Annotated in this window: 35 protein-coding genes and 1 pseudogene (1 of these 36 cut by a window edge); 13 read left to right on the top strand and 23 right to left on the bottom strand. The window is 66.7% G+C overall.

Annotated features, from left to right (window positions below; translation table 11 throughout):
- Window positions 1-473 (bottom strand): annotated as a pseudogene (locus tag OC373_RS13550) (hypothetical protein); the annotation flags it as partial.
- A gap of 107 nt (window positions 474-580) precedes the next feature.
- Between OC373_RS13550 and OC373_RS13545 the strand changes: the two are divergent.
- The 4 genes from OC373_RS13545 to OC373_RS13530 all read left to right on the top strand — a co-directional run bounded on the left by OC373_RS13545 (window position 581) and on the right by OC373_RS13530 (window position 5,066).
- Entirely contained in the window at window positions 581-1,870 is a 1,290-nt protein-coding gene (locus OC373_RS13545; protein WP_019185525.1) for a tryptophan--tRNA ligase, read from the top strand.
- A 169-nt stretch (window positions 1,871-2,039) separates the two neighbouring features.
- Window positions 2,040-2,369, top strand: coding sequence for a hypothetical protein (locus OC373_RS13540; protein WP_019185526.1), 330 nt, complete (start codon window positions 2,040-2,042; stop codon window positions 2,367-2,369).
- Between the two features lie 40 nt (window positions 2,370-2,409).
- Complete coding sequence (locus OC373_RS13535) at window positions 2,410-3,342, top strand: MBL fold metallo-hydrolase (protein WP_070426423.1); 933 nt, start codon at window positions 2,410-2,412, stop codon at window positions 3,340-3,342.
- Between the two features lie 71 nt (window positions 3,343-3,413).
- Window positions 3,414-5,066 (top strand): M28 family metallopeptidase, encoded by a 1,653-nt coding sequence (locus tag OC373_RS13530; protein WP_261997948.1) that lies wholly within the window; start codon window positions 3,414-3,416, stop codon window positions 5,064-5,066.
- A 244-nt stretch (window positions 5,067-5,310) separates the two neighbouring features.
- Here OC373_RS13530 and OC373_RS13525 read toward each other — a convergent pair whose 3' ends face one another.
- Window positions 5,311-6,645 carry an MFS transporter gene (locus OC373_RS13525; protein WP_070426424.1) on the bottom strand — a complete coding sequence of 445 codons (1,335 nt, stop codon included), beginning with the start codon at window positions 6,643-6,645 and terminating at the stop codon, window positions 5,311-5,313.
- Between the two features lie 177 nt (window positions 6,646-6,822).
- On the opposite strand from OC373_RS13525, the gene yedA reads away from it, so the two are divergent.
- Window positions 6,823-7,725 carry a drug/metabolite exporter YedA gene (yedA, locus tag OC373_RS13520; protein ID WP_046274368.1) on the top strand — a complete coding sequence of 301 codons (903 nt, stop codon included), beginning with the start codon at window positions 6,823-6,825 and terminating at the stop codon, window positions 7,723-7,725.
- Window positions 7,722-8,642: an EamA family transporter RarD gene (rarD, locus tag OC373_RS13515; protein ID WP_261997853.1), complete on the top strand. Its 921-nt coding sequence runs from the start codon at window positions 7,722-7,724 to the stop codon at window positions 8,640-8,642. Before yedA ends, rarD begins: the two co-directional genes overlap by 4 nt.
- Window positions 8,643-9,113: 471 nt before the next feature.
- Here the strand turns inward: rarD and OC373_RS13510 are convergent, their stop codons facing one another.
- The 5 genes from OC373_RS13510 to OC373_RS13490 all read right to left on the bottom strand — a co-directional run bounded on the left by OC373_RS13510 (window position 9,114) and on the right by OC373_RS13490 (window position 16,983).
- The gene (locus tag OC373_RS13510; protein ID WP_070426426.1) at window positions 9,114-11,936 is read right to left on the bottom strand and encodes a TonB-dependent receptor; all 2,823 of its coding nucleotides are present in this window, start codon (window positions 11,934-11,936) and stop codon (window positions 9,114-9,116) included.
- A gap of 430 nt (window positions 11,937-12,366) precedes the next feature.
- Window positions 12,367-13,677 (bottom strand): ABC transporter permease, encoded by a 1,311-nt coding sequence (locus OC373_RS13505; RefSeq protein ID WP_261997852.1) that lies wholly within the window; start codon window positions 13,675-13,677, stop codon window positions 12,367-12,369.
- Window positions 13,678-13,687: 10 nt separating this feature from the next.
- Complete coding sequence (locus OC373_RS13500) at window positions 13,688-14,848, bottom strand: FtsX-like permease family protein (protein WP_046274366.1); 1,161 nt, start codon at window positions 14,846-14,848, stop codon at window positions 13,688-13,690.
- A gap of 14 nt (window positions 14,849-14,862) precedes the next feature.
- Window positions 14,863-15,552 carry an ABC transporter ATP-binding protein gene (locus OC373_RS13495; RefSeq protein ID WP_019185536.1) on the bottom strand — a complete coding sequence of 230 codons (690 nt, stop codon included), beginning with the start codon at window positions 15,550-15,552 and terminating at the stop codon, window positions 14,863-14,865.
- A 195-nt stretch (window positions 15,553-15,747) separates the two neighbouring features.
- A complete protein-coding gene (locus tag OC373_RS13490; RefSeq protein WP_070426427.1) occupies window positions 15,748-16,983 on the bottom strand; it encodes an efflux RND transporter periplasmic adaptor subunit in 1,236 nt (411 codons plus the stop codon).
- Window positions 16,984-17,188: 205 nt separating this feature from the next.
- Here OC373_RS13490 and OC373_RS13485 point away from each other — a divergent pair, with 205 nt between their 5' ends.
- The 4 genes from OC373_RS13485 to OC373_RS13470 are packed head-to-tail and all read left to right on the top strand — an operon-like array spanning window position 17,189 to window position 20,696.
- Complete coding sequence (locus OC373_RS13485; RefSeq protein ID WP_261997851.1) at window positions 17,189-18,088, top strand: ABC transporter ATP-binding protein; 900 nt, start codon at window positions 17,189-17,191, stop codon at window positions 18,086-18,088.
- On the top strand, window positions 18,085-18,855 hold the full coding sequence (locus tag OC373_RS13480; protein ID WP_261997850.1) for an ABC transporter permease: 771 nt from the start codon (window positions 18,085-18,087) through the stop codon (window positions 18,853-18,855). The genes OC373_RS13485 and OC373_RS13480 overlap by 4 nt, the downstream gene beginning before the upstream one ends.
- A gap of 6 nt (window positions 18,856-18,861) precedes the next feature.
- Window positions 18,862-20,097, top strand: a complete 1,236-nt coding sequence (locus tag OC373_RS13475; protein WP_261997849.1) for a sensor histidine kinase — start codon at window positions 18,862-18,864, stop codon at window positions 20,095-20,097.
- On the top strand, window positions 20,094-20,696 hold the full coding sequence (locus OC373_RS13470) for a response regulator transcription factor (RefSeq protein WP_046274363.1): 603 nt from the start codon (window positions 20,094-20,096) through the stop codon (window positions 20,694-20,696). The genes OC373_RS13475 and OC373_RS13470 overlap by 4 nt, the downstream gene beginning before the upstream one ends.
- Window positions 20,697-20,817: 121 nt before the next feature.
- Here OC373_RS13470 and OC373_RS13465 read toward each other — a convergent pair whose 3' ends face one another.
- The 10 genes from OC373_RS13465 to OC373_RS13420 form a co-directional block, all read right to left on the bottom strand.
- The gene (locus OC373_RS13465; RefSeq protein ID WP_070426431.1) at window positions 20,818-21,384 is read right to left on the bottom strand and encodes a cytochrome b/b6 domain-containing protein; all 567 of its coding nucleotides are present in this window, start codon (window positions 21,382-21,384) and stop codon (window positions 20,818-20,820) included.
- Window positions 21,381-22,493 carry a catalase family peroxidase gene (locus OC373_RS13460; protein WP_019185541.1) on the bottom strand — a complete coding sequence of 371 codons (1,113 nt, stop codon included), beginning with the start codon at window positions 22,491-22,493 and terminating at the stop codon, window positions 21,381-21,383. Before OC373_RS13460 ends, OC373_RS13465 begins: the two co-directional genes overlap by 4 nt.
- A 154-nt stretch (window positions 22,494-22,647) precedes the next feature.
- The gene (locus OC373_RS13455; RefSeq protein WP_070426432.1) at window positions 22,648-24,018 is read right to left on the bottom strand and encodes a leucyl aminopeptidase family protein; all 1,371 of its coding nucleotides are present in this window, start codon (window positions 24,016-24,018) and stop codon (window positions 22,648-22,650) included.
- A gap of 28 nt (window positions 24,019-24,046) precedes the next feature.
- On the bottom strand, window positions 24,047-24,757 hold the full coding sequence (locus tag OC373_RS13450; RefSeq protein ID WP_019185543.1) for an HAD family hydrolase: 711 nt from the start codon (window positions 24,755-24,757) through the stop codon (window positions 24,047-24,049).
- 64 nt (window positions 24,758-24,821) lie between these two features.
- Entirely contained in the window at window positions 24,822-25,298 is a 477-nt protein-coding gene (locus OC373_RS13445; protein WP_070426433.1) for a hypothetical protein, read from the bottom strand.
- An 84-nt stretch (window positions 25,299-25,382) separates the two neighbouring features.
- Entirely contained in the window at window positions 25,383-26,474 is a 1,092-nt protein-coding gene (locus OC373_RS13440; protein ID WP_070426434.1) for an AI-2E family transporter, read from the bottom strand.
- Window positions 26,475-26,610: 136 nt separating this feature from the next.
- A complete protein-coding gene (locus tag OC373_RS13435; RefSeq protein WP_070426435.1) occupies window positions 26,611-27,084 on the bottom strand; it encodes a protein sip-5 in 474 nt (157 codons plus the stop codon).
- The gene (locus OC373_RS13430; RefSeq protein ID WP_019185547.1) at window positions 27,081-27,581 is read right to left on the bottom strand and encodes a phage holin family protein; all 501 of its coding nucleotides are present in this window, start codon (window positions 27,579-27,581) and stop codon (window positions 27,081-27,083) included. The genes OC373_RS13435 and OC373_RS13430 overlap by 4 nt, the downstream gene beginning before the upstream one ends.
- 8 nt (window positions 27,582-27,589) lie before the next feature.
- On the bottom strand, window positions 27,590-27,955 hold the full coding sequence (locus tag OC373_RS13425) for a hypothetical protein (RefSeq protein WP_019185548.1): 366 nt from the start codon (window positions 27,953-27,955) through the stop codon (window positions 27,590-27,592).
- 111 nt (window positions 27,956-28,066) lie between these two features.
- The gene (locus OC373_RS13420; protein WP_019185549.1) at window positions 28,067-29,494 is read right to left on the bottom strand and encodes a Do family serine endopeptidase; all 1,428 of its coding nucleotides are present in this window, start codon (window positions 29,492-29,494) and stop codon (window positions 28,067-28,069) included.
- Window positions 29,495-30,050: 556 nt separating this feature from the next.
- On the opposite strand from OC373_RS13420, the gene OC373_RS13415 reads away from it, so the two are divergent.
- Entirely contained in the window at window positions 30,051-31,070 is a 1,020-nt protein-coding gene (locus OC373_RS13415; RefSeq protein WP_070426436.1) for a histone, read from the top strand.
- Between the two features lie 145 nt (window positions 31,071-31,215).
- Here OC373_RS13415 and OC373_RS13410 read toward each other — a convergent pair whose 3' ends face one another.
- The 6 genes from OC373_RS13410 to OC373_RS13385 form a co-directional block, all read right to left on the bottom strand.
- On the bottom strand, window positions 31,216-31,908 hold the full coding sequence (locus tag OC373_RS13410; RefSeq protein ID WP_261997848.1) for a hypothetical protein: 693 nt from the start codon (window positions 31,906-31,908) through the stop codon (window positions 31,216-31,218).
- A 31-nt stretch (window positions 31,909-31,939) separates the two neighbouring features.
- Entirely contained in the window at window positions 31,940-32,869 is a 930-nt protein-coding gene (locus tag OC373_RS13405) for an energy transducer TonB (RefSeq protein WP_070426437.1), read from the bottom strand.
- Between the two features lie 372 nt (window positions 32,870-33,241).
- Window positions 33,242-36,913, bottom strand: a complete 3,672-nt coding sequence (locus OC373_RS13400) for a tubulin-like doman-containing protein (RefSeq protein ID WP_070426439.1) — start codon at window positions 36,911-36,913, stop codon at window positions 33,242-33,244.
- Window positions 36,914-36,929: 16 nt separating this feature from the next.
- Window positions 36,930-37,373: a hypothetical protein gene (locus OC373_RS13395; RefSeq protein ID WP_026070152.1), complete on the bottom strand. Its 444-nt coding sequence runs from the start codon at window positions 37,371-37,373 to the stop codon at window positions 36,930-36,932.
- Between the two features lie 24 nt (window positions 37,374-37,397).
- Window positions 37,398-38,873 carry a hypothetical protein gene (locus OC373_RS13390; RefSeq protein WP_261997847.1) on the bottom strand — a complete coding sequence of 492 codons (1,476 nt, stop codon included), beginning with the start codon at window positions 38,871-38,873 and terminating at the stop codon, window positions 37,398-37,400.
- The gene (locus OC373_RS13385) at window positions 38,870-40,264 is read right to left on the bottom strand and encodes a hypothetical protein (protein WP_156785728.1); all 1,395 of its coding nucleotides are present in this window, start codon (window positions 40,262-40,264) and stop codon (window positions 38,870-38,872) included. The genes OC373_RS13390 and OC373_RS13385 overlap by 4 nt, the downstream gene beginning before the upstream one ends.
- A gap of 258 nt (window positions 40,265-40,522) precedes the next feature.
- On the opposite strand from OC373_RS13385, the gene OC373_RS13380 reads away from it, so the two are divergent.
- Both OC373_RS13380 and OC373_RS13375 read left to right on the top strand, forming a co-directional pair.
- Window positions 40,523-41,452, top strand: coding sequence for a lysozyme inhibitor LprI family protein (locus OC373_RS13380; protein ID WP_156785729.1), 930 nt, complete (start codon window positions 40,523-40,525; stop codon window positions 41,450-41,452).
- 71 nt (window positions 41,453-41,523) lie between these two features.
- A protein-coding gene (locus OC373_RS13375; protein ID WP_261997846.1) for a hypothetical protein crosses the window boundary here: on the top strand, window positions 41,524-42,166 show its 5' portion. The gene runs 62 nt beyond the window's last position; the window shows 643 of its 705 coding nt (coding positions 1-643); it begins with the start codon at window positions 41,524-41,526; its stop codon lies off the right edge, out of view.

The following is a 42,166-nucleotide window of genomic DNA, read 5'->3' as shown; positions in this document are numbered from 1 at the left end:
GCTTCCCATGACCCCCGCCCCGCCTCGCGGAACACCGCCACGCCGATCACGCCGATGTTGGCCGGGCGTCCGGTGCGGCCGGCGTAGCTGCGGTCCGGATCGGTGAACACGAACTGGGCGACCTCGTCGGCGGATTTGCGCCAGCCATGGATGTCGGTGGTCTGCCACGGGTTGAGCACGTAGCCGGTCTGGTGGGGCGCGGCCACCTCGCCGCTGATGGCGTTCAGGCCATCGACCGAGAGCACCACCAGCACGCGCTCGGCGCTGCCGTTGCGCAGGCGCACGCTGTAACGGTGGCCCTGCTGGCCCGCGATCCAGCGCTGGCCGTCCTGGCGGTACTGGGTCAGGGCCTGGCCGCTGTCGCGGTCGATCACCGTCAGGTGGACCGGCCCGGTGTCGTAACGAAGCGGCAGCGCCGGCTTGAACCCGCACAGGGCCAGCACGGCAAGCAGGGGCAGGATCAAACGTTTCATGGCAGGGCTCCGCAGGGCAGGTGCACGATCAAACGCACGGGCCGGGCCAACGGGGTCGAGCGCGGGCAGGTAAACTGGGGCGGTTCATCTGTCCGCATTGATTCCCCATGACTACCCGCGTCCTCACCGGCATCACCCCCTCCGGCACGCCCCACCTGGGCAACTACGTCGGCGCCATCCGTCCGGCGATCACCGCCAGCCAGGCCTCGGAAATCGAGAGCTTCTTCTTCCTGGCCGACCTGCACAGCCTGATCAAGGCGCAGGAGCCCGAGCGCACCCAGCGCTCCACGCTGGAGATCGCGGCAAGCTGGCTGGCGTGCGGGCTGGATCCGGACAAGGTGTGGTTCTACCGGCAGAGCGACATCCCGGAAACCACCGAGCTGATGTGGTTCCTGACCGTGATCGCCAGCAAGGGCATCCTCAACCGCGCGCATGCCTACAAGGCCGCCGTGGACAAGAACCGCGAAGAGCAGCTCGACGACGATGCCGGGGTCAGCGCGGGGCTGTTCATGTACCCGGTACTGATGGCCGCCGACATCCTGATCTTCAAGGCCAACCGCGTGCCGGTCGGCCGCGACCAGATCCAGCACATCGAGATGGCGCGCGATTTCGCGCAGCGCTTCAACCACGTCTACGGCCAGGAGTTCTTCCCGCTGCCGGAGGTGGTGATCGATGAGCAGGTCGCTACGCTGGCGGGACTGGACGGCCGCAAGATGAGCAAGAGTTACCACAACACCATTCCGCTGTTCGCCCCGCGCGCGGAGTTGAAGAAGCTGGTGTTCTCGATCCTCACCGATTCGCGCGCGCCGGGTGAGCCCAAGAGCACCGAAGGCTCGGCGTTGTTCCAGATGTACCAGGCCTTCGCCACCCCGGAGCAGACCGCTGCGTTCGCGCAGGCCTTCGCCGAGGGCATCAGCTGGGGTGATGCCAAGCAGCAGCTGTTCGAGCGGATCGACAGCGAGATCACCCCGCTGCGCGAACGCTATGACGCCCTGATGGCCGAGCCGGAGAAGATCGAGGCGCTGCTGCGCCGTCGTGGCCAGCAGCTGCGCGAGCAGTTCGCCGTGCCGCTGCTGAAGGAGCTGCGCCATGCGGTTGGCCTGCGCGATCTGTCCACCGCCGGTGACGTACCCAGCGAGGAAAGCGGCGCCGCGCGCGCGGCACCGCCGCTGTTCAAGCAGTACCGCGAAAAGGACGGCCGCTTCTACTTCAAGCTGCAGGCCGGTGACGGCACGCTGCTGATCCAGAGCGAGGGCTTTGATTCGCCGCGCGACGCCGGCCAGCTGATCGGCGTGCTCAAGCAGACCGAGCATGGTGACGGGCTGCAGAGCGAATTGTTCAAGCTCGAGGCGGAGGTGGATGTCGTGCTCGCCGCACTGCAGGCACTGCGCGAGTAACGCCGCCTGCTGGCCAACACCCAGCCACCCGCAGCACCACGTAGTGCCGGCCGCTGGCCGGCAACCAGGCGAGCGCGCCATCACACAGGCTTCGGCCGTTGGCCGGTGCCACCGCTATGGCATGATGCCCCTGCACGCCGCGGGGCGTGTTCCTGCACGGGAGACTGCGATGGCCTGGTTGTCGTTGTTGTTGTTCCTGCCCTGGTTCGTGCTGCTGGGCACGCTGTACTGGCTGTTCCCCCGCCAGCCGCGTGGCACCGCGCGCCGCGTGTTCGACGGCGCCGCGCTGGTGCTGGCCTTCGTGCTGAGCATCCTGGCGATGCTGTGGGGCCACCATATCGGCGTGGTCCAGAACGATGCCGGTCCAATCTGGCGGCAGGTACTGGCCGTGCTCTATGCCTACGGTGCCTTCCTGGCGGTGATGGTGGCCGCGGTGCTGCTGCGCGGGCCACTGCTGAGCGCGACTGCGACCAAAGCCGCATCGAAGCCGCTGCACTGATCGACGTAAGATGGGGGCGTTTCGTGCCAGGGATGCGTTGATGCACTCCGACCCCAGCATTCATACGATCGACACCGCGTTCCAGCGGGATGATTTCGATGCCGCCTACCTGATCGTCGAGAACGGCCGGGCAGCGTTCATCGATTGCGGCACCGGCCTGGCCGTGCCGGCGATGCTCGCCGCGTTGACGCGCGCCGGCTGCACGCCCGAGCAGGTCGACTGGCTGATCCTGACCCATGTGCACCTCGACCACGCCGGCGGTGCCGGCCTGCTGATGCAGCAGCTGCCCAACGCCACCGTGGTGGTGCATCCGCGTGGTGCGCCGCATATGGTCGACCCGACCCGCCTGATCGCCGGGGCCACCGAGGTCTACGGTGAGGCGGAAATCGCGCGCAGCTATGGGCCGATCCTGGCCGTTGCCGCTGACCGGGTGGTGATCGCCGAAGATGGGCACACCGTGGATCTGGCCGGGCGCACGCTGCTGTGCGTGGACACGCCGGGGCACGCCCGCCATCACCTGTGTGTGTGGGATGCGCGCAGCCGCAGCTGGTTCACCGGCGACACCTTCGGGCTGTCCTACCGCGAGCTGGACAGCGCGCAGGGCGCCTTCATCGTGCCCACCTCCTCACCGGTGCAGTTCGATCCGGAGCCGCTGAAGCAGTCGATCGCAAAGATGCTGGCTTACGATCCGCAGGCCATGTACCTGACCCACTACGGGCGCGTGGCACCCCCGCGCAAACTGGCTGACGATCTCGTTGAACAGATCGATGCCATGGTCGAGATCGGTCGCCAATGCGATGGTCGGCCGGATCGGCATCGCTGCCTGGTCGCGGCGTTGACCGCGCTGTACCTGGAACGCGCGCAGGCGCATGGCTGCCCGCTGGATGATGAAGCGGTGGCCCGGGTGCTGGCGATGGATATCGAACTCAACGCCCAGGGCCTGGCGTGCTGGCTGGATCGCGACCGCCGCTAGTGCACGGTCACGGGGGTGTCACGTTACACTCCGGTGTCCTGTTTTCCGTCCTGGTGTCTGCCGTGAATCCGATGCGCATGCTGCTGCTGTCGTCCTGCCTGTTCGTGGGCGGCCTGGCCCACGCCGCCAATGACCTGCCCGGCGGCGGCATCGATCCGGAGGCACTGTCGCGACATGTGCGGATCCTGGCCTCGGACGAGTTCGAAGGCCGCGCCCCGGCCACGCCCGGTGAAGAGCGCACCGTCCAGTACCTGATCGAAGAGTTCAGGAAGTACGGCCTGCAGCCCGGTGGCGTGGATGGCGGCTGGGTGCAGCCGGTGCCGATGGTGCGTGCGCAGGTCGATGGCCCGGTGCGTGCGCAGCTGCGCCAGAAGGGCAAGCAACGCGCCCTGGTCAATGGCGAGGACGTGACCCTGCAGAGCCTGCGGCCGCAGGATGCGGTGGCGATCAAGAACGCCCCGCTGGTGTTCGTCGGCTACGGCATCGATGCCCCCGAGCGCCACTGGAACGATTACAAGGATGTCGACCTGCACGGCAAGATCGCCGTGGTGCTGATCAACGACGCCGATTTCGAGGCCGACCAGCCGGGCGCATTCGATGGCAAGGCCGTGACCTACTACGGCCGCTGGACCTACAAGTTCGAAGAAGCCGCGCGCCGCGGTGCGCAGGGCGTGCTGATCGTGCACGAGACCGCACCCGCCGCGTATGGCTGGGCCACGGTAAAGAGCTCGGGCACCTCGCCGCTGTTTGATATCGAACGCACCCGCAAGCAGGCCCTGGCCCAGCACGTGCCGGTGCGCGGCTGGATGCAGCGCAGCCTGGCCGAGCAGCTGTTCCGCGATGCGGGCCTGGATTTCGAGGCCGAGAAGCGCCGTGCCATGACCCCGGCCTTCAAGCCGGTGGCCTTGGGCGATGCGCGGCTCTCGGTGGACTTCAAGCTCAAGCGCGAGCAGGTGATCACGCGCAACGTGGTGGCCAAGCTGCCGGGCGGCGCGCACGCCGATGAAGCGGTGATCTTCTCCGCGCATTGGGATGCTTTCGGTATCGGCCAGCCCGATGCCAAGGGCGACCGCATCCGTCGCGGTGCGATCGACAACGCCACCGGCGTGGCCACCGTGCTGGAGCTCGGCCGCGTCTTCGCTGCCGGCCCGCAGCCGCAGCGGACGCTGTACTTCGTGGCGCTGACCGCCGAAGAGAAGGGCCTGCTCGGGGCCAGCTACTACGCCGCGCACCCGCTTGCCCCACTGGACAAGACCGCCGCCGTGTTGAACATCGAGATGTTCAGCCCGGATGGCCCGACCCGCGACATCGCCTCGTGGGGCAAGGGCCGGGTCTCGCTGGAAGGGGATCTGGAGCGCGTGGCCAAGGCACGTGGCCGCACCTATTCGCCCGATCCGAATCTGGAAGCAGGCTTCTTCTACCGCGCCGACCACTTCGCCTTCGCTCGCCTTGGCGTGCCAGCGATCACCATCGGCCCGGGGCTGGACATGCGTGAGGGCGGGATCGAGAAGGGCCGTGAACTGCGCGATGCGTACTTCGCCGCCTGCTACCACCAGGCCTGCGATGCGTGGACTCCGAGCTGGGACCCGAGTGGTCATGCCGCCGACACCCTGCTGGTCTACGACCTGGGCGCGGAACTGGCCAACAGCCGTCGCTGGCCGCAGTGGGAAGAAGGGTCCGAATTCCGCGCCGAGCGCGAGAAGAGCGAATCGGCGCGCCGCTGAGGCGTACCGCAGGCGGCGCTCAGCGCCGCCGCAGCAGGCGCCACGCGCCCCCGCCACTGGCCGCGAGCGCGGCCAGGCAACAGGCAATCATCGCGCCGAACGGTTGACCCATGGCAACGCAGCGCCCGTCAGGGCGCTGCGTTGCGTTGCGTAAGAGGACGTGCTGGCCTGGGCGAACGCCGCCGGTACCCGCATTGCCAGCATCCACCCGCCCAGCGTGATCGCGGGGCGGGTGGTGCGGCCGTTACTTCCGGGTGCCATCGAGCCAGTTCGGGCCCTTGTTGGTCAGGAAGAACATGTAGACCACCAGCGACACCGCGATGATTGCCGTGACATACACCGCGAACATGCCGACCTGGCCGGTCTTCAGTGCGCCCTGGTACAGCAGCGGCGCGGTACCGCCGAACAGCGAGTTGGCCATCGCGTAGCCAAAGCCCACGCCCAGCGCGCGCACATGGGTTGGGAACAGCTCGGCTTTGACCACCGCGTTGATCGAGGTGTAGCCGGTGAGGATCACGAAGCCGATGCCCAGCACCAGGAAGGCCATGAACGGATCGTGCTGGTTGGGCAGCTCGGTGATCAGGTACCAGCTGTACAGCACGCCACCGATGCCGAAGAACACCAGCAGGCTCTTGCGTCCGACCATGTCCGACAGCCAGCCGCCGATCGGCTGCAGCACCATCAGGAAGGTCAGCACGCCGAGGTTGATGAGCGTGCCGGTCATGACGTCATTGCCCGCGAACGCGCTCTGGATCATCTTCGGCCCGTTCACCGAGTAGGTGTAGAACGCGACGGTGCCGCCGGCGGTGATCAGGAAGCACAGCAGCAGCGGACGCCACTGGTTGACGAACAGCTCACGCATCGAGCCGGAGGCCTTGGCACGGCCATCGCGTGCAGCTTCGATGGAATCGGACTGCAGCGATTCATCCATGGTCCGGCGCAGCCAGAACACCACGATCGCACCGATGCCGCCGATGCCGAACGCCACGCGCCAGCCCCACGCGGAGATTTCCGGCTTGTCCCAGAAGGTCAGCATGCACAGCAGGGTCAGCTGTGCGAGCACATGGCCACCAACGAGGGTGACGTAATGGAACGAGGACAGGAAGCCGCGGCGCCCGGGTATGGCGGCTTCGGACATGTAGGTGGCACTGGTGCCGTACTCGCCACCGGTGGCGAAGCCCTGCAGCAGGCGCGCGAACAGCAGGATCACCGCCGCCCAGATGCCGATCTGCGACGCGGTGGGGGTGATCGCGATCAGGAACGAACAGGCGGCCATCATCGTGACCGACACTGTCAGGGCCAGGCGGCGGCCGTAGCGGTCGGCGAAGCGGCCGAAGTACCACGCACCGATCGGGCGCATCAGGAAGGTGGCGGCGAAGATCGCCCACACGTACATGGTGGAGTTCTTGTCGGCGGCCGAGAAGAACTGGGATTCGAAATAGACGGCAAAGACGGAGTAGACGTAGACGTCATACCACTCGACCAGATTACCGGCCGAGCCTTTGAGGGTATTGGAGATGGAGCGCCGCAGGGCGGCCCGTTCGGGGTGTGCCGCAGTGGCGGGGACGGAAGTGCTCATGCAGGGTAGGGGTCCTGGCTGGGAAGCGTTGATTACTCTTGTTACCTTACCGCACGTCAAAAACGGGTGCGTGTCAGGCATCACGGTGCGGCTGGATGAAATCAGCGTGCCAGCACAAAGCGTGCCGCGCCATCGGCAACGGCCTAGAATTCGTGTTCCCCCGCACCGTGGTGGCCCATGGCCGTCCTACCCCCTTCCCCGTCGGCCGCTCCCCGCAGCGGCCTGGTCGTCCTGGCGCTGCTGCTGGTGTACGTGGTCTGGGGGTCCACCTATCTGGGGATCCGGCTGGCGCTGGAGGGCGGCGCACTGCCGCTGACGATGGTCTCCGGCGGCCGCTTCATCATCGCCGGTTCGCTGATGTACGCCGTGTTGCGCTGGCGTGGCTCGCCCGCGCCGACCCGGCGCCAGTGGCGGAACCTGGCGATCATGGGCCTGACCATGCTGGTGCTGGGCAACGGCATGGTGGTGCTGGCCGAGCGCACGGTCTCCTCGGGCCTGGCGGCGACCGCCGTGGCCTCGGTGCCGCTGTGGATGGCCCTGTTCGGCGCGATGCGTGGGCAGAACGCCAGCCGCGGCGAGTGGCTGGGCATCGCGATCGGCTTCCTCGGCGTGGTCTGGCTCAACGCCGGCAGCAGCCTGACCGCCTCCCCGCAGGGCCTGATCCTGCTGCTGATCGCCCCGATCGGCTGGGCCTTCGGCTCGATCTGGGCACGCGGCCTGGACCTGCCCAGCCCCTTCATGACCGCGGCCGGGCAGATGCTCTGCGGCGGCGCGATGCTGGTCGTACTCGGCCTGCTCAGCGGCGAACGCCCGACCACCTGGCCCAGCCTGCATGGGCTGCTGGCGGTGGCCTACCTGTGCATGTTCGGTTCGATCGTCGCCTTCACCGCCTACGTGTGGCTGCTGCATAACGTGCGCCCGGCGCTGGTGGCCAGCTATGCCTACGTCAATCCGGTGATCGCGGTGATCCTGGGCGTGATCATCGGCAACGAGCACTTCGGCGGGCGTGACCTGCTGGCCATGGCGGTGATCCTGGCCGGCGTGGTGGTGCTGACCCTGGCCCGGACGCGCGCGAAGTGAGCCTGCCCGCACCACACAGCCTGCAGGAGCAGCGCCGCGGCCTGGCGATCACCGCGTTCACCTTCACCCTGTGGGGCCTGGTGCCGGTCTACTGGCACCTGCTCAATGCGGTGCCCTCGCAGCAGATCATCGCGCACCGCATCATCTGGAGCACGGTGCTGGTGGTGGCCTGGCTGCTGCTGAGCAACGGCCCGGGCTGGTGGAAGGCCATCGCGGCGCAGCCACGCGCGCTGCCGACGTTGGCGCTGAGCAGCGTGGCGATCGCGTTCAACTGGGGCCTGTACATCTGGGCGATCAACGCCGGGCATGTGATCGAGACCAGTCTGGGCTACTTCATCAATCCGCTGGTGAGCGTGGTGCTCGGCGTGGTGGTGCTCAACGAGCGCCTGCGCCGCCTGCAGTGGCTCGCGGTGGGCTGCGCGGCGCTCGGTGTGGCATGGCTGACCATCGATGCCGGCAGGCCGCCCTGGATCGCCCTGGGGCTGGCCTGTTCGTTCGGCCTGTACGGGTTGCTGCGCAAGATGATTTCGGTCGACCCGGTGGCGGGGCTCGGGGTGGAGAGTCTGTATCTGTTCCTGCCGGCGATCGGGTTCGCGCTGTGGAGCGAGAACGGGCACGGCGGGGCGTTCTTCAGTGGCTGGGGCTGGCGCAATGATGCGCTGTTGATCCTTGGCGGAGCGGTGACGGCGCTGCCGTTGATCGGGTTCGCGTACGGGGTGAAGCGGATTCCGCTGTCGCTGGTGGGAATCCTGCAGTACATCGCGCCGAGTATCGGGTTGTTGTTGGGCGTGTTCTTTTTCCGCGAGCCCTTTGATACGGCCAAGGCGGTGGGTTTCGCTGCGATCTGGACCGGGTTGCTGCTGTTCATCGGCGACAGCGTGTGGCGGTCGCGGGTTGGTGGTGCGTTGAAGCGCTGAAGGCTGAGAAGCCTAAAAGCCTGAAAGCCTGAATGCTTGAGCCCTGGTTTGCTGGGCTGCGTGGCCAGGCGGGGTGTGGGTGGGTGCGCGGGACCCGCCGTGAACCCATCCATGGATGGCGGCATACGTGCTTACATGGGTGAAGGCGCATTGCTTGCGAGGCACTGCCTCGCAAGCGACTGAACGCACAGCCGCCAGCGGCTGGGCCGGGCCGCGGAGCGGGACTTGCAGCGGGTCCCGACAACCCACCCGTGCCCGCCCACGCCAGGGCGAGTCCAGCACTGAAGGCTGTTGTTCCAAGGAGCTATTGCTCCAAAGAGCTGTTGCTCTTAAAGCCATCGCTCCAGAAGCCATCGCTCCAAAACTGCAGCGCAAAAAAAAAGACGGCGCCCGAAGGCGCCGTCTTACTTCCACTCGGCAGCTTGGAGAGAGTAAGCCGCAGATCAGAAAGGGGTGATCAGGCAAGCCCGATCAGAAACGCTGCTGGTACTTCATGTACATGTAACGGCCGATATCGAACCCGCCGTAGTACGTGAAGCTGCTGTTCGGCTGGCTGTACATGATCGGACCCTGATGGTCGAACACATTGTTCACGCCCATCGAAACGGTACCGTTCCACGGCAGCACGTAACGCACCTGGATGTCGTGGAAGGTGTTCGAACCCACCTTGTTGACGCCCTGGCGGCCCGTGTACGCCGAGCTGAAGCCCGGATTGCTGCACTCGGTCGTGTACGCGCAGTTTTCCTTCATGCTGGAGTAGTAACGCGCCGTCCAGCCAAGGCCGAAGTTGCCGTACTGATAATCCAGGTTGAGGTTCGAACGCACGCGGAAGTTGCCTTCCCAGCCCGTGTACTGACGCACCGGCGTGGTGTCGACGTTGTCGTTCTTGCGCTCCAGGTAATCCACATACGTGGTGTTCCAGGAGACCGCGAACTTGCCGATCGCCAGTTCCGGCAGGCGGTAACGCACCGAGAGGTCATAGCCGGCGGTTTCCTGGTAGCCGGCGTTGAGCAGCGTACGGTCCAGGCCGTTGACCTGGCCGATGGTGCGGCCCGACTTGGCACGGGTGAAGCGGTCGCATGCGGCATCCACACCCAGCACATAGCACTGGTTGAGCATGTCCGTGGCCGACTCACCGACGATCACGTCGTTGATGCGGATCTTCCACCAGTCCAGGCTCAGGTCCAGGCCCGAGACGAACTCCGGGCTGTAGACCATGCCCACGGTCCAGGTCTTGGCGGTTTCCGGCTTCAGTTCCGGGTTGGAGCCCGAGCTGAAGTCGGTGCCGCCCTGCTGGCCCGGCACCGTCGCAGCGCTGCCGTCCGCGGCGAGCTGGCGGAAGTTGGCCGGGACACCATTGGCCAGGCAGCGCGCCAGGACCTGCGGGTTGTTGGCGGCCGCACCGAAGTTGGTATCGCACGGATCGGTGTACGAGTCGCGCGTGCTGGTGGTACCGCCGTACAGATCTTCCACGGTCGGCGCGCGGAAGCCGGTGCCGTAGGTGGCGCGCACCAGCAGGCTGTCGATCGGCTTCCACTTCAGGCCGAACTTGGTGTTCGTGGTCGAGCCGAAGTTGTTGTAGTCCGAATAGCGGCCGGCCATGTCCAGCGACAGCTCACGCGCGAAGGCCATGTCGGCCAGCAGCGGAACCTGCAGTTCCAGGTAAACCTCGTTGAGCGAGTAATCGCCCTGGGTCGGCTGGCCGGTGGTGCCGGCGATCTGGCCGTTGCGGACCATCAGGTCCGGCGAGTAGCTGGCTTCTTCGCTGCGGTGCTCGACACCCAGCGCACCCAGGATGTCACCGGCCGGCAGGGTGAACAGCGAGCCGGAGATGTTCGCGCTGGCCACCTTGGTGGTGCTCTGCATCTTGTCGGTGAAGCGGGTGAACAGGAAGTCCTGCACGTCCTGGTTGCTCATCGAGCCCGGGCCGGTATAGCCCATCGGCGCCAGCGGGTTCCACGGGGTGCAACCGGCGATCACGTTGCCCACGCTGCCGCAGTGGGCGACGTTGTTGGCATCCAGGAACGACGGGCCGACCGACTGGTTCACGTTCGGCTGGTACATGCTGCCCGTGCCGATGCGCTCGCCTTCATTGCGGTTGTACATGTAGCTGACGTTCCAGTCCCAGTAACGCGAACCGGTGTCGAAGCTGCCTTCCAGGCCCAGGCTGGCGCGCTTGGTGGTCAGGTTGTTCTCGGTGCCGCGCGGCAGCTCTTCGGTACGGTGCGCGAAGGCAACGTCCTGGCCGAACGGGTTGAACGCGCTGTCCTTGGACAGCAGCGCACGCGAACCGGTGCTCTGGTACGGGTAACCGGCCAGCTGCTTGCTCGACTCGCGCTCGCTGTACAGCGCATCGGCGACCAGGCGCAGGTCATCGGTGATGGAGAAGCCACCGTTGGCGAACACCGACTTGCGCTGCAGACCGGTGAGCAGGCTCATGTTGGTCTTGGTGTTGGCGTCGTTGGCCTTGTCGGCCGGCGTGAAGTTGCCGAGCTGGGTCGGATCGCCGCCCGGGCCCACGCTGAGGTTGCGGCCGTTGACGGTCGCATAGCCCCACGGGGTGACGCCGCTCAGGCCGTCGCCGGTGTGGCGCGGGCCGTTCGGGTAGGCGGTGAACTCACGCGCGCCGCCCAGGACCGGATCTTCGTCGGTGTACTCGCCACCCACGGTGACCCAGCCGCGGTCGAAGGTCTTGCCGAAGGTCGCGCTGTAAGCGGTCTTCTGGCCGTCACCTTCGCTGTACTGGCCAACGTAGGCGTTGACTTCGGCACCGTCGAAGTTCTTGCGGGTGATGATGTTGACCACGCCGGCGATGGCGTCCGAGCCGTACAGGGCCGACGCACCGTCGGTCAGCACTTCCACGCGCTCCACGATCGAGGACGGGATCGAGGCCAGGTCGGAGTAACCGCCGGCGCTGACGCCCATGCGGCGGCCGTCGATCAGCACCAGGCTGCGTTCCGGGCCCAGGTTGCGCAGGCTCACGTACATGCCGCCAAAGTCGCGGCCCGATTCCAGCGAGGAGGCACGGCTCATGCTCGGCGAACCGGCGGCGGTGACGTCCTGCAGGATGTCGGCGACGTTGACGTAGCCCTTCTTCTCGATCTCGGCGCGGTTCAGTGCGACGACCGGCTGGGCCGATTCGACGCTGGCCTGGCGGATGCGCGAGCCGGTGATCTCGATGCGATCGAGGTTGGTGGTGCCGTCATCGGCACTCTGTGCGAAGGCGGGGGCACTGCAGCTGGCGACAAGCGCGATGGCGATCGCGTTGCGCAGCGGATTGGTCTTCAAATACATCCGTGCGTTTCTCTTTCTCTGTAAAAACATTCGCCTGTTAGGGCGGCGTGGGGCACAACACACCACGACGTGGGGGGCGGGAGTCTAATGACTTTTCAAATTTTTTACTTTCATTTGAAAGCGTAAAAAGCGCTGTAAATGAACGATGGCTGACAAAACCACGCATTCAGACGAAACCTTTTTCACATCGTCGCGAGACGCATGCGGAAGCGGTCCGCCGCGCTGGGTCGATGCGCAATAGCGGCGACGTGCGAAGCAACTTGAGCGCGTGCGACGTTCCTTTGCAGCGTGCGTACAGCTGCGCGCTGGAGAGCTAAACGTGCAGTGAACGTGCGCTGCAAAAAAAAGAACCGCACTCTTGCAAGTGCGGTTCCGGAGTTGCTATTTCGCGTGCGCGATCACGCGCACGCGCGTTGTTCAAACGTATCGCTCAGGTCTCGCGCAACGCCGTGGTGATCGGCAGTCGCGCCGCGCGCAGGGCCGGGAACAAGCCGCCCACCAGGCCAATGCCCAGCGCCCACTTCAAGCCTGTCCACAGCAGCTGCGGCGACACCTGGAACTGGAACACCACCTGGCTGAAATTGTTGCCCAGCGTGGAAACGGTGTAGTTGTTGAACACCAGCCATGCCACCAGACCGCCGAGCAGGCCGCCGAGCAGCGCCAGGAGCATCGTCTCCAGCATCACCGCGGTCACCACCGGCACGCCACGGAAACCGATCGCACGCATCGTCGCGATCTCTCGGGCACGCGTGGCCACCGCCGCATACATGGTGTTGAGCGCACCGAACACCGCACCGATCGCCATGATCGCGCCGATCACCGTGCCCAGGATGCTGATCAGCTTGCTCAGGCCACCGGACTGCTTGCGGTAGTAGTCACGGGTGGTCTCCACATCCAGCTTCAGGCGCGGGTCGGCCTCCATGGCCGCCTTGAACTGCTGGAAGCCCGCGGCCCCTTCGGTGCGTACGTTGACCGACTGGTAGGCACTGCGGTTGTAGGTGGTGGACAACGTCTGGGTGTCCGACCACAGCTCCGACTCGTGCACATCGTTGGAGGCGAACACGCCCACCACCGTCCACTCCTGCTTGCCCAGCTGCAGGGTCTTGCCGATCTCCAGGCCCTCGAACTGCGCCTGGGCGCCCTTGCCGACCACGATCTCGCGCAGGCCAGGATTGAACCTGCGGCCGGCGATGATGCGCACGTTGTCGCGCACCGCCCACGCCTGCTCGCCAACGCCGCGGAACTGCACGTTGGTATCGCTGTGGTCGCTGCGCGAGAGCAGGCTGATCACCTGCGACAGCTCGGCGGAGATCAGCCGCTTGCCATCGCTGCCGCGGGCCACGCCGGGCAGGTTCTCGATCAGTGGCACCTGGTCGCGCATGATCACCGAGTTGGTTTCGGCCTGTGAGCCGCCGCGCAGCACGATGGCTACGTCATCGCTGCCGCTGCGCTCCAGGGTGGCCTTGAAGCCATCGCCCATCGCCAGCATCGCCACCAGCACCCCGACCACGCCGGCGATGCCGACCACGATCACCGAGGAGGCACCCCAGCGCTGCGGCAGGCTGGCGATGCCGATCCGCGCCGCTGCCAGCGACAGACGGCCAGTACGGGTGAGCACCAGCCAGGCGGCCAGCAGCACGGCGATGGCCAGCACCATCCACCACGGCAGCACGATCCACACCACCAAGGCGACCAGCAGCGCCAGCACCGTCACGACGTTCCACATCCATTGCTTGTTCATGGTGGTCTCCTCAGCGCCCGGCCAGTGCATCGACGATCTTCAACCGCTGCGCGCGCAGTGCCGGCAGCAGGCCCACCACGATCCCGATCACTGCCATCAGGCACAGCGCCACCCCCCACGTCTGCGCCGGCACGCCGGGCAGGCTGATCATGCCCTGGCTGCTGGCGCTGATCACCGGCATCACGATCGAGGCCAGGCCCATGCCGATCAGCCCGCCGAGCACGATCAGCAGCACCGACTCCACCATCACCAGCACCAGCACGGTGCCATCCTTGAAGCCCAGCGTCTTGAGGATCGCCAGCTCCGGGATGCGCTCGCGCACCGCCTGGGCCATGGTGTTGCCGGTCAGCAGCACCAGGGTGAAGAACACCGCCGCCATGATGCCGGTGACGATCAGGCCGATATCGGCGAACTGCTTGGCGAAGGCCTGCGAGAACGAGGCCTCGGTCTGCGACTTGGTTTCGTGATCGGAATTCAGCGACAGCGCATCGATCGCCTGGGCGACGCGCGAGGCGTGTGCAGGGTTCTCCAACTGGACGGTATAGAAACTGACCTGGTTCTTGATGTAATCGTTGGATTCATCGAAGTAGCTCCAGTGCAGCATCAGCTGGTTTTCCGCACTGGCGTTGTTGCGGTCCTTGGCCCGGTAGATGCCGCTCAGCACCAGCGGCCAGTCGTTGCTGCCCTTGCGCGGGAAGATCGTGGCCTGCATCGGAATGGTATCGCCCACTTTCCAGCCGAAGCGCTTGGCCAGGGCTTCACCCACCAGCGCACCGGTCCGGGTGTTCTTGAACGCCTCGGCCTGCTCGGGCGGCAGCTCGAACTCGGGGTACAGGTCCATGTAGTTGTCCGAGACGGAGAAACTCGGGAAAAAGTTCTTCTGGTCCTGGTAGATGCCGCCGAACCACATCGCGTAGTTGACCTTGCGCACGCCCGGGGTGGCTTCGATATCGCGCAGCAGCCGCAACGGCAGGCTCTGGGTGATCGACAGCTTGGAGGAGACCACCAGCCGCTTGGCACCTTCGATGGTGTCACCGCCGGAGTTGAAGGCCACCCGCACCGAATCGAGCATGCCGAACAGCAGGAAGGCCGCCACCACCGACAACAGCGTCAGCAGGGTGCGGGTCTTGCTGCGGAACAGCTGTGCCCAGACCAGCGAAAAATATTTCATCGCCGCATCCTCCGTCAGTGGGCCGCTGGCGCGCCGGCCAGTTCGCCCTTGTCCAGGTGCACCGTATGGGTGGCGTACTCGGCGGCCTTGGGATCATGGGTGACCATGATGATGGTCTTGCCGTGTTCGCGGTTGAGCTGCTGCAGCAGCCCCAGGATTTCCTCGGCGGACTGGCGGTCCAGGTCGCCGGTGGGCTCATCGCAGATCAGGAAGGTGGGGTCGGAGACGATCGCACGGGCGATCGCCACGCGCTGCTGCTGGCCACCGGACAGTTCGTTCGGGCGGTGGCTGCGGCGGTCGGCCAGGCCGACCAGGGTCAGCGCGATCTCGGCATTGCGCTTGCGTTGTGCGGCGCCCAGGTGGGTGAGCAGCAGCGGCAGCTCCACGTTCTTCTGCGCGGTCAGCATCGGCATCAGGTTGTAGAACTGGAACACGAAGCCGACGTGGTGGCTGCGCCAGGTGGAGAGCTGGCCGCCGCTCATGCGGTCGATGCGCTCGCCTTCGATCTCGATCTCACCGCCGGTGGGCGTGTCCAAGCCCCCGATCAGATTGAGCAGCGTGGTCTTGCCCGAGCCGGACGGGCCCATCAGCGCGACGAAATCGCCGGACTGGATGTCCAGGTCGATACCGTGCAGCACCTGCACTTTCTCGGGGCCGCGCTGGTAGGTCTTGGTGATGTTGCGGAGCGAAACCAGGGTGGACATGGGTGGTTCTCCGTGGATCGGTTGGAAAAACGTACGGCGCGTCAGGGCGAAGGCTTCCGGACGCCAGGGGGACGGGCAGCGCTCACCGTGCGCGCCGGGACGGCACGAGGAAATCGCACTTGCCGCGAGCGTGAGCGGCTCGCGTACCGCGTGGGCGCAGGCCGGTGGCGCATTGGCCACCGAGCCCGTTGTCTGTCAGGGGGTTTCGGTGACCTTGCTGCCATCGTGCAGCTCGGCCGGTGGGGTGGTCACCACGACCTCGCCGGCCTTCAGGCCCTGGGTGACCTGGCGGTCGTTGTTGAGCGTGGTACCCACGGTGATCGCGCGCTGTTCCACCCGGGCATCGTCCTTGACCACAAAGGCGACGGTCTTCTGCCCGCGCTCCACGATCGCCGAGGCCGGCACGCGCACGCCCTGCGGCCTGGCGGCTTCGGCGGGGCGGGCGCCTTCCAGGAAGCTGACCCGCACGCCCATCTCGGGAACGATGCGCGGGTCCTTGGCCTTCAGCGCCACGCGCACTTTCACGGTGGCCTTGCCGCGGTCGGCAGTGGGAATGATCGCGATCACCTCGGCCGGAATTTTCCAGTCCGGGTAGGCATTGAGGGTGGCTTCGACCGGCATCTTCGGCTGCACCCGGCCGATGAAGGATTCGCCGACCTCGACTTCGATCTCCAGCGAATCCATGTCCACGATGGTGCCGATGCCGGTCCGGGTAAACCCGCCGCCGGCCGACAGCGGCGAAACGATCTCACCCGGCTGTGCGGCCTTGGCGGTAACCACGCCGGAGAACGGCGCGCGCACGATGTTGTTGTCTACGCCCAGATCGGCGATCGCCAGTGAATCGCTGGCCACGGTGGTGTTGCGCTGGGCAGTCTTGAGCTGGGCGCGCAGGGTGTCGCGCTGGGCGATGGCCAGGTCGTACTGGGAACGCGAGACCAGTTGCTGGCCGACCAGTGCCTGCAGGCGCCCGGCCTCGGCATCGGCCTGGGCCACCTGCGCCTGCAGACCGGCCAGTTGGCTGCGTGCGGCCTCGAGCTGCGAGGCCGACAGGCTGCGCTGGGCGTTGGCATCGATCGGGTCGAGCGTGGCCATCACCTGGCCTTCTTCCACGCGCATGCCTTCCTCGATCATCACCTCGCGGACCTTGCCGGTGATCTTGGCCGAGACCGTGGCCATGCGCCGGGCGACCACATAGCCGCTGGCGTCGAGCACCGAGCTGCTGGCACCGCCCTGCTGGATCGCCACGACGGGCGCGGTGGTCACGGCGATGGGGCGCTCGCGGCCGAACACGAACCAGGCCAGGCCGGCGAGCAGGATGAGAAGGACGACCGCCAGCGCGATCCAGCGGCCACGTCGCGGCGGCGACGGCGGCGGCGAACCGGCCTTGCGGTCGATACGGAGTTCCTTGAGCAGTTCAGCGGATGCGTTCATCGTGAGTCTGGACGGGGAATCGGGCCGAGTGTGACCGCATCGGCGGCCGAGGGGCAAACCGGCACGGTGGCCGGGTGGCGGACAGCATGCCCGGCGGCCTGGCGCGGCGGCAGTGACAGCTGTCACCTGCATGGGCTGACGACGGCCACTGGGGCCGGGCGGGTCGGGCAGCAGACGCTATGGGTGTCCTCCGCGGGAGTCCGCCATGTCCATTTCCGCCGCCTCACCCCTGGCCCGCCTGCACGACGCCCAGGTTCACTACGGCAGCGTCGCCGCCCTGCAGGACGTGAGCTTCTCGTTGCACCGCGGCGAAGTACTGGCCCTGCTCGGTCGCAATGGCGCCGGTAAGAGCACCGCCATTTCGCTACTGCTGGGCCTGCGCCGCGCCGATGCGGGTCGGGTCGAACTGCTCGGCGGCGACCCGCAGGACCGCGGCTGTCGTGGCGGCATCGGGGTGATGCTGCAGGCCACCGCGTTACCACCGGTGCTGCAGGTGCATGAACTGATCGATCTGGCGCGCACCTGCTATGTAGATCCGCGCTCACTGGAGGATTGCCTCGCATTGGCTGGGCTGAGTGACCTGGCCCGTCGCCGCTATGGTCAGCTGTCCGGTGGTCAACAGCGCCGCGTGCAGTTCGCCATCGCGATCTGCGGCCGGCCGCAGCTGCTGTTCCTCGATGAGCCGACCACTGGCCTGGACATCCAGGCGCGGCAGCAGCTATGGCAGGCGATCCGGCAGCTGGCGGCCGAGGGCTGCGGTGTGCTGCTGACCACGCATTATCTGGAAGAAGCCGAGGCGCTGGCCCAGCGCGTGGTGGTGATCGAACAGGGCCGGGTGCTGGCCGATGGTCCGCTGGCGCAGTTCCGCCAGCAACTGGCACCGCGTCGCATCCGCTGCCGCAGCACGCTTGAGGTGGACGCGCTGAAGACCTGGCCGGGCGTGCGCGAGGTGGTCCGCGACGGCCTGCGCCTGCAACTGCTGGCCGAGCCGGCAGAGCCGGTGGTGGCGCGCCTGCTCGCCGAAGATCCGCAGCTGCACGAACTGGAAGTGCATGGCGGCGGGCTGGCCGACGCCTTCGTCGAACTGACCCGGGAGGTCGCATGAACACCGTGATGGATTCCGTCGCCGCTGTGCCTGCCCGCGCGCCGGCCTGGCCGATCTACCGTGCCGAGCTACGCTGCGAACTGCGCCGTGCCTGGCGCTATCCAGGCTTCGTGCTGCCGTCGCTGCTGTTCCCGGTGTTGTTCTATTCGCTGTTCGGCGTGCTGCTCGGCCGCGGCCAGGCCTCGATCTATCTGCTGGCCACGTACTGCGTGTTCGGTGCGATGGCGCCGGCGCTGTTCGGCTTCGGGGTGCAGCTGGCGTTGGACCGCGAAGGGGGCCTGCTCATGCTCAAACGCGCGCTGCCGATGCCGCCAATGGCACCCTTGCTCGCGCGTCTTCTGATGGCGCTCCTGTTTGCAGTAGTGGTGGCCTCACTGCTGATCACGGTGGCGATCGTTGCGGGCGTGGTGGTTACACCCGGGGCGGTGTTCCATCTGCTGGCGGTGGCGGCGTTCGCCGCGCTGCCGCTGGGCGCGATCGGCCTGCTGATCGGCAGCCACGTCAGTGCCAGTGCCGCTCCGGCCGTCGTCAACCTGGTGTATCTGCCGTTGGCCCTGCTGTCCGGGCTGTGGTTGCCGCTGTCGATGCTGCCATCGCTGTTCACCACGCTGGCACCGCTGTGGCCGACCTGGCATCTGGCCCAGCTGGCGCTTCCTGCGGTCGGCCAGCCGGCACAGGGCAGCACGTGGGTGCACGTGGCCGTGCTGCTCGGCATCACCGTGGTGGCCCTTGGGCTGGCCCGGCGCCGCCTGCGGCGCATCGGCTGAAGTGGCATGATCGCGCCTGATCGCCCTGCTTTGGAAACGTCCGTGCCCTCCAGTCGGTTCGCCTCCTTGTTGCGCCCCGCGCCGGACTCGGCCGTGGCCGAGAACATACGGCGCGGCAAATCGCCGTGGGTCGATGCGATCCACCTGCTGTGGACGCTGTGGGTGTTCCTGACGCCGTTGTTCGGCGGCGGCTACACCTGGCGCTGGGCGGCGCTGACCCTGCTGACCTACCCGGTGTTCCTCGTGCTGTACGCCGGGGTGCTGCTGGCGCCGCGCTGCCACGCGCCGCGCTACGCGCTGTCGATGGTGGTGCTGGGGCTGGTGCCGCTGGCGTGGTACCCCTCGGCGGTGAGCTACTTCGTTTTCGGCTGCGTCACCCTGCGCGTCTCGCGCCGCAGCGGCTATGGGCGCTATCTGCTGCAACTGGCCGGGTTGAACGCGCTGTTCGTGGTGGTGGGCTTGCTGGCCCACTACCCGTGGCAGGCGCTGATCTGGATCCCGAGCATGGCGATGATCATCAGCCTGGTGGTCAACTTCGAGACCGCCAGCCATGAACAGGATGCGGCGCTGCAGCTGTCGCAGGACGAAGTGCGTCGGCTCGCCGCGACCGCCGAGCGCGAGCGTATCGGTCGCGATCTGCACGACCTGCTGGGGCATACGCTGTCCTTGATCACCTTGAAGCTGGAGCTTTCGCGCAAGTTGTTCGAGCGCGATCCGGATGGCTCGCGCCGCGAAGTGGCCGAAGCCGAAACGATCGCGCGCCAGGCGTTGGCCGAAGTGCGCAGTGCAGTCACCGGGATCCGCGCCAGTGATCTGGCCGCCGAGCTGGCCTCGGCCCGGTTGCTGCTGGAGTACCAGCACGTGCATCTGCACTACGCGCCACCGCCACCGATGCCCGTCGATATCGAGCGTGCGCTGTCACTGGTGCTGCGCGAAGCGGTGACCAACGTCGCCCGCCACGCGCAGGCGCGGCAGGCGTGGATCACCTTCGAGCAGGATGGGCGCACTTTGTCGATGCAGATCCGCGATGACGGGCGTGGCGGTGCCCACGTGGATGGCAACGGCCTGACCGGCATGCGCGAACGGGTCGCTGCCCTGCGTGGCACGCTGGTGCTGCACGCGGTGAAGGGCGAGGGGACGTCCGTAACGGTCCGCGTGACCTTGCCGGCCGCGACCACGGCGGTGGTGGCGCCTGTGGCGGTGCCGACCGCGCCGTCGCTGCCGGCCCGGGGCGCATCATGATCCGCATCGTGCTGGCTGAAGACCAGGCGATGGTACGCGGCGCGCTGTCGGCGCTGCTCGGGCTGGAGCCGGACATCGAGGTGCTGGGCAGTGCCGCAGATGGCGAGGCCGCATGGCGGATGCTGCAGCAGCTCAAGCCGGACATCCTGGTCACCGATATCGAAATGCCCGGTTTGTCCGGGCTGGAACTGGCGCAGCGGATCGCCCGCCAGGGCCTGCCGATCAAGGTGGTGATCGTGACCACCTTCGCGCGTTCGGGCTTCCTGCGCCGCGCACTGGATGCCGGCGTCTGTGGTTACCTGCTCAAGGATGCACCGGCCGAACGCCTGGCCGATGCACTGCGCCAGGTGCAGCACGGCGGCCGCGCGATCGACCCGCAGTTGGCGCTGGATGCATGGTCGCAGGCCGACCCGCTCAACGATCGCGAGCGCCAGGTGCTGCGCCTGTCCGGCGACGGCCGCTCGGCCAGCGAGATCGCCACGCAGCTGGGGCTGTCGCACGGCACCGTGCGCAACTACCTGTCCGAGTGCATCGGCAAGCTTGGCGTGGCCAACCGCATCGAAGCCTACCGGCTGGCGCGGCAGAAAGGCTGGTTGTAGTGCCGGCCGCTGGCCGGCTCCCGTTATTGTCGATCGTGAGGATGCAGAGCCGGCCAGCGGCCGGCACTACCGCGGTGCCGGAGATCCATGCGGTCCGATACCACCGGCCAACGGTCGGTGGTTACCGCGGATCCGTGTCGGTGGGGGAAGTGCCCCCCGGGCCCTTTGCCATCGCCTGGAACACGCCATCGCGGCGCACCCACAGGTGGAACAGCGCGGCCGACAGATGCATCACCACCGTGGCGAACAGCACATAGGCGAGCAGGCTGTGTGCATTGCGCAACGCGGCATACAGCGCCGGGTTGTGCGGCAGGACCGCCGGCAGATGCACGCCGCCGCCCATCACGATCGGGTAGCCACCGGCCGAAAGCATGCCCCAACCGATCAGCGGCATCGCCAGCATCAGCCCGTACAGCACCCAATGCGATGCATGCGCGGCGGCTGCCTGCCACGCGGGCAGGTCGGCCGGCAGCGGTGGCGGCCGATGGCGCAGGCGGTTGTACAGCCGCACCACGACCAGCAGCAGGATCGCGATGCCCAGCGGTCGATGCAGATCGATCAGCACCGGCCGCCAGTGCAGCGAGGCAACCATGGTCACGCCCACGAACAGCATCGCCAGGATCATCGCCGCCATCAGCCAGTGCAGGACGCGGGCGAGGAGATTGAAATGGCCGGCATCACGGTTCATCGCGCACCCTCCTTGCCCGTGGCGGCGGGCGCTTTGCCGCTGGCGATTTCGCGCTCGCGGCGGTTGAACGATTGCGAGTACACCGCCGAGCGTGCGGCCAGGATCGGATCATCGGTGCCGGCCACGCCGCTGGGCAGGATCAGCGGATCGTAGTTCAGATCGCGGCAGGCGCCGGTGGCCTGCGGTTGCATGCTGCTCAGGGTCAGCGTGCCGGCCTTCACCTGGCGACGGTCCTCCGGCCAGACCTGCGAGGGGTCGTTGATCGGATCGCCGTCGTTGGCGATGGTCACCCACATGTCCCAGCGCACGGGGCCCTGCGCCAGCCGCCGGGCGAACTCCTCGCTGAGGAAATCGTCGTCGGACTGCGCGCGCTGTTCCGGGGTCATGTCCTCGAAGGGCGCCTGCGGCCGCATGCTCCAGCGCACGAAGCGGTGGCTGCCATCGGCGGCGGTGAAGCGGAAACTGTTGACGCCGTTGTAAGCGGTGTTGGCCCAGCTGTTCGACCAGGGGGCGGTCTTGGCCCACTGCTGGAAGGCACGCGCGGACGGGTACTTCTCCAGCACGGCGGCCATCTTCGCCGGGTCCGGTTTGCCGGTGGCCGGGTCCGGGATGCCGGCGCGGGTCTGTTCCAGGAAGGCCTCGGCGGTGGGCACCGCGAAGAACGGGAAACTGTTCATCGCCATGCGCCATTCCTGGCCGTCATCGCTGACCAGCTGCAGCGCCATGCTGCGCACGCGGGCCTTGTTGTCGGCGCCATGCGGGTCGCCGCCGCCGATCGAGAGGCGGCCCAGTACCGGCACCTGGCGCTGCCGGAACACGCGTGCCGAACTCAGCGCTGCCCCTTCGGGCGTACCCTGGAAGACACCGCTGACGCACACGCCCTTGGTGTGCGCACGGCGGAAGCCGGGCTGCGGCGGACCGGTCGCCTCGATGGCATCGGTGAAGGTCTGTGCGGTGACGCGGTCGCGGCCGATCCAGCCAGCCAGCCAGGCAAAGGCCAGCACCAGGCCGCCGGCGATCAGGGCGATCAGCGCGATCCACAGCAGCGGTGAGGGAGGGCGTGGGCCGCCCGGTTCGCGACCAGCGCGGGTGTAGCCGAAGAGCGACATGTCCGGATTCCTGCCTTCACGATGCGTGTGGGGGGGCGACAGGGGCATGGTGTCAGAACGCGGCGCAGGCCGATATTCACATTTTCGACAACTGTTGAAAACAACGATCCCCGCCGGAGCGGGGATCGTCGGGTTCAGCCGCTGGTGCGCTGCCTCAGACGGCGTAGCGCGTCTTCAGCATCGCCCAGGCCGAACGCAGCGCCAGCGCTTCGCCACCGGCCGGACGGCCCGGGCGTTCGCCGTCGTTCCAGGCGTACACATCCAGGTGCGCCCAGGTCTGGCCGTCGGCGATGAAACGTTCCAGGTACAGCGCGGCCGTGACCGAGCCGGCCATGCGCGAGCCGGCGTTGGCCAGGTCGGCGATGTTGCTGTGCAGGTAGCGCAGGTACGGGCGCCACAGCGGCATGCGCCAGACCGGATCGCGCACCGATTCACCGGCCTGCAGCCACTGCTGGGCAAGAGTGTCGTCGTTGCTGAACAATGCCGGCAGATCCGGACCGAGCGCGATGCGGGCCGCGCCGGTCAGGGTGGCGAAATCGAGCACGATCTCCGGCTGCTGCTCGCTGGCGTAGGTCAACGCGTCGGCCAGGATCACGCGCCCTTCGGCATCGGTGTTGTCGATCTCGATGCTCAGGCCCTTGCGGGTGGCGATCACCTCGCCCGGGCGGAACGCATCCGGACCGATCGCGTTTTCCACCGCCGGGATCAGCAGGGTCACCTGCACCGGCAGCTGCTGGGCCATGATCAGCCCGGCCAGGCCCAGCGCGTGCGCGGCGCCGCCCATGTCCTTCTTCATGTTGCGCATGCCATCGCCCGGCTTGATGTCCAGCCCGCCGGTGTCAAAGCACACGCCCTTGCCGACCAGCGCAACGTGCGGCTGCCCTGCATTGCCCCAGCGCAGCACGATCAGGCGCGGGGCCCGGTGCGAGGCGCGGCCCACGGCATGGATGGAGGGGAAGTTCTGCTCGAGCAGGGCATCGCCGGTGATCACCTCGATCTGCGCACCGTGGGCGGTGGCCAGTTCACGGGCGGCGTCTTCGAGCTGCTGCGGGCCCATGTCCTCGGTCGGGGTGTTGACCCAGTCGCGCACGCGCAGGCTGGCGGTGATCACATCGCGCACTTCGGCCGAAGGCGTGGCCGCCAGCTGGGCCGGCGCGCGGTTGGGCGTGCGGTAGCGCGCGAAACGGTAGCTGCCCAGCCCCCAGCCAAGCTGCAGCAGGGTCTCGATCTCCGGCGCCAGCGCGTCGGCCAGTGTCCACACGGTGCCTTCCGGCAGCGCGAACGGTGCATGCGCGTAGCTGTAGACATCGCCCGGGTCGCCGACACCGACGATCGCGCCGGCCAGGCCGTGCTCGCCGGGCAGCAGCACCACGCTGCCACCGCTGCCGTTGAAGCGCTGCGCGTCCAGCCACGCGCCGAGCGCGTCGGACTGTTGCGCACGCCAGCCGGCGTACTGCTCGCGGGTCATCACATGCAGCGGCAGCGCATGCGAGGTATCGGACGTGAAACCGTTGATCTGGGACATGGGATTCGAAGGCTCCTTGGGCGGCCGCTCAGGCATGCGGGACGGATGCGTTCGCATCCAGCCAGTCGGCCAGCCCGGTCAGGGTGTCGAACTGCAGATCGGGCTGCAGTGAAGGATGAGTCCAGGTGTGCTCGACGCGGTTGATCCAGCAGCCGCGCAGGCCCGCCTGCATCGCACCGACCACGTCCATCTCGGCGTGGTCGCCGACGTGCAGCACGTGGGCGGGGGCGACCCCCAGGCGCTCGCAGGCGGCGTGGAAGATGCTGGCGGCCGGCTTGGCCGCGCCGTGCTCGCGCGAGCCGAGCTGGAAGGTGAAGTGGTGCGATACGCCGATCCGCTGCAGGTCGGCATTGCCGTTGCTGAGGGCGGCCACCGGCACGCGCGCGGCGATCCGGGCCAGCGCGTCCATGGCATCAGGATAGAACTCCACCTGGTTGCGCGCGGCATAGAACGCTTCATAGGCCGGTTCCAGCAGGGCCGGGTCGGCGCCGCTTTTCTCCAGCGCCTCGCTCAGCGTCAACCGGCGCAGCGCGCTCAGGTCGTAGTGCAGATGCGGGTTGTCATGGAAGGAGCGCTCGCGCAGTTCGCGCATCGCCGCCACCGGGTACATCGCGGCGGTGGCGGGGCTGTGCTGGAGCATCCACTCGTACAACACCTGGTCGATGCGGGCGCCGATGGGGGCGAACGGCCACAAGGTGTCGTCGAGGTCGAGGGTGATGGCTTGGACGGGAAAATTCACCCCGCCATTCTACGCCTGCGCGCGCGGGCTTTCATCGCGCGCGCAGGGAGTGCAGGGCTGTGCTTCAGCGCAGGTCGTAGGAACAGCTGATGGATGCCTGCCCGTCCTGCTGCCGCACGTTCAGGTCATGTCGACCCACCTCCAGGGTGTAGTCGCCAGCTACGCTGTCGCGCATCTTCGCCAGCGCGGCGATCTGCTCGACGGTGGCCGTGCTGAAGTAGGCGGTGTAGCTGTCAACGCCGTCCTCGCCGCTGGCGCCGTCGTACAGGTACAGGCGGTTCACCGGCTGGCCCAGCACAAGCAGCGGCGTGGTCAGCGCATACTCGCCATCGGACAGCTCGCCGTACGCCTGCAGCTCGGTCGGCTTGAGCACCTTCGCCAAGGCAGCGAACTGCGCGGGCGTCAGGTGGCGCTGGCAGGTGACCGCCTCGACCAGCTGGCGGCTGGCAACCTCGGCGCTGGGCGGGGTTGCGGCGAACGTCGGTGTGGTGAGGGTGACAAGGCCGGCGAGGGCAAGACAACGGACAGCGAGAGAAGACATCAGGGCCAGGATCCATCCAGAAAAGTGCGGGTAGTCTGGCAGCATCGGAGATTGCGCGGCCAGCCTGTCCCGGGCCTGACAGGCTTACTCCAGCAGCCGCGCCCAGCCCTGCGTGCCGTCCAATCGTGCCAGTACCAGCTTGATGCAGACCAGCAACGGCACCGCCAGCAGCAGGCCGACCATGCCCCACAGCCAGCCGAACACCATCAGGGCCAGGATCAGGATCAGCGGCGAGATCGCCATCCGGCGGCCGAGCACGATCGGCGTCACCACCTGCCCTTCCACCGTATGCAGGGCGAGATAGCAGGCCGCCGGCAGCAGCGCCTTGAACGGATCGCTGAACTCCACAAAGCCCATCAGCAACATCAGTGCCACGCCGATCAGCGGCCCCACATAGGGCGCGAAGTTCAGCAGGGCGGCCACGGTGCCCCAGAGCAGCGCCTCCTGCAGCGAGATGCCGAGCAGCAACAGGATGCCGGAGAAGACCAGGCCGACCAGCGTGTTGATCACCGTGATGGTCAGGACATACCGGGAGACCTCGCGCTCGATCGAGCGCAGGATGTCGGCGGTGAACCGTTGCTGCTGGCGGCTGGGGAACAGGGCGATGGCGTGCTTCTGCAGGCTCTGCCCGTAGATCATGAAGAACAGGGTCAGCAGCACCACCGCCAGCACCGAGGCAGCCAGGCGTGGTGCGCGGGTCAGCACCTTGTAGGGATCATCGAGCTGGGTGCGCACGATCTGCACCCGGCGGCTGCCTTCGCCCCCGGCCACGCGCGCGAAGTTCTCCGCGGCCTGGTTGGCCTGCTGCACCGGCTTGGTCAGGTTCTGCACCTGGCGGGCGACCTTGCGCAGCTGCTGCGGTGCTTCCTGGGCCCATTCCATCGCCGGGCCGACCAGCTGCACGCCGAGCGCGGCGGCACCGCTCAGGCCGACGCCGAGCACCAGCACCGCGCCGAGGAACCGGGGAATCCAGATCTTCTGCAGCACCCGCAGGATCGGGTTGCCGACCAGCGCGAAGAACATCGCCAGCAGGATCGGCAGCACCACGTCCTGTGCCGCCCATAAGGTGAAGGCGACGGCCAGGGTGGCCAGGATCACCAGCGACATCGGGGCGCGCGGGCGCGGCGCGGGCGGTGCGACGACGGCTTCGGCAGAAGGGGGAACCGGGACGCTCATTCGGGTCGCACACGGGAAAGGAGCGCCATTATTGGGCAAGCCGGGTGCGCGTGGCGTGTGGGGTGCGTGCAGACGAAGAAAGGCCCCGCGGCAGCTGCCGCAGGGCCTTCGGAAGATGCTGCCGACCGTGGTGGGATCAGCGTTCGGACAGATCCGTGGCTGCTTCAGCCGGTTGCGGCTGGGACGGCGAGGCCGGATCAACCCGCCGTTCCGGCCCGAGCCGTGGCGCTGCCGGTGCCGGTGCCGGTGCCGCCTGACGCGGGGCCTGATCGGCCGCGTCATCCACCTTGTCTGCCGCCTGCTCGGCGGTATCGGCCGCTTCGCTGGCCTGCATCGAGGCGAACGCGGCCTGGGTGCTGGCGACCAGATTGGAGACCGAGCCGATCATCTGCAGCCATCGCGCGCCCTGCACTTTCGCACCGAGACCGGTGGGCTCCAGCTTGCCGGCCAGGAAGCCGCCGGCGAGACCGACGGTGATGATCCGCAACGGCGTCCATCCGGCCCGCCAGACGCTGCTGAGGGTGAACCAGCTGCTGCGGGTTTTTTCGACCCGCACCGCCACCACCAGCTCGGCGCGCTGGACACGTTGCCGCAACGCTTCGAAATTCATCGCTTCACCCCCGTGGTATCCACGTCGGCATCGGGATCTTCATCGCTGGGTTCGTCATACAGACCCAGCCGCGACAACTGGCGACGCGTGGCATGCATGCCGGTATGGCGGAAGAAGAACGACACCCGCCACATCGCGTAGCCGGTGACCAGCAGGCTGACGATCGACGTGATCAGCAGCGAATGGAACCAGGACAGGCCCCAGCGCTGCATCAGGGCGATCAGCGTACCGGCCAGCAACAACCAGGCCGATGCACCGAACACGATCGCCACGCCGGCCCAGGCCAGTGCCCGGCCGAACGCGCTGCGCGCCAGTGCGAAATCGGCCGAAGCCAACCGTCGCAGGGAGCGCAGCGTGTGCTTGGCCGAATCGACTGTCTCACGGCCGGCCTCACCGACCTGGCGGATGCTCTCGTCCAGGCGTGGTGCTTTTTCACCGCTGTCCGGTGGCGGGGTATCCGCGCCACCGGGAGCGGTCGACTGGGCTTGATCGCTCACGCCGCTGCTTACTTGTCGCCGCCGCTACGGGCCAGCTTGGCGATGATCCAGCCGGCCGCGAAGGCGACGCCGAAGGAGGCCAGCGGGCGCTCGCGGATCAGTTCAGCGGCGCTGTCGACCAGGTCCTTGCCCTTGTCCATCAGTGCATCGACCTGTTCCTTGGCGGCGGCACCACCGAATTCGGCAGCGGCCAGGCCGGACAGCGCGGTATCGGACAGCTCGGCCTTGACGTTGGCCTTGCCGATGCGCAGCTCGTCACCGGCAGCACCGGTCGCGCCCTTGATGGCACCGCCGGCAGCGGTGGCGGCCGACTTCAGGTGCGAGCCGGCTTCGCCCAGGTGTTCCTTCAGGTTCTCGGTATTGGTGGGGCTCATCGTGTTTCTCCTGCTATGCGATGGGGAAGGTGACCGCGGACGATCCGACGGCAACGAACACAAGGTAATAGCACCGGACGGGTGTAAGCCACGTTACGGCTGCCGCCGCGTTCAGCGCATCACCAGCTGGCCACCGCCGTTTCCACGGATGATCCGCAGCACCAGCTGGGCCGGACGCTGCTGGAAGTTTGCACGCCAGCTGGCGAGATCGGCAAACTCACCTGCCGTTGCCGCGGTGATCACATCGCCCTGCGCCAGCCCGGAGTTGGCGGCGCGGCTGCCGCGTTTGACCTCGCTGACCAGCACGCCACTCACGCCGGCCTGGCGCAGCGACTCGGGCAGATCGACGAAGGTGGCACCGCTCAGGCGCGGGTCGAGCGATTCCCCGGTGACTGCGCGCGCCTGCTCCTTGAGCGTGGCCTTGATCTGCAGCGGCTTGCCCTCGCGGCGCACGTCCAGGGTCAGCGTGCTGCCGACCGGCTGCAGGCCTTCCACGTTGTGCAGCGCCTGCGCGCTGTCCACGCGCTGGCCGTTGGCCGACACCACCACATCGCCCGGCTTGAGGCCGGCGGCGGCGGCACCGGAGCCGGCCAGCACGCGGGTGACCAGCGCGCCGCGCGTCTCGGTCAGGCCCAGGCCCTGCGCGATCTGCTGGGTCAGGTTCTGCGCCTCGATGCCGAGCGTGCCACGCACCACCACGCCGTGCTTGACCAGCTGGTCCACCACGTCGCGCGCCAGGTTGGAGGGGATCGCCAGGCCCAGGCCGATATTGCCGGCCATGCTGCCCTGCGGGTTGAAGCTGGCGGTATTGATGCCGACCAGCTGCCCCTGCAGATTGACCAGCGCACCGCCGGAGTTGCCCGGGTTGATCGAGGCATCGGTCTGGATGAAGTTCTGGTAGCCCAGCCCGCGGATGCCGCTGCGCCCCACGGCCGAAACGATGCCGGAGGTGACCGTCTGGCTGAAACCGAACGGATTGCCGATCGCCACCACGAAGTCGCCGACGCGCAGCTGCGCGCTGTCGCCGAGCTTGATCTCGGTCAGGTTGCCGGTCGGAATCCGGATCAATGCGACATCGGTATCGGCATCGGAGCCGATGAATTCCGCCTTGACCGTGCGCCCGTCGGCCAGGGTCACCTGCACGTCGTCGGCGTTGTCGATGACGTGGTGGTTGGTCAGGACCAGCCCCTCGGCGGCATCGATGATCACACCCGAGCCCAGCGATTCGTTGATGCGCTCCTGAGGCACTTCGGGGAACAGCCGGCGGAAAAAGGGATCGTTGAAGTAGGGGTTGCGCACCCGTACCACCTGCTTGGTGTTGACGCTCACCACGGCCGGCATCACCCGTTCCAGCATCGGTGCCAGCGACGGCACCGCCTGGCCGGCGACCGCTGCGGGCAGCGCGGCCGTGGTCGGGATCGTATACGCGGCCGGCGCCGCCTCGGCACGGTTGTCCAGGTGCGCATTGATGGCCGTGGCAGTGAACCCGCCGAAGGCAGCGGCGAGGGCGAGCGTGAGCAGGGTCGGGAGCGGTCGCATGGTCCGGCGGTTCCGTGTCGGAGGGGACGGGTCAGGTGAGAACACGTATACGGTAATTCAACCTGAATGAGTGTGTCCGCTACCGGCTAAACCCTGGATGAAATTCATTGCCGGCGACGTCGCGCCGCACGACGGATGGGCGCCGGCAGCCAGGGCAATGTGTGCCGCTGGCCACCTGCAGAGCGGGTGCGGCACGATACCCGCGGCAGGGGGAAGAGCGTACCGGCAGGCGCGTCCGTCGGCCGCGCCCGCGCCATCCAAACCAGCGCAAATGCGCAGTACGAGGGCACGGAATGGATCAACTACGACGATCCATCATTGCATCGCCGGGCGCGGCGGAGATGCGCATCGAGACACATCGCATGCCTCTTCTGCGGGAACGCCGATGCTGTTTTCAAGGGGTTTCGTGCACGCGGCCGGTGCATTGCTTGCTGCCGACGATGACAGTGCTACTGTCGGCTTGGCACGAGCATCGCATCAAGACCGTTCCACGATGGACCGCGCCGGTATAGCATCGCCAGCGATTTGACTAACCAGGCCCCTTAGGAGGCACTCAATGAGCAACGGTAATGGTGTGACCACGGTTCTCTCGCAGACCGTCGAAGATGCAAAAGAAACCGCCACCAACGTCGGCGAGACCATCGCACACGTAGCGGAAGATGCAGTGGCTTCGGTCAAGAAGACCGCCAAGCGCGCACGCAAGGCTGCCACCACCCAGGTCGCCAAGGTCAAGAAGGCCGTGACCAAGGTCGAGAAGACCGTCGCCAAGAAGGCTGACAAGGCGGCCAAGTCGGTCGGCAAGACCCTGGCCACCGCCAAGCAGAAGCTGGAAGCGGCCAAGAAGAACGCCAAGGCCGAAGCCACTGCGATCAAGAAGCAGGTCGCCAAGAAGAAGGCCACCGCTGAAAAGGCCGTGACCAAGACCACCAAGGCTGCCGGCAAGAAGGCCACCACCGCCAAGAAGGCCGTGACCAAGAAGGCGGCTGCTGCCAAGAAGACCGTGACCAAGAAGGTCGCCACCGCCAAGAAGGCTGTCGCCAAGAAGACCGCGACCGCCAAGAAGGCCGTGACCAAGAAGACCGCCGCCGCCAAGAAGACCGTCGGCAAGAAGGTCGCCGCTGCCCGGACCGCTGTTGCCAAGAAGTCGGCGACCGCCAAGAAGGCCGTGACCAGGAAGACCGCAGCGGCCAAGAAGGTGGCTGGCAAGAAGACCGCCGTCGCCAAGAAGACCGTCGGCAAGAAGGTCGCCACCGCCAAGAAGGCCGTTGCCAAGAAGTCGGCGACCGCCAAGAAGGCCGTGACCCGGAAGACCGCGACCGCCAAGAAGGTGGCCGGCAAGAAGACCGCCGTCGCCCGCAAGTCGGTCGGCAAGAAGGTCGCCACCGCCAAGAAGGCCGTGACGAAGAAGACCGCAGCGGCCAGGAAGACCGTCGGCAAGAAGGTCGCGACCGCCAAGAAGGCGGTGGCCAAGAAGGCTCCGGCGAAGAAGGCTCCGGCCCGCAAGGCCGCCCCGGCCAAGCGTGCTGCCGCCAAGCCGGTTGCACGCAAGGCGCCGGCCAAGCGCGCGCGCAAGTAAGTCGTCGTAACGTGCTGCTCCTGCCTGAGGGCGGGAGCGGCATGGTGGGAGCCATGCACTGGGCTCATCCCCAACCCAGATACGTGGGCGGGGTAATCGTCCCCTCATGGGGAGACAGGGCGCCCCGAAGGGCACCCCGGCAACATCAGCGCGCCGCGATCGCGGCGAACTCGCGCATCAGGTGCTCGCCGTCATAGACCACCTGGATCTGGTTGCTGCCCTTGTCCAACCGCCCGCCATTGACGAATACGTCGGTCTGGATGCTATAGCGCCCCTGCGGCATGTTGGACGGGAAGGTCACGGTGAAGGTGTTCTCGTACGCACCGCTGCCTGCACTCTCGCTGGCGACTTTCTCGGCGGTTTTGAAGGGTTCGGACTGGCCGGGTTCGTAAATCCGGATCTGTTCCTTGACCTCGCGGATCGGCTGCTGGCGGCCGCTGACCGCTTCGATGTTGGAGACGATCTTCAGCGGTTCACCACGCCGTACGCTGTTGCCGGGGAGGCTGGTCTGGTAATGCACGACCTCGGCAGACTCCGGCAGCTGCGAGTAGCGCGACCGGTAATCCGACTCCACCTGGGCCGCGCTACGGGTGCGGCGGCTTTGTGCGTTGATCACGAAGCAGGCGGCGATGCCGGCCGCAGCGCCGACGTAGGCACCTTTCTCACCATTGACCAGCGCGCCGGCGCCGGTGCCCAGCGCGATCGCGCCCAGGCACTTGCCCCAGTCCGATCGGGTCATCTGATTGCCCGTGGTGCAGCCGGTAAGCGTGCCGGCGGTAGCGAGGCCGATCAACAGCACCTTGCCGAGCGAGGCGGGGGCGAAATAGTCCTTTTTCATGGTCAACACCTGGTGTGAAGTGGGGCGGGCATCATTCGATGGTGGTTTCGCGCATGACACGGTCGCGCTCCGCCTTTGCTTGGCGGATGAGCGACCGGGCAGCCGCTGAGTCGGGATTGACCTGCAGGGCCGATTCGCCCAGGGCTACGGCGACGTCGTAGCGGCCTTGCTGCAGTTCAACCCGCGCCTTGCTCAGCAGGCCTGCTTCCGGCGCCGCTGCCGGTGGCAGCGAGATCGTCGGCGCTTTGGGCGGGTAGCTGTTGTCAGGTTGGCGCAGGTCGGCCATGTCTGAGGCGGTGCCCGCGTCTGGGCTGAAGCTCACCTCCAGCTGCATCGTGCTTGCATTCGCCTGTCCGTCCCGGATGGCAGGTAGGTAACGCCAGCGACGCGCTGCTTCCAGCGCAGCACGGTCCAGCGACCGCACCCTACTGGTGCGCATCACCGAAATGGCCGTCGCAGTGCCATCTTCGGCAACATCGATGCTGAGCAGAACGGTTCCGCGTGCCCCGGTACGCACTGCATCCGGCGGATAGCGCACGGGAGCGCGCTCGCGCGATGCGGCATCCACCTGTGCAGACCGGTCCGGGATCGACGCAGGTGGGGGGGGCGCCTGGGCAACCTCAGTGTGGAGGGGTGCTTGTGCGGCGGTTGGCGCTGGAGCCGGTGCCGGTGTCGCTGCGCGGTTCGGGCGCGCGGGCTCGGCCTGCTTGGCAAGGTCGGCTTCCAATGCAGTCACCCGGACCTGCAGATCGCGCCAGTTCTCTTCACCCGGCAGATCGTGCTGCATGCCCAGCAAGGCGACGCGTGCACAGGCCAGGTCCGCCCGCGCGAGGCATGACTCCACAGCCGCACGATGCGCGTCGATGCGGCCGGCAGACACCGTTGGCGACGTACCTCGATCGCGCAGGAAGATCGCCCAGAACAGCCCACCCAGAACCAGGCAGACCAGGACCAGCGGCACGCGTGAGCGTGGTCGTGGGCTCGGCCCGGGAGCAATCGGCGCAGGCGCGATCGGCGCGGGAGGCGCAGGTGGCCTGGTCGAGCGCTTGGGTCCCGGCGCGGATGCCGGTTGCACAGCGGAAGGCGGAGGCGCTGCAGGGGCCGGTGGAGGCACGGATTCCACCACTGTCGGCGCCGCTGGCGAGGGTGTCGCAGGAATCGGGGGCGGCGGCATGACCGCCGCCGGGGCTATGACCGGCGGCGCCACAACCGCTGGCGCGGATACCCCACAGAACGGGCAGAAGCGTACCTGCCCGGGCAGGGGCTTCATGCACTGGTCATTGACACAGATCGAGGCGGTGGCGCTGGCGTCAGTCATTACGGCGATACAGCCTCAGTACCCGGTGGGCGGCGGCGGGGGAGCCGGCGGTTGCGGGGCCGATGGAGCGGTGAACAGATGGCCCAGTTCCGGCAGTGCACCGGCCGCGCTCCACTCGATGCCTTCGCGCCAGAGCAGGCTGTTGCGGGTGATGTTGCCGGTGCCCACGAACTGCTGCAGCTGCTGGACCGTATACGGTCCCAGCGACTGGTTGTTGTAGCCGACGTAGTAGCTGTAATCGACCATCGGCGGCGGTGGCGGGGGTGCCCCGGGCAGGCTGCCCTGCGGTGGAGGCGGTGGTACCGCGCCCGGGGCAAGCCTCGCCGCGCCCGCGCCCGCAATGGACGTAACGCCCAGCATCTGGGCGAAGGAATCATTTACCTGTCGCTTCTCGCCCCGGTCGGTGGCGACCTCGTCAGCATAGACATCGGCCGAAGAGCCGGAAACCGGCTGCGTCCAGGCGTCGAACAATGCACGGGCGCGCTCTTCGATCCGGTCGGCTTCGTCACCGGCGGCCTGCACCAGCTTCTGCCGATAGTCGGTGGCCAACATCTCACTCAGCTTGTAGGGGAAGCGCTTCTTCAAGCTTTCGCGACCCTGCTGGTCCTCCTGCTTGATCGGCTTGTATGCCACGGTGGCGTAATGCCGGAACAGCTGGGCCAGCACAGCCAGCTGCAGCGGGTCGCGCACGTTGGCCGAGCGCTGGCGCAGCTGTTCTTCGATGTTGCGTTTGTCATTCCCGTCCAGGCCGCTTTGCCGCACGGAGAATTCATCGCCGATGCTGAACCCGTCGCCTTCCAGCGTGATCTCATACTTGCCATCGGCACGGCGCTTGAGCACCCCCAGGCCGAGGGCATGCAGGTATATCCTGAAATCCTCAGCGAACTGCCGGTACTGGCCCTGAGTGAACTGGATGGGCTGCACGAACTGGCTGACCCGCTTGTGGATGTGCAGCGGAATACGGGCCGCCTCTTTGCGGTAAGCCGCCTGATAGGTCGGCAGTGGCGTGAGTGCCGGAACCGGGAAGCCAGACAACTCGGTGAAGCAGATCAGCTTGCCCGGAATGCCGGATTCGACGAAGTCGATCTGGCTGGCGGTCATGCCGGTGCCCTGCGGTACGGCCTGCTCCAGCATCGCGCCATACTGGCGCCGGAACAGGCGCGCATCCTTTACGCCGACCAGGCAGGTGTAGCGGTCCTTGGAGATATCAAATCCACCGTTGAGGTTCAGCGGCACCCATGGCATCGCACGCTGAAGCAGCAGGCGGAACGTCTCGCGCAGCTGCTCGGGCGTAAGCGCGGCCAGCGCCTGCATCAGCGGATCGGTCTGGGTTCGGGCATCGACCTGGGGCAGCTGTGCCACGGCCTTGTTGCGCAGCTTGCCCAACACTTCCTGCGCGCCGTCGTCGCTGAGCAGCTTCTGGAACAGCGTCTGGGAGCCGCCGAAGTCCTTGAATGCTTCCTTGGCCCATTGCCTGAACTCGGCCGGATCGATTGCCGGCTGCTCTTCGTCCTGCGGTGCCTTGAGCGCGATCAGGGTCGCATGCTTCTCGGCGATGGCCGCCTCGATCTTGCCGATGTCACGCTCGACGTGCAGCAGCAGGGACTCAACCGACTGGCGACCGTCCTGCAGGCGCCCGACGAAACCACTCCACAGCGGGCGGCCGTGGGCATCGACAGCTTCCTTGACGCCGAGCCAGCCCGAGACGTCGCGCAGCAGGTTGGCCGCTTCGCGCGAAGCGACCGAGCGCACGTAGAACAGCAGGCTGTCGCGGATCGTTTCCTTGATCTGCGCCAGTACGGTCTCGGCCTGCTTGTCCTTGCCGCTGATCCGCGCAAGCAGACCCTTGCCGGTGGTCTCCTTGAGGCGTTCGAACTCGCGCGCAAGCTCGGCGTTCTGCAGCCTCTCGGAAATCTCGGCGAATCGCTGCGCATTGCGTTCCAGCGCAGGAACGATGCCGGTACCTTCGTTCTCGAGCCGGTCCTTGATCATTTCCACCAAGGCCAGCGTGTAGTCCAGGCCACCGCGCTCGTCATCGTCCAGGCGCCGGAAGATCTGCGCCGGCAGTTCAGCCTCATCGGTAATCGACAGCAACACCCGCTGGCGATTCTCCTTGATGCGGACTTCGTGGTTGCGGTCGGCGCTGTCCACCCGGTTGCCCTTGGTATCGCGCTCAAGCTGCTTGATCACATCCTGGACGTGCAGCGGCCATTGGTCGCGGTCAGCGCTGCCGTGCATCAGCTGCTGGAAGGCATTCTCGACTTTCTGTTCGATCTGCGCACCGATGCTGGCGTCGCCGGTCACTTTCAACAGATCATCAGCGACCTGGTAGTGCGTGAACTCTCCGTTGAGCGTGGCAAGATCGCCGCGGGAGAGGAACTGTGGAATATCCGTAAAGGTGCGTGGCACGATCGCCAGCTGCTCACGCAGGAAATCATCGCGTTCTTTATCAGTGGGGCGGTTGCCCGGGGCCTGGATATTGGCGATGCCGAAGAACGCCTTGAGCATCGCCTGCACCTGGCGGTTCATGCGTACGTTCTGGCGCGCTTCCACCTGGGTATCAAGCACGGCCTGGCCGACGCCGGAGTAGCTGGCGGTGAAGCGCAGTTCCGTATCGTCACCATAGTCCTGCGGCAGCGGAACCGAATAGGCGCGGATCTTGTGCTGATTCTGGTTGACGGCCACCGAGCGCTTGCGGTTGGCGAAGTCCTGGGAGGTGAAGTCGGTGAAGAAGACATCCGAGAGCATCTCGTAGATGTCTTCCTGTTCACTGGTCTTGGCCATCGCCACGTTGGTGTTGTCGACGATGTACACATCGTCGTACGGGCGGCTGTCGATGTGCAGGTTGTCCGAGGCATCCCAATGCTTGACCAGGACATTGCCGCGCAGTGCAGTCTCAAGCTCCATCAACGCGGCGTAGCCGTTGGCCTGGATGCGGTCGGGGTTGGTGGTGGTGATGAAGCCGCCGGGAAGGACCATGTACAGGTCGACCTTGCCCTCGACATTCTTCTCCTTGAGGATCGCCTTGGCCAGATAGCCCATGTCCAGGAATGACCCGGAGCCCGTGCCGCCGGCCGCCGAACCGGTGATGACCACCCGCACCTTGCCCGGCTCCACTTCCAGTCCCAGCTTCTTGAGCTTGTCCGCACGCGCGCCGATGTTGCTCAGCAGCGTCTCGATCTTGTCGCGCAGCTTGTCCCGGATCACCGGATACTTGTCGAAGAAGTACAGGCGCGACAGCGCACGGATCTGGCCTGCGCCTTTGCTTGGATCCACGCCCAGCAGGCGGATGCGCTCGGGCGTGAGCGGGAACCATTCAGCTACTTCCCGATGACGCCGCAGCTCGTCGTCGGACTGGGTGTACTTGTTGAGGTCCAGCCGCTCGATGATCTTCTCTTCTGGAGTGAAGGCGACCTGCTCGGCCAGTACGTCGGTCTTGACCGACTTGCCGTCCTGGGTGACCTCACCGGCATCCAGATCGAAGTTGATGAACTGTGCCACCGGGAAGTCAGCGACGTTCTCGACCTTCGCGTTGCCGCCCCAGATCGCATTGAGGATGCGCCGGCGCAGACGGATGTTGACCTTCATGCCGGTGCCGCCGAGGGCGATGAACAGCGTCGGACGGATCTTCTCGGTTAACTGCGGCGGCTGACCGGGCAGGGAGGTACTTTCGGTGGCATCGTTCATGCGGCGGACCCCTGGATCAACGCTTGGCGGAGAAGGTGGCGAGCCAGGCGATCAACGACACGCCGGCCAAGGCGCTCATCGGCACCAGATACAACGGCGCCAGGAACCGCCCGGCGTTGACGAAGGCCAGCACGGTCACCGTGGCGACCGCCATCAGACCGATGAACAGGAACCAGCCCGACGCATTGGCACGACTCGGCGCGACGCGCTCCTTGACCCGCCAGTTGGCATACGCGTTCTTTACCACGAAGAACACCACGGCCAGCACCAGCAGCACCACACCACCAATCAGCGCATCGCGGCTGCTGGTCTGCTCGCCGACCTGGATGTCCCAGTCGCCGGTGAAGGTCGCAGTCGGCTGCTGCGTCCCCGCGGTCGTCGCCGGTGCGGTCTGTTCGGACGGCGTGGCGGTGGCCGGCTGGTCGGTCACTGGCGCGGGGAGGGAACTCTTCTGGCTCATGCTCTGTCCTTGGCGGTGAATCGTTTAGTTGATGCGGATGGATGTATCAGGTTGGGCCCAGCTCACGCGAGGCTTGAACGCGCCGCGACGGACCGTGGCAACATGCGTGCCGTTGGCATCGCGCACCTCGGTAGTGGTGAACGGTTTGAGCCGCAGGTGCTGGGGTTGATCGTCGATCCAGACCGTTGCTTTGCGCGCGCCGGTCACCAGCACGAGAAACAGCAACGCCCCGATCAGGGCGAGCAGGCCGCCGCCATAGACCACCACGGCAGGCCACACCGGGTACTGCACCCGAAGCAGCAGCGGGACCCGTGTGACCGAGGCATTGGCCGTGACCGGAGGAAGGAAGACCTCCGGCAGCGCATCCCCCGGGAAGAGGTCGGCCATGTGCGCGCGGAACTGCGGCGATACTTCCAGCTGCTGGTTATCCAGGTGGATATCGATCGCCCCGCGCCGTTCATAGCCGCTGCGCAGCAACACCTCACGCGACCACTGCGACGGCAGGGGGGGCAGCGACAGGCGCAGGGTCAGCGGGTCACTCTGTTTGCCCGGATCAAGCGCCTGCAGCGAGTGCGTGGACATCTCGCCCTGCAGGCCGATGGCCGGCGGCGTCACCAATGACGTGTCAGCGCTGACGATACGGTAGGGATTGAACAGATTCTCGAACCGGCCCTGCACCTGTGCAGTGCGCACCTGCGTGCTGGCGTCGAACGACAGCACGAGGGTGTGGCCGTCCGGGGCGAGGCCAGCGGCGATGCCCGGCGAATCCTTCACGCCCGTCGGGCTGAAGCGCACGGCCGCTTCGGTCAGTGGCTTCAGGCGCACATGTCCCTCGGGAAGCAGTGCGGTCAGGGCCGGTTGCGCGAGTATCGCGTCCAGCGCGGCCGAGGCCGGTTCGCCGTAGGCCAACGCGTACAGCATCAAACCGTTGGCGCGGTAATGCTTGCCCTGTACCGGCATCTTCAGCGGAAACGCAGCGATCCGGCTGATGACATCCTCACCATGCAGCAGCTCGTAGAACTCGCGATTGCGAGCCACGACCTCGGTACTGTTGTTGGGGCTGTTCTTGTTGTTGGTGACGATCCAGATGATGCCCGGGCGGCCTTCCAGGCCCACCTCGATCGCACCGAGCAGCGCTTCCTTGAAGTCGGTGTCGGCCAGTGCGCCACTACCTTTATGCGCCATCTGCAGGCGCGTCATCGCCTGGGCGAGCCCCGGGTGGTTGCCCGGTCCGCGATACACCCACTCCGGCGAGGGGTGGGTGGCATCGGACTGGTTGAACGCGCCCACCACGACCTCTCCGTGGCCAGCCGCAGCCTGCGCCAGCTGCGCGACAAGCGGCTTGAAAGGCGACTCGGCATCGACGTAGAACGGCTCCATCCAGCCAGAGTTCTGCACCAGTACTGCCTGCCGCAGCTCGGCGGCTCCGACGCTCATGCCCATGCTGCTCGCCAGCAGCACCGCGACGCCCAGCAGGCGATTCAGGACGACGCTGGTCATTGCGGCAGGCTCCAACGCAGCAGGGTGCCGCGCGCGTCTACCCAGAGCCACAGTGCCTCATCGTGGACGAACCACTGCGCGTTCCAGGGCGAGGGTGTGTCCATGGCATAGGTGTAGGCATGACCGCCGATCCGCTCCAGGCAGAACGTGGCATGCACGGTCGCCTGACTCTCGAAGAATGACAGCAGGCTGCGCTGCTGCGGCAGCGGCGCGTGGAGCGACAGCATCAACTGCGGTTCGACGACTTCCAGGAACGGATAGACCACATGGGTCACCGAATACAGGTCATGGTCGAACTCGTCCCACGGGCGCTCCAGACGGACGTTGAACTGAAAGCTGGTTCGGCCGGTGCTGGTGGATCCGCGTGGCGCGGGGCGCTGCTCGGGCAGCACGGTGTCCAGCCGGGTGAGCAGCCACTTTTTGTCCCGGGTGTCATACAGCAGCTGCCAGAAGCCTTCGCCGTCGCGATACGGTGGACCCAGAACCGGGTTGGCCTGATAGCCCTCGGGCCAGCTCTGCCACCGGGCGGAAACGTCCCCCTGGCCGTCCAGGCGCACGCTCAGCACGCCCTGCGTGCCGATCCAGAACAGGCTGCGGTGCGCTGGATCGCTGATCGGCGCAGCAAGCAGTTGCAGGGGCGCGTCAAGCGTCAGCAGCACCTGCTGCCATGCCTCACCGGTGCGGCGGATCGCAAGGCACCATTGGCCCTCATGTTCCTGTGGCACGAAGGCGGCATCGTCCAGCAGGCCGGGTGCACCCAGGGACCGACCCACCGCGCGATCAATCTGATAGCTCAATGTCATTGCGTCGACGCTGACGCAATCGGCACCTGCATCAGTCGCCATGATCACCTCATGGCCATCGTCGTGCGGCAACGTCAGTGTGGCATTCGCCCATGTTTCAAGATGGCTGCGGCCGAGTGAGGCCCCGCGCGGTGTCAGCGGCACCCAATGGCGGTGACCGTGCTGCCAAAGCGACAGCTGGCCAGAGCGGCTCGCCGCGAACAATCCATTGCGATGGCCACCGGCGCGGCTGCTGAAAAAGAACAGGCCACTCGGCTGCGGTGACTTGATCACCTCGGCGGCGTCCTGCATGGACTGGCCACTTCGCTGCCATTGATCGAACAGCGCCTGAAGCGTCGAGGGGATCGGTTCCGCCGCGGCGGCGCTGCAGCTGCGCCCCCCATCATCCCCGCCAAACGGGGTTCGCCACTGCTCAACCGGGCGCCGCTCAAGCGGCTGGCCGGTAAAGGGAGAAAACCGGAAGCTGCCCGGGAGATAACCCCCCTCGGGCACGCGATACGCGCCAGACAGATAGTCCAGATCGCTCAGTGATGTTGGAGGCACGGCAGCGTCGATGGCGACCAGAGAAAATCCGGTTCCATCCTGCACCCACGACTCATTATCCAGGTGCCAACGGACACCTCGCTCTGCTCCGGCGGCCACGCCGTCCCCCTGTATCCTTTCGCGGGCAAGGATATCCTAAAGTCAACGGCATGGAACAAACGCATGCGAATGGTGCCTGTAGGGAAACTCCTGACGTGACGCATTTGGCTCCAAGTCGCATTATCGCCCGCGCATGAAGGAATATGCCTGCAGAAAGGCAGCTGTCGCAGGGCATCACGCATTGGACGCATCAGGGGATACGCAGTGAAGAAAATTCTGTGGGGTGTACTGTTGGTCGTGCTTGCCGGCTGCCAGCAGGGTCGGGCGATCCGCCTCGACCTGATGGCGATGGAGTTCCGCTCCGAGTGTTTCGGTGCAGGCGCGACGACAAAGTGCGTTGCCATGCGCGTCAAGTACAACGTCGCTGCAACACAGTTGATGCTTGATCGGCTGGAAGACGAGTTCGCAAAGATTCCCGATCCGGACCCCCAGGCCTATGCTGCTGCCAGGCAGGCACTTCAGCGGGTGATCGATCGCAACGAACAGGATCGTCCCGGGTGGTGGCGGCGTATCCTGATGAACAACATCGAAGTGACCTACGGTCTGGCGGCGGGTCAGTTCCTGGTGACGCCCAACGAGCTTTCGGAACTTGCGGCCGTGGCTGCCGAGAACGAAAAGCGACGGCGCAAAGTGGCTGCGACCGATAGCCTTCCCGTGGAAGCAGCCGCGCCAGAGGTGAGCGACGTCACCCTCCACACCGATGCGGCGGCGACCACAGAGGGGTTTGACCTGGACTCGGAATCCGCCGATCCCCGTGATGCGCCAGCTGGGCCAGAAGCCATTGAGCGAATCGCAGTGCAGGCAGCGCCTGCAGATGAAACCGGCTATGCCGGCATGATGGCGCGCATGGCGCGCGAGGCTGAGCAAGCGACGGCCCGACCGAGTTTCGACTGCGCCCGGGCGAGCCATCCTGCCGAACACCTGCTATGCAGTGACGCCAGCCTGGCAGCCATGGACGTTCGCATGGCTCGGGCCTACGCCGATGCACCTGCATGTGGGACGGACCGCGCTGCATTGCGCGCCGATCAGCGGCAGTGGCTGCAACATCAGCGCAACCAGTGCAGCGACGCCTCCTGTCTGGAAGACGCCTATCAGGCCCGGATCGCACAACTGGAGCAGTACTGCACGGGTTGAGCACGGCGCAGCCTTGACGATTGCGGGCGTATCGTCCTGCTAGTCTGGACGCCGGCTTCTGGAGACATTCCATGCGCGGTCTCGACTTCACCTCCTGGCAGGCCATGCTCTCCACCCTGGCTGGGCTGGCGATCATCACCCTGATCGGTGTCGGCATACGGCTGCTGGTCATGCAGACCATGCAGCAGCGCCGCGAGCGTGAGAACCGGCAGATCAACGAGCGACTGCGCACGTTGATCGCGGCTTACAAGGTCCTGGGCGGTTCGTTCACCGGCACGCTCGATGTCGATCCTCGCCATCGCCGGGATTTCCGCGCGCTGCCCGACGGCAGCGAAGCCGGCGATGCGCTGCACCTGCCGGCGGAGGCCGAGAACGGCGGCGAGCGTGCGCGCCGGATCCGTGATGCGGTGGAAGCGGCCCTGTCGGACATCGTCCTGCTGGGCACCGACGAGCAGGTGCGCCTGGCCGCCCACGCCGCCAACGAGATGGCCCAAGGTCGCCTCGTTCCCACGGCCGAGCTGGTGGTGTCGCTGCGCGACTTCATTCGTCAGGCGCTGGATCTGGATCCGATCCCGGCCTCGGTCACCATCCCGCGCCAGGGTCCCGCACGGCCTTCGGCCGGTGCGAAGGGCAAGGGCGATGCGGGTGACAAGGGCGGCGGCAAAGGCGGCGGAGGCGGAGGGATGGGCGGTGGAGGCGGGGGTGGCATGGGGG

Origin of the sequence: Stenotrophomonas sp. Ste96 (genome assembly GCF_024519495.1) — a bacterium.
GTDB lineage: Bacteria > Pseudomonadota > Gammaproteobacteria > Xanthomonadales > Xanthomonadaceae > Stenotrophomonas > Stenotrophomonas bentonitica_A.
The sequence above is the reverse complement of the archived record's forward strand: the minus strand, read 5'-3'. Positions and strand labels throughout refer to the sequence as shown.

Coding starts and splice junctions, on each gene's coding strand:
- OC373_RS13545 (WP_019185525.1), top strand. CDS start 581: ATGACTACCCGCGTCCTCACCGGCATCACCCCCTCCGGCACGCCCCAC.
- OC373_RS13540 (WP_019185526.1), top strand. CDS start 2,040: ATGGCCTGGTTGTCGTTGTTGTTGTTCCTGCCCTGGTTCGTGCTGCTG.
- OC373_RS13535 (WP_070426423.1), top strand. CDS start 2,410: ATGCACTCCGACCCCAGCATTCATACGATCGACACCGCGTTCCAGCGG.
- OC373_RS13530 (WP_261997948.1), top strand. CDS start 3,414: ATGCGCATGCTGCTGCTGTCGTCCTGCCTGTTCGTGGGCGGCCTGGCC.
- OC373_RS13525 (WP_070426424.1), bottom strand. CDS start 6,645: ATGAGCACTTCCGTCCCCGCCACTGCGGCACACCCCGAACGGGCCGCC.
- yedA (WP_046274368.1), top strand. CDS start 6,823: ATGGCCGTCCTACCCCCTTCCCCGTCGGCCGCTCCCCGCAGCGGCCTG.
- OC373_RS13510 (WP_070426426.1), bottom strand. CDS start 11,936: ATGTATTTGAAGACCAATCCGCTGCGCAACGCGATCGCCATCGCGCTT.
- OC373_RS13505 (WP_261997852.1), bottom strand. CDS start 13,677: ATGAACAAGCAATGGATGTGGAACGTCGTGACGGTGCTGGCGCTGCTG.
- OC373_RS13500 (WP_046274366.1), bottom strand. CDS start 14,848: ATGAAATATTTTTCGCTGGTCTGGGCACAGCTGTTCCGCAGCAAGACC.
- OC373_RS13495 (WP_019185536.1), bottom strand. CDS start 15,552: ATGTCCACCCTGGTTTCGCTCCGCAACATCACCAAGACCTACCAGCGC.
- OC373_RS13490 (WP_070426427.1), bottom strand. CDS start 16,983: ATGAACGCATCCGCTGAACTGCTCAAGGAACTCCGTATCGACCGCAAG.
- OC373_RS13485 (WP_261997851.1), top strand. CDS start 17,189: ATGTCCATTTCCGCCGCCTCACCCCTGGCCCGCCTGCACGACGCCCAG.
- OC373_RS13480 (WP_261997850.1), top strand. CDS start 18,085: ATGAACACCGTGATGGATTCCGTCGCCGCTGTGCCTGCCCGCGCGCCG.
- OC373_RS13475 (WP_261997849.1), top strand. CDS start 18,862: ATGATCGCGCCTGATCGCCCTGCTTTGGAAACGTCCGTGCCCTCCAGT.
- OC373_RS13470 (WP_046274363.1), top strand. CDS start 20,094: ATGATCCGCATCGTGCTGGCTGAAGACCAGGCGATGGTACGCGGCGCG.
- OC373_RS13465 (WP_070426431.1), bottom strand. CDS start 21,384: ATGAACCGTGATGCCGGCCATTTCAATCTCCTCGCCCGCGTCCTGCAC.
- OC373_RS13460 (WP_019185541.1), bottom strand. CDS start 22,493: ATGTCGCTCTTCGGCTACACCCGCGCTGGTCGCGAACCGGGCGGCCCA.
- OC373_RS13455 (WP_070426432.1), bottom strand. CDS start 24,018: ATGTCCCAGATCAACGGTTTCACGTCCGATACCTCGCATGCGCTGCCG.
- OC373_RS13445 (WP_070426433.1), bottom strand. CDS start 25,298: ATGTCTTCTCTCGCTGTCCGTTGTCTTGCCCTCGCCGGCCTTGTCACC.
- OC373_RS13440 (WP_070426434.1), bottom strand. CDS start 26,474: ATGAGCGTCCCGGTTCCCCCTTCTGCCGAAGCCGTCGTCGCACCGCCC.
- OC373_RS13435 (WP_070426435.1), bottom strand. CDS start 27,084: ATGAATTTCGAAGCGTTGCGGCAACGTGTCCAGCGCGCCGAGCTGGTG.
- OC373_RS13425 (WP_019185548.1), bottom strand. CDS start 27,955: ATGAGCCCCACCAATACCGAGAACCTGAAGGAACACCTGGGCGAAGCC.
- OC373_RS13420 (WP_019185549.1), bottom strand. CDS start 29,494: ATGCGACCGCTCCCGACCCTGCTCACGCTCGCCCTCGCCGCTGCCTTC.
- OC373_RS13415 (WP_070426436.1), top strand. CDS start 30,051: ATGAGCAACGGTAATGGTGTGACCACGGTTCTCTCGCAGACCGTCGAA.
- OC373_RS13410 (WP_261997848.1), bottom strand. CDS start 31,908: ATGAAAAAGGACTATTTCGCCCCCGCCTCGCTCGGCAAGGTGCTGTTG.
- OC373_RS13400 (WP_070426439.1), bottom strand. CDS start 36,913: ATGAACGATGCCACCGAAAGTACCTCCCTGCCCGGTCAGCCGCCGCAG.
- OC373_RS13395 (WP_026070152.1), bottom strand. CDS start 37,373: ATGAGCCAGAAGAGTTCCCTCCCCGCGCCAGTGACCGACCAGCCGGCC.
- OC373_RS13390 (WP_261997847.1), bottom strand. CDS start 38,873: ATGACCAGCGTCGTCCTGAATCGCCTGCTGGGCGTCGCGGTGCTGCTG.